Below are 57,671 nucleotides of genomic sequence, written 5' to 3' on the forward strand. Positions count from 1 at the left end.
ACGTCAGTGTCGATAAATCCTGTGACGCTTTCGCTGAATGTTGCTGTTACTAAAAATGGTGCGTTTGTGGTTGTTGGTGATGCGGATGTTAAGGTAACTGTTGGTACTGTAGCATCAGCGGTGCGAACCAGTTGTGTGGCTGCGGTATTGTTGTTACCAGCGGTATCGGTTGCTCTTGCTGCTGGGATATCAACTGTGACAGGACCATCAGCATTCGGTGTAACGGTGAAATTATAAGTTGTACCAGTACCTGTAAATCCACTAACAGTGCCGTTAGCAACAGTCACGTCAGTGTCGATAAATCCTGTGACGCTTTCGCTGAATGTTGCTGTTACTAAAAATGGTGCGTTTGTGGTTGTTGGGGATGCGGATGTTAAGGTAACTGTGGGGACAAGAGTGTCTACAACCAAGGCTTTGCTATTAGCTAAAGATTGTCCGGCAGGAATAGTTAATGTTGCATTATTTCCAGCAGCATCTTTTAAGGTGGCACTTCCCCCTAAAGTTATGCTAATTGAGTTAAGGTCGGTGCTATTTTGTCCTGCTGCTGGAGTGTATGTACCCACAGCAGATGTGCCTGTGAAAGGTGCAATAGTTACAGTCCCACCTGTGTCTAAGGCGACTGTCATGCTACCGCCGGCTAAGGTAAGTGCTTCGCTGAAGTTGACGGTGACATTTATGTTGCCAGTTGTGTTGTAACTGCCATCGGCGGTGGTAGAGGTGATGCTGGTGACTGTGGGTGCAAGAGTGTCAATTACTATTGCTTTATTTGCACCTAAAGAGTTAGCAGCAGCGGGAGTGGGTAAGGTTAAAATCGCATCAGCAGTGGCAGCATTCTTAATAGTTCCGCCGCTTAAAGATAAGGCAGTTGTGGAAAGATAGTCTAAGTCGGCACTGCTATCACCTGCTGCTACTGCGTACCGGAATGTCAAGGTGTTGCTACCTGTTCCTGAAAGATAACTAGCGACGGGAGTTACGCTTGCTAAACTTAGTTGCGGTGTACCTGTGACGTTGACGATTTGTGAGAATTGAACGGTGATGTCGATGTTTGTGCCAATGCCATAACTGCCGTCTGCGGTGGCTGCGCTGACGTTGGTAATGGTGGGAGGGGGGTTAATGGTGATGGCGGCGGTTTCGGTGACGCTGCTGAAAACGCTGGATGTGGTGTTATTGGTTTGGTCTGTGGTGTAGTTAGCGGTAGTGCCATTTGTGCCAACTATTCGATCCCAAGCGGCGAAGGTAATGGCGTTGGTGAGGGTGCCGTTGTAACCTGTGTTGGGAACAAATCTCAGTTTTGTATTAGCATCACTGGCTAAGAGTAAGGCGTTGGTGGCAGAAACGGCTGGGGCGTTATTCCAGGTTGTGCCGTTGGTGGTGTATTGCCAAGTGCCGTTAGCGGTGTTTAAGGCAGTGATGGCGATGCCTTGGGAGGCGGTGGCGTTGGGATCGGTGATTTTTGTGCCGCCGAGGTTGGTGATGATGGTGGAGATGAGTGTGCCTGTACTGGCGCTGTCGTTTTGGTTTTGGGCGTTGAGAGTGGGTGTGCCGGAATAATCGAGGACTGGGGAGTTGTTGACTAAGACGCTGACTGTGGTGGGAGTGGAAACTACGCCGTCGGTGGCGGTGTAGGTGAAGGTGTCTACACCGTTGAAGTTGGCGTTGGGGGTGTAGCGGATGTTGCGTTTAGGATCGATCGCGATCGATCTGACCCAGTTATCCATGCCGCTACTGGGGTTGAAAGCAGTATCCAGGCTGCCGTCGGCGTTCATTCTGGCGATATAGTTGCGAGCTGTGCCGTTGACTGTGGTGAAACTGCCGCCTGCGTAAAGTTTGCCACTGCTGTCTATGGCGATCGCATAGACAGTGCCACCCATGCCGCCAGTGGGGTTGAAAGCAGTATCCAGGCTGCCGTCGGCGTTCATTCTGGCGATTCTGTTGCGAGCTGTGCCGTTGACTGTGGTGAAATCACCGCCTGCGTAGGGCTTACCACTGCTGTCAACCGCGAGCGCATAGACACCGAAATTTATGCCGCCAGTGGGGGTGAAAGCTGTATCCAGGCTGCCGTTGGCGTTCATTCTGGCGATTCTGTTGCGAGCTGTGCCGTTGACTGCGGTGAACTCGCCGCCTACGTAGGGCTTGCCACTGCTGTCAACCGCGATCGCATAGACATCGAAATTTATGCCGCCAGTGGGGGTGAAAGCAGTATCCAGGCTGCCGTTGGTGTTCATTCTGGCGATTCTGTTGCGAGCTGTGCCGTTGACTGTGGTGAAAGTGCCGCCTACGTAGGGCTTGCCACTGCTGTCAACCGCGATCGCATAGACACTGTTATTCATGCCGCCAGTGGGGTTGAAAGTAGTATCCAGGCTGCCGTCGGCGTTCATTCTGGCGATTCTGTTGCGAGCTGTGCCGTTGACTGTGGTGAACCAGCCGCCTACGTAAAGTTTGCCACTGCTGTCGAGGGCGAGCGCTCTGACCCAGTTATTCATGCCGCCAGTGGGGTTGAAAGCAGTATCCAGGCTGCCGTCGGCGTTCATTCTAGCGATAGCGTTGCGAGCTGTGCCGTTGACACTGCTGAAACCGCCCCCTACGTAAAGTTTGCCACTGCTGTCTAGGGCGATCGCATAGACACCGTTACTCATCCCGCCAGTGGGGTTGAAAGCAGTATCCAGGCTGCCGTCGGCGTTCATTCTGGCGATATTGTTGCGAACTGTGCCGTTGACTGTGGTGAAATTGCCCCCTGCATAAATCCAATCGTTGATGGTGGCAGTGCCGTTAGTAGGCGCAGTGGTGATGCTTTGCACTGAGACGCGACTGCTGCCCGTGTCGTTGGCAAGCACATCGATACTGGTAGCGGTCGAGTTAACTGTAACCGCTTTGTTATCTGGGTTAGCAACGGCTGGTAGGATGTATTTGTAAGTTTTGAGACTTTCAGAATTAAACGGTATTGATGTTTCTATCGTGCCTGTTTCTACTTCTAAGTTCCAGTCGCCTCCTAATTCTGCATTGCCTGTAGTATTATTCGATGCTGCTACATCAGCTAAAGTTAATTCGCTCAGTTCTTTAACAAATTTGATTCCTGTTTCTCCTGCGGCTACATCGCAGCCGTAGAGGTGGATATTACCATTTTCTGTTAAGGCATTTCCCCACTGTTTGATCTGAGTGCTGAAAGTTGCTATCTCTTTGTCATTGAGGGTGTCTGCGCCGAGTTTTAGGCTGCCTGGGCTGCCGTGTGAAAGGATATGAACTGCTTCAATATCTTTTTGAGTAGCTAAGGCGTTTGTAATTTGGTCGATCCCGCTTAAATTGTCATTTAAAATGAAAATTTGAGCAGCATCGGCGTTTTGAATGAGGCTTTGATAATCTTGTACAGAAGAGTCAACGAAAATAATTTGCTTGTTGGCGGTTGGTACGTTCATAACTGCTGAAATCCTTTATATATATCGTTTAGAGTTAAATCTGGCTGTTGTTGCAACCCCCGCGTCAAAGCTTAAGTTCTCGCTATGAGGACTGAAGAATTTATTAGTTTTACTGCTCCAATCAATCGGGCGGTAAAATTGTTAGCTTGTTGCGCTGGATTATTAAATAACCTCGAAACATCAAAGGCGTTGCGCCGACTCAGTAGCTCAATGCTGTCCATAATCCCAGCAATGTTTCTGACACAGCAGATAACTTTGGCTTCCGGAAATAGTTCCCGAATTAATGGCAATTTGCTGCATCACAGGGGATTGGTGTCCAAGATCACTTGTTTTTCAGCTTGCGGGTGGTAATAAGCTGAAAAGATGCTCATAATCAGTGCCAGTTTTTGTTCAGAGGAAATGAACACGGAAAACTCATTATCTTCGGTCATGGCTGACCACATTCGCTCCCCTAAACCCCCAACGGGGGAGGTCATGGCGGCGTGAAAGCGAGGATTTTGTCGGAGTAATGCTGCCAGTAAAGTAGAGCCCGATCGGGGTAGTCCTGATATGAAGTGGGCTTTCACTTGCCTAGGGTGGGAATGGGTGTTTAGAACTTAAATACAACTTAAATGTATCATACTAAAGACATATCTTTTATAGCAGATTTTTTATTTAACAGTTCGCAACACAATATCAAGGTTTACGATATCTTTACAATCTAGACATCGTGGGTTGACTTTTTCTATCTCTATAATTGCTTCCGGACTCTGCCTTTATAAGTCGGAAAAGTCAGATATTTGCCATGATTACAGAATTACTTTGGAACTTTGACCGCAGATGGTGGGGGATATACGCAGAGGGACGCAGATTAGGATACAGTTTGTTTAGTTACCTCAACATAAATATGTTCTAATCGCACCGGATATCGAGCGATTGAATCAATAGAAATTCCATCGAACAGCAAAATAATCTCTTTTAATTCTAAACGTTCCGGCAGCCAAAAAGCTAAATCGCTACCGTAGCGGCGGGGGATAAAACTGTATTGTTTAGCGCGGGCGATGACTTCAGCTTCTTCGTCGGTTTTTACTACGATAATTTCTTGAGCCGGAATCAGTTTTTGCAACTCCTCTAAACTACCTTCAGCCACAATGCTGCCATTTTTAAGAATCCCGATTTTCTGACACAGCCGCTCAGCTTCATCCAACAAGTGAGTTGTCAGCAAAATTGTAATTCCTTCCGATTGCAAGCGCTGAATTAACTCCCAAATTTCATAGCGGGCCTCAATATCTAAACCCGTTGTCGGTTCGTCTAAAATTACTAATTTAGGTTGGTGCACCAATGCTACGGCAATATTCAAACGGCGCTGCATTCCTCCGCTCAAAGTTTCCACGGGGCTTGTAGCTCTATCTGTCAAATTTACTGCTTTCAAACAGTGTCTTACTTGATAGCGGCGCTGCTTGCGCTCTAAGCCGTAAATTTGAGCAAAAAAATGGAGGTTTTCTTCGCAGCTAAGGCTTTTGTAAAGCAAATTTTCTTGAGGCGCTACCCCTATTAACAATTTTGTAGAGTCAGAAACAGGTTCGCCATTAATAGAAACTTGGCCGCTGTCGGCATTTAGCAAATTACATAAAATATTGATAGTTGTAGTTTTGCCCGCCCCGTTTGGCCCCAGCAAACCGTAAATTTCTCCAGCTTGAATGTGCAGTGTTAAATCTTTAAGCACTGAACGCTCGCCATAGGACTTATTTAGCTTTTCTATTTGCAGCACTGCTTTAATTCTCCGTATTATCTTATATATTTAGGGTTGTTTCTGAACGATTAAACCGCAGAGAGCGCAGAGTATCCAGAAGATAGAGATGAATAATTACGACATAATGAGATAGTTTTAAAGTCTTCTTTCTACTCGCAGCATCCTGCGGTAAGAAAGCCATCCACCTGCAATCATGGCAATAGAAAATATGAATAAATACCAAAAGTGTTCGGCAATATCAGCCAAATCTTTGCCATCAGCCCACACGCCCATCAGCGCTTCGTTCATGTGATAAATTGGATTGTACTGGGCGAGTTCCAGCAAACTTTTGGGAAATAGCGAAGTAGGTAAGAATGCGCCTCCTAAAATCAACAAAGGAACGCCGAAAGCTGCTACTAGGGAGTTGACATCTTCAGTGCGCCTCGCAAACTGGGTGCCGAGAATAAAGCCTACACCTACATAAGATACAATACTGAGCATAATAATCGCACATCCTAACAGGATAGAGCCTTGAAATTGTGCTCCTAAACAAGAGGCGATCGTGTATACTAAAATTACCTGACCGATGCCGATGCAACTGTGAGCCAAGAAAATTCCTAAAAAGTAGGAAGTGCCGCTAAGCGGGGAAATAAACAAGCGTTTGAGGGTATGCTGTTCTCGCTCTGCTACTACTGTTGCTACGCTACCACCGAGACAGCTAAAAAATAAAGCCGCTCCTACTAAGCTGGCAGGTGCAGCAACTTCAAAGGCTTTTGCTGTGGTGAGATTAGCGCGTTCTTTTAAAATTAAACCATTAATTAGCAAGATAGAAACTGGAAAAATACTCCACAAGACTAAGCTGCGTCGCCGCCTCCCCAATTCAATTAAAATCCGCTGTGCTACTGCGAGCGTTTCGTACCAGTATTTCATAGGAAATATATTAGTATTGTTAGAATTGGGAATTGGCGATCGCGCCACCGGATATCATACCATAGAGATGCCAATAAGTTGAACTCTCAATAAAAAACCCGCAGACGCGGGTTTTGTGATTTTAGGGGGGATAGGTTTTAACACCAGTTAAAAAAACAGAACGGAACAGTAACAACTTCTAAACCCATATCGAATCAGTCATTCCCAATTTTTTAATCGAAAATCGAATATCGAATATCGAAAATTGTTTAACTTGTCGCCCTCTGTCGTTGCTCTCAATTAATACTAAAGTTCTTACCTCTGTAGCATCCTTGAAAAGAAGTTAAACTGGTGCGGCTTCTTTGTTCCAATTGACTCACGAGGGAAGAAGTATTGAAACTGTCAGGGGTAGCACCCCACTTGTAGATAAAGTCGCCGAGATTGTGTCCGGTTTCTTCGTAGCTGTGTTCTTCAATTGGAATTCCCGAAACTCCTGAAACAGTTTGGTTGTGGTATCCGTTAAGAATGATTTTTTCGATAACGGCTCCCGGTTCTGCGGTAATGTTCCATTGCACCGGTTCGTAGGCTGAAAGGGCGAGAATTATTGGCTTGTTTCGGCGTTCTACTTTGACTTCGATCGCACTTTTTGATAAATTTCGGTTCTTGTGATCCGCGTTAGCTTCGTAAACGCCTATTAAATGAAGTTCTTTGTTTCCGCTTGAGGAACCGATATAAGCTGAAAAATCGTCGGAACCGCCAAGCCCGCAGTTGGCGCCAGAACTAATTGGGGAAATAAAAGCAGCTTTTTCGGCGATTTTCTGCTGCACGGCCGGCACTACCCACAATCCGGTTCCGATGCCTAAAGCACCTATCAAAGCAGCCGCGATACCGAAAGGAAGGGCATTTGTGAGGTGGCGAACAACTGGTTTGGTTGTTAGTTGAGATAGGGTTTGCTGCCAAGTTTCACCAGTTTGTCGATCGGCATTCCCGCCATCGAGACAGGCCAATAAACCTAAACTTTCCGGCTGTTCTAGCAGACTTTGAACTGTTTTCCCTTCGCCGACGTAGAGATTTCTAGTTTCTGTATCTAAAAGCAGCCAGTAGCGATCGCCCTCGCCGAGGTTGTACTCTTGTACTGCAGGATCGACTAAATCGTGCTGCAAAAACACCAGCCAAGCCATATTATTTCCCGTGCCGACTGTTTTGCCGTCGCTGGAAATAAGTTGGTCGATGTCTGGTTCCCAGCGCCAAGCAACCCAACGACTATCTCCTCGATAGCCAAGGGATTTTTCTAGTTGCGGATGAGCGGTTATTTGTAAGCGTTGAACTAAGTTTGACACTAGATTTCCTCCCCAAGTGCGTTAGCGAAGCCCTCGCAGAGGATCGGGTCTAGAGCAATTTTGTTCCAATTTATTAAAACAAATATTTTGCTCATGAAGAGCCTCCGAATAATCGGGTTAATTTTGTCTTGCTAATGTTATCAGCCGGTACTTTTCCAACCACACTGGCTTAACAAAAATATGCCTGTTGAATGGTTTAGCTTGAGAACTTGGAGGTGGCGAGCACCCGCCTGGTAATAATTTTAACCTTTGCTGATAACTAATCCTGTTATGGATTAAAGCGGGCTATCTATCACTGCTTCTATCTGGTTGGCCAGTTCTAAAAGAGTGCTGGGCTGATAGCGTCTACAAGTTCTTAGCTTAACTTTTATTTTGCTACTCTGCTACAAAATATGCCGATCGCACCTGACATCAATATTATGCAGAAAAATAAATATTCCGGCTTTCTCGCGACTGAAATATCCCTGAAAAAGAGAACGTTTCCGAGAAACCCGGTTTCTGTGATGAAAGTTCTGGCACTTCGCCGATTATTGGCGGGGGCCATCAATCGCATCTCTAGTCGGTGCAAGGCCTCCGGGGCTAAAGGAACTCGGCGGCACTCTCGGAAGATTGAGATTGGGATTGGGAACTAAATCGCTGTTGCTATCACCAGCATTTCCACCCGTGGGAGACGCACTATTATTGGGATTGGTACTCGGTGAACTTCCCGGATTGAGATTATTGGGATTGGTATTCGCCGGAGTTCCCAGATTGGGATTATTGGGAGTGGTATAGGGCGAACTTCCCGGATTGAGATTATTGGGATTGGTACTCGGTGAAGTTCCCGGATTGGCATTGGGAGTACCTGCGGGCGAAGTTCCCGGATTGGCATTGGGAGTACCTGCGGGCGAAGTTCCCGGATTGGTATTGTTGGGATTGTTGGGATTTGCCGTGCCTGTAGGAGTAGTTATCGGCGTGCCGACAGCATCTCTGGTGAGGGCGTTGGGGTTCGGGGGAGGAGGCGGAGTGTCCCCATTGGGGTTATTTGCAGGAGCATTGGCGGGGTTGCCCGCAACCGGAGCAGGGTTTTGGGGAGCAGCATTGCTGCCACACAAGCTGACTAAATCAAAAGTTGTGCCGCCTCGGGTTTCGATGAAGCAAACCGGCACATTTACATCGGGGTTTGAGGCTCTGGGAAAATCGGCTGTTCCCGGCATGGGACGGCTAAAGGCAGCTTCAGCCATCAGTGGGGTCAAGGCCGCCGATAGAGCGGCGATTGTTCGCAATAATCTCATCAGCGTTTCCTCAAATGTATAATTTTATTTTCTCCAGTATTGCCCATAAATTGCCAAGTGTCGTCACTCTAAAAGCCGATCGATCTTTTTGACAACTGCTTCTACAGGCCCACCGCTGGCTGCAACATCTCGCGCAGACAGAAAGTACAGGTAGAAAAAGGCGAAAGTGCAACAGTCGCGCATCCGTTGCCCTTCTTCCTTGATATTTTTAGTACCGAATTCGCGGGTCAACGTAAGCGTTCAAAATATCAATTACAATGCTGGCAATTACGACAATTGCCGCAAAAAACACCACAATACCTTGAACAGTTGGATAATCCCGCAAGCTAATCGCTTCGTAAAGACGATTTGCCAACCCCGGCCAAGAAAAAGTAACCTCTGTTAAAATAGCACCGCCCAACAGTGCAGCAAAAGTCAATCCTAAGACAGTAATCACCGGAATTAGTGCATTTTTCAGAGCGTGAGCCCATAAAATCTGGAATTCTGGAATGCCTCTAGCTCTAGCTGCTTCGACATAATCTGCTTGCAAAGTTTGCTTGAGATTCACCCTGACAATGCGCTCGAAAATTCCGCTCAAAAGAATGCCCAAGGTCAAACTCGGAAGTGCTAAATAATGCAAAGATGTGAGAAACTGACCAGGGTTAGCGCTCAGAAGACTGTCAATAGTGTATAGTCCTGTGTAGCCTTCGGGGGCGGGGAATGTGACGGGAAAGCGAGTTCCCAAGGGGAACCATCCCAACTGCACCGCGAAAATTAATTGCAAAACCATGCCGGCCCAAAAAGCGGGCAGCGAGTAAGTGATAATGCCAAACAAACGGCCGACAGCATCGAAAATAGTGTTGGGGCGGGATGCTGCCAGGGAACCGATACTGATGCCGACAATTAAAGCTATGGCCATGCTACAAACTGCTAATTCCACTGTAGCGGGGAAATAATCTCCGATAATTTGCCACACGGTTTGTCCGCGAGTGGTGATTGAGGTTCCCAAGTCGAAGCTCAACAAGTCTTTCATGTATTTGAGATATTGCTGCCACAGGGGTGCGTCGAGGCCGAGTTGAGTTCGCATTGCTTCTTTGGCGGCTGCGGGAGCTCGTGAACCGAGAATGGCATCTATGGGGTCGCCTGGAGTAGCCCGCAACAATAAAAATACTGCTGTGGTGATTGTCCACAACATTAGCGGTGCCAGAAGCAAGCGGAGAAAAATATAAGATTGCAGGGCTTTGGAACGAGACATAATATTTGGGAATTGAGAATTGGAAATTGAAAATAGACAGTTGATGCCACTTTAATGTGAAGTTGCACATATCTCGATCCCCCTAAATCCCCCTGGTTGTTGGGGGACTTTGAGAAGAATCTTGTCCCCCCCTTAGTAGGGGCGGTGCCCCCGTGCCCGCCCGCTCGTTAGGGGGGATCACATTCTACGGGGCCTCATAAAAAATTGGTATGAGTGGATTTTACTTACATCTTGCACTATTCTCAAGAACAGGAAAGATGCCTGTTCCACAACAGATAAATTTTATTTTAAACCGTTGCTCCTCGCCCGCCATGAAAGGATGATTGAGAATGGCGCAAGATATCAGTTTTAGCGAAAAAGCCGATCGACTTTTTCGCAATTCCCGATTTTCTTATTCCCCTAGCAGCGATTCAAATGCAGCTTGCAAAGACTTGATATCGCCTACTCTGGCTACTAACAAGTTTTCGCTGCCGGCATCCTGCAGCCTGTGTCTCCAATACTGGATGCTATCGGAATTGTTCATCCAGAAACTAATCACGGTGTTTACAACTCGATCGACATCCCAGCCGCGGTTAGGAGAAACTGTCTCTACGGATGCCACAAACGCATCGAGAGTGCACTTTCGGTTTGCCAAGTATTCTACACCGGACGGCTGCGGTTGTTGCAGCAATTCCTGCTGCTGGTTGAAAAACGTTAAAGTTGGAGATACGCCCAGGATTTCAAATGTATAGTTCATGTCATCCTCCAGAAGTATTATTTTGCCAAAATGTCGCTCCTCCAAAAAAGCCAAAAACGCTTTACTTGGCTGGCGTTGATGAAATGCAGATGCTTCAAATATCCTCTTTGTAGTCGAGCGGGATTTTGGCGGCTTATCTTATTAATAGCAAATTTTTCAACACCAGATTGTCACAGAATTTACATTTGTCCTTGCACGGTAGAAAAAAATAAAATTAAATATTTATTAACCCGGCGTAAGGAAGACAATGCCCACCCGGAGAAAGTGAGCTTATTTTAGATTTAAAAGTTTAGATTAAAAAATTGAATAATTGGCAATGACTGATGGCAAGCATGGTGTGGATCACGGGCCTAAAATTGCTTTTTTTACGGGGTGTGACGTTTTGACAGCGAGTCCCCAGAGCGATCGCCACATTCAGGCAAGTAGTGGCATGATTAATGTTACAAGTTTTTACAGTAGCGGTGGAAACCTCAGCCCTGTTTTGAGTGGCCGCCCACTGCACTTCACTATTTGTGTACAACCTTGTAACTTATATCGAGGATCTCTTTTAAGCGACAAACGATACGCAAACCTGGTAGGTGTCAAAATATTGATGTTATTGAAAAGTCTGAGCAGTTGTGTGATGAAAAGCTCGCCCAAGATGTCACTAAGCCTAGTTTTGTTGATACCGCTGGTGGTGCAAATCTCCGTAGCAGTCGGCGTGACTGGATGGCTTTCGTTTCGCAACGGCCAGAAAGCTGTCAATGACCTTGCTACGAGGTTAAGCTTGGAAGTTGCAGCGAGGACGAAAGAAAATTTCCGCAGTTTTGGGGATGTGTCTCACCTGTTCCTGCAAATGAATACTGCTGCGATCGCTTCTGGAAACTTAGACCCGGAAGACTTCCCCAACTTAGAGCGCTATTTGTGGAACCAGACCAAGCTGAGCGATCGAAATACAACCATCTACTACGGCGACGAACAGGGCAGATTCCTCTTGCTCAAGCGAGAAGCAGAACACTTAGTATACATCAGAGATGAATCAACCGCTCCCAACCGCCAAATTTATCGCCTAGATAGCCAAGGAAATCGCACTGAGCTAATCAAAACCGTCCCCTATGACCCCCGTACTAGACCGTGGTACAAAGCTGCCAAACAGTCAGGCAAAGCCACTTGGTCTCCTATCTACACCTTCGCAGCACCGCCCGTGCTGGGGATTACGCCGGTGATGCCCATCTACAACCAAACGGGTAGCCTGCAGGGGGTACTGGCAATTGACCTAACTCTTTCTCAAATCAGCGATTTTCTCAAAAGCATTAAAATTAGCCCGTCGGGACAAGTTTTTGCGATCGAACGCAGCGGCGAAATAGTCGCCAGTTCCACAGACGAATTGCCCTTTGTCACCGACAAAGACGGACAAAAACGGCTGTTGGCGACTAGGAGCAAAAATTTGCTAATTCGATCGGCATCCACATACTTGCAAAAACGATTTGGTAGTTTTGAACAAATTGACAGCCAAGGACAGTTTACCTTCGAGATAGACGGCAAACGTCAATTTATTACCGTTGCTCCCTTGCAAGACGGCCGCGGCCTCGATTGGCTGATTGTAGTCGCAATCCCGGAAGCCGACTTTATGGAGCAAATTAACGCTAACACTCGCACAACTATCTTATTGTGCTTTTTTGCCTTCGTACTGGCGATCGCACTGGGAATTTTCACCTCTCGCTGGGTTGTCAAACCGATTACCCGATTGTTGCAAGCTTCCAAAGCTTTAACAAAAATGTCTGAGTCATCCGAATTCACCTCCGCAGAATTAAACGGCGAAGTCGAAGTTCAAGGCGTCAAAGAACTCGGCCTTCTAGCTCAGTCTTTCAATCAAATGGCCCGACAATTGCGATCGTCTTTTGTTGCCCTAGAACAAACCAACTCTAGTTTAGAACAGCGAGTAGCAGAGCGGACTGCCGAACTCGAAGCGGCAGAAGCAGAATTGCGGGCTTTGTTTGCAGCTATGAATGAATTAATTATAGTTGTGGACGCCAGCGGTCGCTATTTAAAAATCGCGCCCACAAATCTTTCTCTGCTCTACAAACCAATCGAAGAATTAGTTGGCAAAACAGTCACAGATGTGTTTCCGCAAGCTACATCAGACAATTTTCTCAAGCACATCCGAGCAGCTTTAGATACTCAGCAAACTGTCAGCATCGAGTACGATTTAACCATTAGCGACCGCGAAGTTTGTTTTGCAGCCAGCATTTCACCGCTTTCAGCAGAATCCGTCATTGTGGTAGCCCGCGACATTACCGAACAGAAGCGAGCCGAATCAGCGCGACGCCAAAGGCAAAAACAATTGCTCAAACAAAATACGGTTTTGGTAGAACTGGCAAGAAATAAAGCGCTGTATCGAGGCGATTTGCAAGTAGCTTTGAGGCAAATCACCGAAGCAGCAGCTCATACCCTACAGACAGAAAAAGCTGGCGCGTGGCTATACGATGAGAGTCGATCGAAACTGCAATGTCTCGACCAATTTAGTCGCAGCAACCCGCACCATTCCCAAGGTGCCGAAGTCGCAGCAGCCGACTATCCAGCTTATTTTAAAGCTTTGGAAGAACACCGGACGATCGCAGCCGATGACGCACTCTCAGATGTGAGAACCAGAGAATTTGCCGAATCTTACTTTTCAAAAGTGGGTACTACATCAACCTTAGATGCGCCGGTGCGGCTGGGAGGACAAACAGTCGGAGTTATCTGTATCGAACAAGTGGGAACTACTCGCAACTGGACATTAGAAGAACAAAATTTTGCTGCTTCCCTGGCAGATTTGGTATCATTGGCGATCGAAGCCAGCGAGCGCGATCGTACACAAAGCGCTTTGCGTCAAGCAGAACAAAAATATCGTAGCATCTTTGAAAATGCCGTCGAAGGGATTTTTCAAAGAACCCCCGAAGGCCACTTCTTGAGCGTAAATCCAGCTTTAGCCCGCATCTACGGCTACGCCTCTCCCGAAGAATTAACATCAAATCTCACCAATATCAGGCAGCAAGCTTACGTCAATCCTCAGCAGGGCGAAAAGTTTATGCGGGTGATGGAAGAATTCGGAGAAGTTTCGGGGTTTGAGTCACAAGTTTACCGCGTTGACGGCAAGGTAATTTGGATTTCCGAAAGCGCGCGTGCAGTGTGCGACGCCGACGGCAAGGTACTCTACTATGAAGGCAGCGTCGAGGATATTAGCGATCGAAAAGTCTTTGAATCCGCCTTGCAACTCGCCCTAGAAGCAGCCGAAGCAGCTTCCACCGCAAAAAGCGCATTTTTGGCAAACATGAGCCACGAACTGCGAACACCTCTGAATGCCATCATCGGCTACAGCGAAATGCTCCAAGAAGAAACCGCAGAATTGGGTTACGATGAACTCACCCCAGATTTAGACAAAATTCGTACTTCCGGCCGACACTTGCTATCCCTAATTAACGACATTCTCGACATTTCTAAAATCGAAGCCGGCCGCATGGATCTTTACTTAGAAACCTTCGACATCGCCGCCTTGATTGAAGAAGTAGCATCTACTGCCACGCCGCTAATTGAGAAAAACGGCAACACTCTAAACTTGGATCAAATTACGAATATCGGCACGATGCACGGTGACATTACCAAAGTGCAGCAGATTTTATTAAATTTGCTGAGCAATGCCGCCAAATTCACTCAAAACGGTACAATTACCCTCACAGCCAGCCGAGAAAAATTTGCGCGCGACAGCAGCGAAGCAAAACAAGAAAACACTTCTGAACCTGCGGCAAGTTCTCAATCTTCAATTGCTAGTAAAGAATTTTTAGTTGTTAATTGTACAGATACAGGAATTGGGATGACTCCCGACCAGTTGCAGCACATTTTCCAACCCTTTACCCAAGCCGACGCTTCCACCACCCGCAAGTACGGCGGCACCGGGTTGGGACTGGCAATCAGCCAGCGTTTTTGCCTAATGATGGGTGGCAATATTTCCGTAAAAAGTCAGGAGGGTGTTGGTTCTACTTTTACCATTCGCTTGCCGGTTAATCTGCCCAATTAGGGGGCATAACTCTTACACCTGCTCTGCCTAAAAACTAGAAATTCCCAATTCCCAATTACCTTTGAATGCTACGCGGATCGAGAGCATCCCGCAACCCATCCCCCAATAAATTAAACGCCAAAACAGTCAAAATAATCAGTATCGCCGGAGGCCAAACCAACCAAGGCTGCAACACTAAAATTGAAGCATTAGTAGACAGGGATAGTAAATTTCCCCAAGAAGGATCGGGCTGTTGAATTCCCAAGCCAATTAAACTCAAAACCGACTCCGCCACAATAAAACCCGGAACCGCCAAAGTAGCAGAAATAATTACATAAGTAGCAGTTTGTGGCAACACGTGGCGGACAATAATATAAATTGGATTAGCGCCCATTGCCCGCGCCGCTTGCACAAATTCTCGTTGTTTAATTGACAGTACCTGACCGCGAATTACCCGCGCCAGACCCGCCCAATTGATAAATGAAGTAATCAGCACAATCAATATAAATCGCTGAGCACTTGTCAATCCTGGTGGCAATACTGCTGCTAGCGCTACTAATAAATAAAGACCGGGAATCGTCATCAATACTTCGGCGAAGCGCATTAAAATACTGTCAATCCAACTGCCGAAATAACCAGATATGCCTCCGATTAACAATCCCAATGGAAAAGAAATTGCTATGCCAACTAAACCGATGCTGAGGCTAATTCTGCTGCCGTGTACTAAGCGACTGAATTGGTCGCGAGCTTGTTCGTCCGTGCCTAAAATGTTAATTTGGCCTTCTCCTGTAGTACCAAACAGGTGCCTGTCTAATGGTAAAACTCCTAAAAACTTATAGGGGGAAGCTTTGACAAACAAACCGATAGCAGAGGGTTTTTGCCAGTCTATAATTACCTCACGAGCGCCCGTATTAGCATCCACTGGCCCCTGAGTAGTCGGATAAACGTGAGGCCCGATAAAGCGCCCGTCTTGGGTGCTTAAATAAATCTGAGTCGGCGGCAGCAATGAACCGTTTAATTGAGAGTCATAGGGGTCGTAAGGTGCCACAAATTCGGCAAAAAGTGCGACTGTGTAAAAAATTAACAGTAGCACGGCTCCTAACCGAGCTAGAGGATTTTTTCTAAGATTTTGCCACCATTTCATAAGTTTTGAGGTTTGATATTTCAAGTGGGTTAGTAATCAAGACTAAAGTTCTTTGTAGAGACTTTAGTTTTTTCTTAAGGGACTCAGCAGCCAAAAGTTAATCCCTGACTTATAAAAGTTTTCATGACTGCATTACTTACTACAAAAATTAGACTACTTATGTTCATCTGCGATCAAGATTATTCTAGTTTCATCTTCGGGTATTTTCCCCAATTCCTCGCCACTAAAAGGATTGTAGAAAAACGAGCCTGTTTGGGGTGGCAATTTGGGATTGAGTACAATTTCTACTATACTTTTTACAACCCCAGTGAGCGGAATTGCCAGGATAACTCCCAACAATCCTCCCACTCTACCTCCTAAAAGCAAAGCTGTAAAAATAACTACCGGGCTCAATCCGGTGAGATTGCCCATGATTCGGGGAGCTACTAAATTATCCTTAATTTGCTGGAGACCGATCGCCACTACCAACACTTGCAGCGCCAGCCACCAATCAATAAAGGCTACAATTATACTAACAGTGCCAATTCCTAAAGTTGCTCCAATAAACGGAATTATTTCCGTCAATCCTATAAACACGGCAAACAACAGAAAAAACGGAACTTGCAGCCACCAAAAAGCCAGAGTCAACGAGATGGCCATCAAGAGTCCCAGCAATAACTGTCCCGATACAAATCGCTGAAGGTTTCGCTGCAAAGTCTCTGTTAAAACATAGCGAATGTCTGGGGAAAAAATACTGGTCAAACCCTGCCAAACTCTTTGCCCGTCTAGGAGCATATAAAAGGAAATTACCACAATAAAAATCAAGTCCAAAAACCAGTTAACAGTACCGACCACTAAGCCTAAACTCGTACCGGCGAGCGCCTGCACTTGTTCCTGCACTTTCGCTGATAACTGCTGCTCCAATATTTGCACGTTAAACGGCAAATTGCGCTCGGCACTCCAGGCTTGAAATTCAGCTAGCTGCAGTCGCCCCGACTCCAGTAAATCCGGGAACCTCACCCCCAACTGGCTCGCTTGGCTGAACACCGGCGGCACAATAGTTAAACCGATTACTACTACTATCACACCCGCAGTTAAATAAACCAGCCCCGCAGCTACTCCCCGGGGCAAAAATACTTGGAGTCTGATTACTGCATAGTTTAATAAAAATGCAATGAGTCCCGCTGTTACTAAAATGCTGACCAGTTCCCCAACATAACTGACAGCAGTTAGGGTAAACCATCCCGTTACTAGCACTAGCAGCCAAGTAATTAGAAACTGTTGGAGGGGAGAAAAGACACTATTCATTGTGATTTTTGTCAATTAAACTGGTACAACTTACTGAGCCGATTTGTCGAGTTCTACGACAAACACATTAGAGTATAGATTAGCAATAATCAGTTCAAGATTAGACTGCATTTTCTCAGCATTGATGAGTTTGTGACAGCAAAACCGATCGGGGACAGACAATGCGATCGCGATCGACTCCACGATCGCCAATCCCGCTAATATTCAGTATGACCCAGAGGCAGATCCAATTAAATCTAGATCGTACAAACTTTGAGCAAATTTAATCAAAATCGCCATTCTCAGGTGAAACGGCGCCACACTCACCCAAAAGGAGGAAGCGCTACTCTAGAGGCTCTCCGCTAAAATGAACTAAATAATATCGTAATCTTTCTTTACAATATAAAAAAGGAAAGGCTCATACTCGCGAGAGGAACTACCGTGACTAATCAAGTTTTTTCAGAAGCCGAAGAAAAGCAACCCCTTACCCCCGTGGAGAGCGGGCACGACAGGAACTCAGCAGTGGATGCAGCTGAAAGCGAAGTCTCAGACAACTCTCGCTGGCAATTCTCCGGTGAGGATGATGAACGAGAAGTTGCGCTGGAAGTTCCAGAAATGGAGGAGGAACAAGTTTGGGAACGAGAAGCAGCTGAAGTTGGGCCCCGCAAAGAAATCAGGTGGCCTGCCTTGTTGGCGGGCGCAGGGGTTGGCGTGGCTGCAACGTTGCTAGCAGTAAACTTGACTGGGGGCAAGCAGAGTTCACCTCCGGCAGTGCCAATTCCATCGGTAAACCAGCAGGCGACGGCTCCGACGGTGACAGTGGCGTCTGTGGAATCTGCCCAGGTGGGTGAAACTCTGGAAGCGACGGGCACCGTGGCAGCCTATGACTTACTGCCGGTGCTGCCACAAGCCAACGGTTTGCAAATTAAGCAGGTGTTGGTGAATGAAGGAGATGCGGTAGAAAAAGGGCAGACGATGGCGGTTTTGGACGATTCGGTACTACGATCGCAAATTGCCGAAGCGCTGGCGGGAGTACAATCAGCCAATTCTACGGTAGAACAAGCCCAAGCTCAGGTGCAGCAAGCTGAATCAGCCCAACAAGAAGCCCAAGCCGGCGTTGCTCAAGCCCAAGCTGGCGTTGAAAAAGCCATCGCTGACGCAGCGCAAGCCCAAACAGGCATCGGGCAAGCAAGGGCAGGTGTGGAACAAGCTAAAGCCGGTGTCACTCAAGCTAAAGCAGGCATTGCCTCCGCTCAGGCTAAATTAGATCAAGCTCAAAGAGAAGTAAATCGCACCCAAGATTTGGCTTCTCAGGGAGTAATTAGTCGGCAAGATTTAGAAAGACGCAAGACAGAGCGGCAGACTGCTGTTCAAGACTTGAACAAAGCTAAAGCTGACTTGAATACAGCTTTACAAGAACAGAATAAAGCAGCAGAAGAAGTGCAATCTTCTCTTGCTAAAGTAGCTACGGCAGAAGCTAATATCAGTACGGCTAGAGCAGCCCTCAGCAGCGCTCGTGCTAAAGTGAATACGGCCGGAGCGAGTGTCAGCAGTGCGAGAGCAAATGTGGGAAATAACGCAGCAAGTGTCCGCAGCAATGATGCACAAGTCAAACAGTTACAAACTCAACTAGAACAAACTATTGTTCGAGCGCCGGATAGTGGTACTGTGGCTGAAAGAATTGGTCGAGTTGGTGATGTTTCTTCGGGAAGTCAAAAACTATTTTCCATTATTCGCGGTAACAAGCTGGAACTACAATTGAAAGTACCGGAAACTCAGGTTTCGCAAGTGCGGCCGGGAACAGCAGTGCAAATTACTTCTGACTCTGACAAGCGGATTAAGTTGTCAGGAACTGTGCGAGAGATTTCCCCGCTAGTTGACCCGCAAAATCGACAAGCTACGGTGAAGATTGATTTGCCGGCAAGCGAGTTTTTGCGATCGGGAATGTTTTTGCGCGCATCTATTTCGACGACAAGGGCTCAAGGTTTGAAAGTCCCTGCTAAAGCTATTTTGCCGCAACCTGACGGCAGTTCTATGGTTTATAAACTTGTCGGGCAGGACAAGGTGCAGGCTCAACTGGTGGAAGTTGGGGAAATTTCTGGGGGTGCTGTGGGCGATTTGACTGCTGCTAAGGTGGTGGTTAAAAAAGGTTTGAAGGCGGGCGATCGGGTGGTTGTTACTGGGGCTGGTTTTCTTAAGGATGGCGCTGAGGTTAAGGTTGGTAAATAGTTATTGGTTAGGGTTATTTAGAGTTAGGGTTGTTTAGAGATGATTGCCTTTTTTTACCGCAGATGAAGGCAGATAAGCGCCGATGAACGCAGATAACTACTGCCAATACTTCGATTATACCAATTTTATATGAGTCTGCATAGAATCTGATCCCCCCTCACCCCCCTTAATAAGGGGGGACAAGAGCACTCAAAGTCCCCCTTATTAAGGGGGATGCAAGGGGGATCGAAATATATGCAACTTCACATTAAATTGGTATGACTGGATTTTACTATTCCGATGCTACCGGAATTGATATCACAATCAACAGTCAACAGTCAACAATCATGGGATATCTGTTCGTAGCGGCAACCTGACGGTAAAGGTTGCTCCTTGTCCCTCACCCGGACTTGTGGCGGTAACAGTACCGCCGTGGAGTTCTACTAAATGACGGACGATCGAGAGTCCTAGCCCCAATCCTGAGTCTCTGCGAGAGTAGCTACTATCCGCCTGACGGAAGCGATCGAACACATAGGGGAGAAAATCAGGGTGAATGCCTTTACCAGTATCGCTAACTTGGATTTGAGCCATGCCCTCAATGTAGTCTAATGCGATGTCAATTCTGCCTCCGGCTGGAGTGAATTTAATCGCGTTTGAAAGTAGATTCCACACTACCTGTTGTAAGCGACTTGGATCGCCCAACACGCTTGTTTTTAAAGGACTTAGCCGCCATTCAACTTGAAGATTTTTGGCTTCTGCTGCTAAACGAACCACCGCGATCGCATTTTCAAGCAGAGGATTGAGGTCAATTTCAGAAGGGTTGAGCCGAAATTGGCCTGTGGTAATCCGCGAAACGTCTAATATGTCATCGATGAGCTGGTTTTGTGCTTTGGCGCTGCGTTCGATCGTTTTTAGCGCTTCCTCGGTTTTAGCCTCATCAAATTTTTTCAGGCGCAGCAACTGTGCCCAGCCAATCATGGCATTGAGCGGCGTCCGCAGTTCGTGAGAGAGGATGGACAAAAACTCATCTTTGACGCGGTTGGCTGACTCAGCAGCCACCCGACCCGCTTGTTCTTGCATCCGAAGGCTGCGTTCTGTCTCCAACTGTTTTTGCTCGGTGATATCCTCGATCGCCAACAGAATCATCTGTGTATCCCCAATGGGAGGCATTTTGCGGCCATTGAGCAGCATTATTTTATGCCCGATCTGCTCAAAGTCATCCTCGACCTCAAAATCTTTAAACTCCTCACTGCCAGCGAGAATTTCTTCTAGGAGCGATCGTAACTTGGGAATATTCCACTGTCTGTTACCAAGCTCGAAGATCGACTGTTGCTCAATTTGGATCGGCATCACCTGAAACGTCTCGTAGAAACAACGATTGGCAGTGATTGCCTGCAGGTTGAGATCCAGCACTAGCAATGGTTCCCGCACGGTTTCGACGATCGTTTCGGCGTAATTTTTTGCTTCCGTCAACTGCTGCGCGCTGAGTTTGAGTTCGTTGATATCCACCAACATCACCACAGCCCCATCAATTTTGTTGTCGATCGTCCGGTAGGGTCGAATGTGTAGATCGTACCAACGACCGTCTCGATCTTGAACCTCCTGAACTTTCAAATTGAGCGTGCGGATCACCTCTAAAATCAGTTGCTCTAAGTCCGGTACTATCAACTTGTGAGTGATGTCGCTCAAGGACCGCCCAACATCAGTAGAAATCAAGTTGAAGAGGCGTTCGATTGCGGGAGTAAACCGGCGGATTCGCAGGTCGCCTCCCACCATCAGGATCGGAATATTGATGCTCGCCAGCAGATTCTCTAAATCGTTGCTTACCTGAGTCGATTCAAGATTGCGCCGCTGCAATTCGTCATTAATCGTGTTGAGTTCTTCATTGGTTGCCTGAATCTCTTCTTTTGCCGTTTCGAGTTCCTCATTCATGCTTTGCAACTCTTCGTTGCTGGACAAAATCTCTTCGTTGGCCGCTCTCAAATCTTGATTAGCGGCTTGATGTTCTTGGACGATCGCTCCGAGATGTTCTCTTGTGGTTTTCAGTTCCTGTAGCAGCCTTGCAATCTCCTGAGTTTCACCCTGTGAAGGATCAGAGTTGACTCTACCATCGTCAGTATTAGCAGCAGGCATTGCAGATATCGGGGACTCCTCTTGAAACAACACTAAAAAATAGTTTTTTGCCACAGCGCCGGCTTGGAATGGAATCACATTAATTCTGATCTGCCGAATGATCTCGCCCTCTTTAACTTGTAAGCCTGCCCGTGCGATCGGCTGCTTCTGCTGTGAGGCTTGTTGAATTGCAGTTCGTAGTTCCACGCGCAATCCTTCTTTTGCCATTCTCAGCAGGCTAAAGCTCGCCCTACCGGGGGCCGGTTCTAGGTAGGCATTCGTCTGTCCTCGAAATTGCACAATCTCGCTGGCTGCGTTAATCACGACCCCGACAGGGGCATAGTGATTCAAAACAATGCGATCGGCCTGTTTCTCCATTTCGATTTCGTCCAGCTTTTCTGTCTGCAGCGGTGGATGATTGAGGGGTGTCAGAGGATAGTTGTTAGCATTTAAATCCATGCTGAGCCAATGCGACAACTGTTTTTTAGTATAAATTTTGTTCTTTTTGTCGAATAGCGCAAAGAATTCTGAAAAGTCTCCCACCGTTTCCGAAGTGCCTAACAGCAAAAAGCCTGCGGACCGAAGCCCATAGTGGAACATTGGCAGCAGTTTTTTCTGCAACGGGGGTCCCAGATAGATCAGCACGTTCCGACAGGTAATCAAATCCATCCGGGAAAAGGGCGGATCGGCGATCAGGTTTTGTCTAGCAAAGACGCAGAGTTCGCGCACGGGCTTAGCGATTTGGTATCCGCCCTCGACTTGGACAAAGAACCGATTTAGGCGTTCAGGTGAAATATCCGCGACTTGGGCCTGGGTATAAAAGCCACTGCGGGCGATCGCGATCGCACTTTCGCTGATGTCTGTGGCATAAATCTGAATCGGCAGGTTAGTAGATCGAGATCCTAAAAACTCTAGCAAGCAGATGGCGATCGAGTAAGCTTCTTCACCCGTGGAACAGCCGGCAATCCAAATTCGGATCGGTTTTTTCGGCGATTTATCTTGGACAATTGCGGGAAAAACATTGCTGCTTAAGGCATGAAAGCTTTCGGGATCGCGGAAAAAGCTGGTGACATGAATTAAGACATCGTGGTACAGCGCCGTTACTTCTGCCGGAGTGTGTTGGAGATATTCGGCATAATTTTCGATGCGTTCGAGCTTGTAGAGCAACATCCGCCGATGTATCCGCCGCTTCAAGGTGGTTTGCTTGTAGTTAGTAAAGTCAACTCCTGTAGCCACCCGCAGCAAACTGTAGATAATGGCGATCGCATCTTTATTTTCGATCGCATCTTCGCTGGTTGTCGATTCTGTCGCAGGTCGATCGGCAATGTAGGGATGACGGCCGATCTCTGCTATTTTATCGGCAATTTTTTCCGGTGTCAAGATAAAGTCTACTTGACCCGTAGCCACCGCAGTGTTCGGCATACTGTTGACTTGTGCCGATTTTTCACATTGGGCAAAAGTAATACCGCCGGCGGCCTTAATCGCTTTTAACCCTTGGGCACCATCGCTGTCGCCCCCGGACAAAATGACGCCGATGGCTTGGTTCCCCCGTTCTTCGGCGAGGGAAAACAGAAAAGTATCGACGGACATAAATACCCCGCGTCCTCTGCCGCGAGGCGTTAGCTTCAGCACGCCTCCATCGATGGTCATGCTGAAATTCGGGGGGATGACGTAGACCTGATTCGGTGTTATTAGCATCCCATCTGTCACCTCATGCACGGGCATCAGGGTCGATCGAGCCAGAATCACACTCAACACACTTTCCTGATTCGGTAACATATGCTGAATTATTACAAACGCCATGCCGGTATCGATCGGCAAATGGCTCAGTAATTGCATAAAGGCTTCCAATACACCTGCGGAGGCTCCTATTGCGACTACAGGAAATAAGTCGTTTTGATTGTTTTGCTGCTTGCGAGCAGCTTTGATACCAGCTTTAGGTTGAGATTTCTTGGAATTCTTTTTTTCAGTCATTTTTTATACCCTATTTATGTTTTTTTAAGTAAGTGTTATGGTATATTTTTATTTTTATTATATATGATAAAGCATCATAAAACGAAGGGTTAGCGATCTACCTACGGATATATTGAAGCGCAGTCGGCGTGTGCGATCGAGCGATTTTCAAATTATTATTATTATTATTATTATTATTATTATTATTATTATTATTATTATTGAGAGCAATCCTGCATCAAGGGGGACAATCGTGAGGGTTTAAATCCCTCATAAATTCTACTAATTGTACTCGTGAAAGTTGATAAGTAGTAAATTTTCCACATTCTGCGTTCGGACTATAAAGTCTGACCCCAAAAAACATCATTTCAATTTCGATCCTATTTTAATAGAATTGCTTTCAAAAGAGCCAGAAGGGTAGGTTATGGAATCGGACTTTATTTGTTTTTATCAAAAAATGGCTGAGTTCTAAAGCCGATTCACTATTAGCATTTTTTCAAATACCGAACCCAAAGCTGCCGAATAAGCGCGACTATCCAGAAATCTTGGTTGCTGCTGCATTTTTTGCTCGATTTCGTCGCGCTTTTGCTTTCGCAATTGGGCATTAGTTCCGAGTGCAACACTCAAGTTAATATAAGACTCTTCGCTGTCAGCAATTAAATCAAACAACTGGATGTCTCGCAGGATTGCTGCCCCTTGTCTGGAACGCAAATTATTCCCGTCTCTCACTACAGTCGGCAATCCAACTTCTAACGGATCAACCGTTGAATTTGCACCCGCGTAGGGATACGAATCTAGATAGACATCAGCCAGTTGTAACACTGCTTTCACATCTTCGCGGTTCGCCAGTGTATTTAATAAAATTAAACGAGTGCGATCGATACCGTATTTATCAAAGATAGCAGACATTTTATTGATAAATGGCTGTTTGACGTAATCACCAGACCAGGTATTGCCAAAGGGATATAAAACCAGGACTGAATTAGGCACGGCTGCGATAATCTTTGCCCAAGTTTCCCTGAGTTCGGGAATAATCTTGAACGTGTTAGCGCCGGAGATAAATACAACTGCTGTCTCGGAAATTCCCAAGCTTTTTCTCTCAAATTTAATACTTGCTTCTGCTTTTTGGATGCTATAATTGAAGCAAAATCCTGTCCCGTCCATCATTACTAACCGTTCGCGATATTGTGCTTGCGCTTCTTGCAAAGGTTCCGTCAAAGTGCCGGAAATGTAGTAATCGATGTTGCGGATGCCTGTAGTGACGGGAGATGCAAAATAGGTGGTCTGTAACCGCGCTAGTCGGTGCAAAGCTAGTAAAATGATGTTTTGAGCGGCATTGGTGACGATCGACCCTACAAACAAAATATCCAGGTCATCGGCGCGAATTGTCTCGACTTGACTGTGCAGTTCCTGCGGTAACTTCACCAGTTTGTCGGCCCGACTTTGACAGTATATATCCAAAGGGCGATCGCTCGCGTTGAGGACATATAAAATAATCTCAAATTTCTCTCTGTCTAAATTCTCAAAAGCCGGGATAGTGGTAAAAGTTTCTGAAATGGGAGCGAAATTTGCTTTGAGAATGCCCAGGCGAATTTTGCCTCTGTTAGCGGGGCGTTTGTCAAAGCTGAAGTCAATCTGATGTCCCCTAGTTTTTAGGATAAATTCTAGAATATCCGAGCGCTTAGTATAGACATCTTTCAAGTTTTTTGTGCTAAAATAGAGGGGGACAAAGTTAACGGTGTCTGCAAAAATTAAAGCAACATTTTGCCAAGTTTCGGAGTCACGATTGCTGAAAACGCGACTGTGAACTAAATCTACTAATTGCTGCATATAGCTACAATAGTTCTCGACTTCTCCCACTTCTTGAAAATAACTGGGGAAGTAAAGCATAAACTCCAGCAAATCGTTAAAAAACCACTGTGGAACAGCAGTTCTGCCATACTGCAACGGCAACTGATCTGCCCGCCGATACAGCATGGCCGCTAGCAAATATTGGATAGCTTCGGGGGCTTCAAATCCTTTGGCAACGTATTGAGATAACTCCTCAGCTTCCCGCTGTTCGGCATCAGTCAGGGGCTCGTCTCTCATACCGCTTGCTAATAGCATTTTCTGCGCTTTTCCCGGACGGCCAGAATAGCTTTTTTGCAGTTTATATGGTGGTGCAGATAGCCAAAATTCGGCTAATTTATGGCGGGCTTGACGCAAATCTGTTAAGGCAGATTCATGGGATGTGCTATGATAGCGATCGATACAACTGGACAGCCAACTGAGAAATTGAGGCGACTCTGGGTTGATCTGAACTTTGATAGTTTCCTGATGCATTCGCAGGGATAAATGCTCTAGAGTGCCGCCATTTCGTGGCAACGATAATCGAGAAAATGGACTCGGCAAGTCTGCTGCTAAATCTAGCTGATTGAGGATTTCAAAACATCCGCCCGATGTCAGATTGAGCACTTGAATTAGGGGATGGTTGAGCGGCAAGCTGCTCAGCAGTTGAGGGTTGTAAACTGACATCAAAATATTTTTGATATCTTGTTCTTGGTTATCGGGAAATTTCAGAGACAGATTCAGCTTGGATTTTAATAATTCTAACACTTTGCCGGGAGATGTTAGCAAGGTATTCAAATTTACGAGTAGGCATTGATTGTCATGGCGTTTATAAAATTCTAAGATGTGGCGATTATAAAATTTCCATATCTTTAAGCAAGATTCTGGGTTTTGTGAGAAAAATGGGATGTTCAACCGCAATATTGAATCGGCTACATCCCAAGGATAGCGGTAGACAAATAGATAGCGAGCATTGGGGATGATTTGATTCCAGAAATCTAACATTAAACTGGTGCGCGGATCTTTCCAACCCCAAAGTTCTGAGTGGTTGGATCGAGATTGGACTAATTGCTTCGCAGGCTCTATATTGGTGTTAAGTTTTTGCAGGTCTAGCTGTTCGCTTTCTGTCCAACCCCAATCGGGAAAACCTGTTTCGTCGCACCCAGAGCAAGTTTGCAGAATTGTTCGCTGAAATTCGACAAAATCTATATCTTCAAAGTATCCTTTGGGATTCCAATAGTTGCCTTTCAGGAGATTGTCTCCCAAGTCAAGGCCGATTTTCTGTAGGAATGCCGCAGTGAGAGAAGTTCCTGAACGGTGCATTCCTGTAATAATTATTACGGGATAATTTTGGCTGGTATTTAACATTTATTACCTCCTTGTTTAGAATAAAAAATTTACGTTGTGGTTAATTCGTTTATTTAATTAATATATACGTAAATGTATTAATTAACAAAAGTATTATGTTTTTCTTTATCCGATGCTATTATAAATAGCATCTTTTGTCGCAAGTGAAACAAATTTTGCATAAAAAAAGTTTTTTGGAAAGTTTGCATAATTTTGGGGAAAAAGCACTGATAGATAATTAGGGCGTAGTAGCTAAGTAAAATTAGCCCTCGCCTGTTTACCGTAAGCAGGAAAAAAACATGGCAATATTTCTGGGTACATCCTTAGATGACACTCTCAAGGGCGGGTTAGGCAACGACAGCATTTTTGGGGCAGACGGCAATGACTCTCTTAGTGGTTCTGGCTCCAATAACACCTTAGATGGCGGTGCTGGCGATGATAGGCTCTTCAGCTTTGGCAGCGGCAGCCTCCTCTTGGGGGGAGATGGCAATGACTTTCTTTATGAGGGTTCTTTTAGCTCCTCAAATACCACATTAGATGGGGGTGCTGGCGACGATACGATCAATGCCCAGTATGCGAATTCCGGCAACGTGCTGCGAGGCGGTGCAGGCAACGATCTCTATTTACCTCCGCAAGGCAGGGCAACCCTGATTCAGGACACCAGCGGTACAGCAGATCGGATGTTCGTTGCGAGCAGCCTCTCGAAGTATGCGAATGTCCCTTCTCTATCGCCTGGAAAGGCGGGATTTGCCCGACAAGGTACTAGCCTGCTGATTGACACCAACAGAGACGGGATAGCCAGGGCTGCCGAAGACGTTGTGATTTTAGACTTTTTTGGTGCATCGGCGACTGTCCCGGGTGCTGGCTTTATCGAAATCATCGATGGTGTCTCCAGTACAGCAATTCTCGCTGGTAATCTTACTGAGGCTACGATAGCAGGCGGACTCAATGTAACCACAGGTACTCCCGGCGATGATAACCTCATAGGCACTGCCGGTGATGAGAACCTTTCAGGCTTAGAAGGCAATGACACCCTAGCTGGCTTAGATGGTGGCGACACTTTGCTTGGCGGTGCAGGAGATAACAACCTCAGTGGTGGTGGGGGGAATGACAGCCTCTTTGGTGGCGACGACAATGACACGCTGGATGGCGGTGCCGACAACGACACCATCAAGGGCAATGCCGGTACTAACAGCCTCAGCGGGGGTGCAGGAAATGACGACATCCGTGGCGGCAGCAACAATAGCACCCTGGATGGAGGTGTGGGCGATGATATCTTGGATGGTGGTGGCCTCTTGTTAGGGGGAGATGGCAATGATATCTTCTATACCGGTGTAGGTAGTTCCAACAGCACTTTAGAAGGCGGTGCAGGTAACGATACGCTGTATTCCTATTTCAGTAGTAATCAAGGGACTGATGTGCTGCGAGGCGGTGGAGGTAACGATTTCTACAATCCATCCACCAGCAAGTCGAGTCAGATTCAGGATACTGACGGTATCGATAATGTGCAAATAGGTTTCGGCACCAGCACAAACCTTTCCTTGTCGCTGGCGGCGGGAACTCTGGGGTTGGGGCGGCAAGGTACCAGTCTGGTAGTTGATATCAACCAAGACGGAATCGCCAACCCTGCTGATGACTTGGTGATTTTAGACTTCTTCGGTGCATCCCCGACTGTCGCGGGTGCTGGCTTAATCGAAACCATCAACAACCTCTCTGGTAGCGACATTCTGGCTGCTAATTTACCAGAGTCACCCACAGCGCCAACACCCACAGCGCCAACACCCACAGCGCCAACACCCACGGCGCCGACACCCACGGCGCCGACACCCACGGCGCCAACACCCACCGCGCCAACACCGGTTGCACTCCCACCGCTGCCACCCACACCGACGCCCACACCGGCTACGACGCCCACACCGGCTACAACACCTACACCCGTTTTCACTCCGGCACCGGCTCAGACGATCGCACTTCCGATCGCACTCACACTCACAAACGCACCCGCACCGACAGGCTCAGCGTCAGGGAATATCGGCAGCAACAGCAATGACGTGATTATTGCGATCGACGCTAACAGTCCCGTCTACGGCAACAAAGGCAACGACACCTTAATCGGCAATAGCGAAAACAACACATTCTTCGGAGGCAAAGGAGACGATGCCTTATTTGGCGACGACGGCAACGATCTCCTATTTGGCAACGACGGCAATGACACCGTGATTGGAGGCGAGGGTAACGATACCCAGTTAGGAGGAAAAGGTGAGGACGTTTTGTCTGGCGGCGACGGTAACGATGCCATCAGCGGCGATCTAGGCAACAATACCTTAGCCGGCGACGCTGGAAACGACAGCCTCTACGGCGGTAAAGATAATGATGCTTTGCTGGGCGGTACTGGCAACGATTTCCTCTATGCCAAAGAAGGCAACGACATTCTCAGTGGCGTTGACGGCACTGCTGCTAATCCAGGGCGCGGCGAAATCGATACCCTGATTGGCGCTGAAGGCAATGATACTTTCTTGCTGGGAGATGCCACCAAGTTCTACTACAACGATGGTGTCGATACCGGCACTGGCGCAGGCGACTACGCTTTGATTGTCGGTTTCAACCCGAGTGAAGATATCCTCCAACTTCCAGGCGCTCCCAGCACTTACCAGTTAGGTGCTTCACCCGAAGGATTGCCTGCTGGAACCGCTATTTTCAAGAAGACTTCGGGCTCGGAGGAATTGATTGCGATCGTCCAATCAGTTTCTTTCCTGGCTATTGACAGCAACTCTTTGCGCTTCGTCTAACGGTAAAGTCTTGAGCTCCCTCGATCGGCGGTTGAAACCGCTTCTTGTCAAACGAAGTCCGCCTTCGCGGACTAAGAGAAGAGATTGACGGGGTATTTAAGCCAGATTAAGTCCTGCCTTTGCTGCAGGACTTTTTTGTCGGGTGGAGGTGCGATCGGCGATCGGCCAAAATTGATTGTCAAAATGGTATACTCAAACTCGGAAAATAGTTGTACAATGTTTTTCTAGTGGTTTTTTAGCGATCAGCCTCCAAAGTGAAAGCAAGTGAAAGCAACTAAAAAACACCAAGCGCGGGCGTAATTCAGTGGTAGAATGTCAGCTTCCCATGCTGAACGTCGTGGGTTCGAGTCCCACCGTCCGCTTTGACTGAATTTTCATAGAAGTATGAAAATTAAATTATTGCTATAAATTCAATCTATGGCTTCTTTCTTAACCGCTGCTTTATATAAGTTCGTTGAACTACCCGATTTTGCTGACCTGAAAGCACCGCTACTCGATTGTTGCAACAACAACAACGTCAAAGGCACTATTTTGCTGGCCGCAGAAGGCATCAATGGCACTATTGCCGGCCCGTCCGAGGGCGTACACGCAGTGCTGGCATTCTTGCGTAGTGACCCACGTTTTGCGGATCTCGTGCACAAGGAATCTTTCTCGGAAAAAGCACCTTTTTACCGCCTGAAAATACGCTTGAAGCGCGAAATCGTCACGATGGGAGTACCGGACATTAATCCCCGCCTCATGGCTGGCAAATATGTTAAGCCGGAGGAGTGGAATAAGCTGCTTGACGATCCCGATGTTGTTGTGGTTGATGTGCGTAACGACTTCGAGGTATCTCTGGGTACTTTTGAAGGTGCTATTAATCCAAAAACAAACAGCTTTTCTGAGTTACCTGAATGGGTGCTGCGGGAAACTGCTTTACGCAATAAACCCAAGGTGGCAATGTTTTGCACGGGTGGTATTCGCTGCGAGAAATCTACTGCTTTTTTGCGTACTCAAGGTTTTGAAGAAGTCTATCATCTCGAAGGTGGAATTTTAAAATATTTGGAAACGGTGCCGGAAGCCGAAAGTCGTTGGGAAGGTGAATGTTTTGTGTTTGATGAACGGGTTTCGGTTGGTCAGGGGTTAAAGCCGGGAAACTATGAACTTTGTCGCGGTTGTCGTCACCCGATTAGTCAGGAAGATAAGGCTTCTGAATTATTTGTACTTGGTGTGAGTTGTCCTCATTGTCATGACTCCAAAACTGAAACCAAAAAACAAGCCTTATCAGAACGTCAACGTCAGATTGAGCTTGCTAAGCGTCGCAACCAAGTACATATAGGCGCGCGCTACGATGCGAAGGAAAAAGTAGATGGTGCGATCGACTAATATTATTATTATTCACTAAGTTTAAAGAAACCCCGTTTCTACGAAAAATCTGGTTTGGCTACGAGAAATATCGAAAGAAACCGGGTTTCTGACCCGAAAAACCCGATCGCGCGATCGACTAATTATATCGTTTCCGATTGCATGGGAATAATAAAATCGAGTCAACAGTCAACCGTCAACAGTCAACCGTCAACAATAATTCCGGTGCAACCGGAATTGATATTATATGTCAGCAACATACCCGATTTTGTATTCCTTCCGTCGCTGTCCCTATGCTATGCGCGCGCGCTTAGCCTTGATGGTTAGCAATCGGGTGTGTGAGTTGCGGGAAGTTGTTTTGCGAGACAAACCACCAGAGATGTTGGAGGTATCTGCCAAAGGTACAGTACCAATATTGATTGATGTTGACGGGCGCGTACTCGATCAAAGTATCGATATCATGTTATGGGCATTGAGGCAAAATGATCCTGAAAAATGGTTGATGCCACAGCAAGGTTCTGTTGCAGAAATGCTGGAACTAATCGCTCTATTTGATGATAGATTTAAATATCATCTTGACCGTTATAAGTACCCCGATCGATATCCCGGTGTTGATGCCCAAGTACATCGTTATGAAGGTTCTTTATTGCTGGAAAAACTCAACTCACAGTTAAACGCCACTAAATATTTATTTGGTAACAATGTAGCATTGGCTGATATGGCGATCGCACCTTTTGTCCGTCAATTTGCTCATACCGACCCAGCTTGGTTTAACGAACAGCCTTGGCCACAGCTACAAGCTTGGTTAACAGGGTTTACAGACTCAGAAATTTACGCTAGTGTTATGCAGAAATACGCGAAATGGGAATCGGGGAATGCAGGCGTTGTTTTTGGGCGATCGTAATTGTCCGCAATCAAGAGACAAGATTGCTTTCATTCGCTCTCAGTTCTTAAAATTATCTGCGTTTATCTGTGTTAATCTGCCTGACATCTGCGGTTGACGTATCAATCAAAGATTTATGTAAGAAGTCTAAGATGCAATGTTATTCTAGTCGCTCAGGCGTTACTGTAATCTAGTAAGTATTGTCAGGCTGAAATTATGATTGATGTTGGTTCGTTAGTTCGATCGCCCCGAAACGATTTGGGAGTCGGAAAAGTTGTCGAGGTATCGCGTACCGAGGCGGTAGTTGAATATTTTTGTTCAGTTAAAAACCGCATCCGCAAAACTGTACCCTTGGGCTTGCTGCAAGAAGCTAGACTTCAGCGCCAAACCCGCTGCTATCTCTGGAGTACAAGTCAGGAAAGATGGATAATTGGGCGAGTTTATGACTGGGATGAAGATAAATTAGAGTACGAAATTGACCTCCCCGACAGCCAAAGTTTGCAAGCTGTTGAAAGCGAACTTTACGTTCGCTGCAATATCCCAATCGCCGATCCGATCGACATTTTAGCAGTCAAAGGCCAAGAAACGCCGTATTTTCACGATCGCCGATTGGCATTCGTTCAATCTGCGATCGAACAGCGGGCCGTCAGCCGCGGCATGACCGGTTTAATTTCTGCTAACATAGACCTCTATCCGCACCAAGTTGAAGTCGTCCGGCGCGTCCTAGAAGACCCAATCGTGCGCTATTTATTAGCCGACGAACCAGGACTAGGGAAAACAGTAGAAGCCGGGACAATTCTCCGCCAATTTCTGCTAGATGAACCCAACGGACGCGCTGTGGTACTGGTTCCGAAATACCTGCTAGAACAGTGGCGGCAGGAGTTGGAAAATAAATTCTATTTGTCTCATTTTGCTGACAGAGTGCAGCTTGCTGCTGTTAGCGACATCAATCAAATTAGCCGCAACGCTAACCTAGATTTTCTGATTGTTGATGAAGCCCATGATGTGGCGGCAATGGCACATTCGAGCGATCGCGCTCAGCAGCAGTCGTTTGAACTCTGTCAGAAACTAGCTCAAAAAAGCAAAAATGTATTGTTATTATCTGCAACGCCAGTTCTCGGCCACGAGCAAGATTTTCTAACGATGCTGCACTTGCTAGACCCGACAACTTACCGTCTTGATGACCTGGAAAATTTCAAAGAACAGGTGCAAAACCGTCAAGAAATCGGTCGCGCTTTGCTAGATTTTCGAGAAAATGCCAAGCCTGCTGTTTTGCAAACAAAACTCGCTCAATTCCGTACTATTTTTGCCAAAGATGATTATTTAATCGGATTAGCAACAGAGTTAGAAAAATGTTTGAAAACTAAAAAAACAGCAGAACAGGCTGGGCTTGTCCGAACTATTCGCACTCATGTTAGAGATACCTACCGCCTGCATCGTCGCATCCTTCGCAACCGCCGGGATGCGGTGGAAGATGTGATTTTCGACCGAGATGCTGTCCCCAAAACTGAGTATGATCTGAATGATGAACAGTGGTCGGAAATTCAAACCGTACTTGATAAATGGCGCACAGTTGCTCCTAAGTCGAGCGAATATCAGAGAATTTTTCTGCTGTTTTTCCGCGCTTCCGGTACTTGGCTGAATGTTTTAGAACGAGTTGTCAAAGCTCGCTTGCAGAAAAAATCGACTCCAGAACTCGATCGCGAATTTGGACAAAATGACACAGCAATTTTGACCAAAACGGAGCTGTTTCCCGAAGAAAGGGAAATGCTAGAAACCTTGCTCAACACCCTGGAAAAGCCCCAGGAAGGACTCGATCGACTGAGTTTGTTACGAATCGCGATTCTCCGATTTTTGGCAGTTGCTTTGAAGGTTCCGCGCGAGTATCACAGCAAACCTCGCGATTTGCTGTCGAGAATTCAACAGCAAATTAAACGGCCGATTCCAGGCGAGCGTTTTCCGAAAATTGTGATTTTTACCAGTTTTACTGCAACTTGTAAAGAGATTGCGGAAAATTTAGCTAAAATTTTTGGTAAAAATGCAATCGCCAGCCATGACACGACAAAATCGGCTGATGATGTTGAGGCTAGTCTCAAGCGGTTTAAGACTGAACCGCATTGTTTTATCTTAGTGTGCGATCGATCGGCCGAAGCAGGGGTAAATCTGCAATTGACAGATTGGTTAGTTCACTTCGATTTGCCGTGGTTTCCTCATCAGTTAGAACAAAGACTCGGCAGAGTCGATCGCATTGGTAGCAAAATGGGAGTGCAATTTTGTTTGTTTGCAGGCCCGGATATGCCGGAGAGTCCCCACGAAGCTTGGTTTCAAGTTTTAAAAGATGGGTTTGATATCTTCAACAAATCTATTGCCAGCCTTCAGTTTTATGCTGAGGAAAAACTTCTCAAACTTGAAGAAAAGTTGTTTGCTGAGGGAGGCCAGGGCTTATCCAGCGAAATTGAAGCGATTAAAACTGAAATCGAACAAGAGAAAATCAAAATTGATGAACAGTACGTTCTGGATGAAATTGATACTCTTGATGACAGCGCATCTCAGTATTTTGAAGCTCTCGACAACTGCGATGCTAAGCATAAAGAAATGCAGCGGGCTACTGAAGGTTGGATTTGTCAAGCTCTTCACTTCAAACAAATAGAACATCCGAGTGTATCGGGGTTGATGCGTTATAAACCTACTCAAAAAACGTTAATTCCCTCGAACGATTTGATGACCAGATTGGTTCCTTATTGCCAGCAATATGGTAGTTACAATCGCCGGATTGCTTATCAGAATGCGGATGTCGCTCTTTACCGAATTGGTGAGGGATTGATCGATGCACTTGGCTCTTATATTCGCTGGGACGATCGCGGTCAAGCTTTTGCCATGTGGCGGCATGATGAAAGTTGGGATGCGGAGCCCGGGAAGGAGTGGTTTGGCTTTCAGTTTAATTATTCCATCCAGACTGATGTGCAACCGGCAGAGCAAGTTTTGCAAGCACAAAATATCGAAAATTACAACTTGAAAGCTTTGCAGCGCCGCGCTGATGCTCTGTTTCTGCCCATTTTTGAAACTGTGTTTGTAGATGCTCGCAGCGAAGAAATGTCACTGGTGGAAGATGCGGAAATTCTAGCGATTTTGCAGCGGGCTTATAAGGGGAAAGGCGGGCCGAATCGGGATTACAATTTGTCGAAAAATCGCACATCGCTGATTGACAGTTTTGTCGATCCGCTAGAATGGGATGATTTTTGTCAAAAGGGACGGGTGGTATCGGAGGAATTGCTGCGCGGGCGATCGGCTTTTGTGGAAATGTGCGATCGATCTGCTGTCACTGCTGCTATCCAACTCGAAAACCGGGTGAATCAATTGCAGTTGCGCTTGCATCGACTTTCTAAATCCGAACAACTTTTAGAATCGGTTTTGGCTGATGAAATCAATACCGAAAGTTTGTTGAGTGAAGCGGTTTTAGCTGGTATTCGCCGCCCGCATATAACTCTTGAGTCTGTTGGGTTTATTGTGATTTCTGGGCGTGCTCCTGTAAAGTCGGAGGATGAAGCATAATTTGTTTGGGAGGGCGATCGCTCTTTTTGGAGGCGATCGCTCTTTTTGAACCGCAGATGCAGGCGGATAAACGGGGATGGACGCAGATGGATGGATGGGGGATCAGTCTTATCTAAACTGCGGAAGTGACAGCTATTTTTAGATTATGGGACTGCAAAAATGGTAAGATAAAACCAGGAGTAATGAGTAGCGGTGATTTAGTTAAAAGCCACGGTTCGGCCTGACATCAAAGTGCGTCGATCGCATGGAAATTGAACCGCACAGCTAAAATGAAGAAGTCTCCGATAAAAATTCTGCTCGTAGAGGACGATGGAGGGCTGAGTGCAACACTGGCTAAGGTGTTGGAAGCAAATCATTACGGGTTCGATCGGGCAAATGATGGACAAGCTGGCCTAGACTTGGCAGCAGCAATTGAGTATGACCTGATTTTGTTAGACGTGCAGGTTGCCAAACTAGATGGAATTAGTCTATGTCGGCAACTGCGATCGCAAGGCTACTGCAAACCGATCCTGTTAATGACGGCAAAGGATTCAGATGCGGAGGTTGTGGCTCTTTTCGATGCGGGAGCCGATGATTACATCAGCAAGCCTTTTGCTACGGAAGTATTACTGGCAAGAATCCGAACTTTATTGCGACGCAGTAAAGCACTTTCCCCAGGAGGTTCTACTCAGAATTCACCGGCTAATACTTTGACTTGGGGAGCTCTTTGTTTAGATTTGGATGCTGGTAGAGTGACATTTGCCGAACAAATAATTTCACTGACAGCGACAGAATATAATCTGCTGGAATTATTGCTGCGAAATCCCGATCGCATCTTTAGCCGCAGTGCTATTTTGGATCGTCTGTGGGGATTTGACGACGCACCAACCGATCGCGCTATTATCACTCATATTAAGGATGTCAGAAAGAAACTGAAGGCCGGTGGCTTAAGTGAAGAAATTATCGAAACAGTTTATGGCATGGGCTATCGACTGAAACCGTACCCCCAATCTGCCTCGTCTAGTTCAAATAATCCTGGGATTGAGCGCACCCAAAAACCTCAATCTCGCCGGATAGATAAGTCTGAGAGCGACAAAGTGTTAGAGCGGTTTCGGGGAGTATTCAACCAACAAATTGCTGTATTGGAACAGGCAAAAACTGATCTATTAGCAGGAAATTTAGCACCAGAATTACAGCAAGCGGCCAAAAATGAAGCTCATAAATTGGCAGGCTCTCTGGGATCTTTTGGTTATCCCGAAGGCTCGAAATTGGCACGCTCAGCAGAGCATTTACTAATAAACGATCGCTCTTTGACTGCTGAGGAAATTACCCGCTTTTCGGAATTGGTGACAGGATTACATCAGGAGTTAGACAAAACACCGATTACATCAACGGCTGCACCAGTTTCTACTATTTCAAATTTTAACTATCGGGTTTTGGTCGTTGATGATGATGCTGCATTAACGGAGCGATTGAAAGTAGAATCGGAAGCTTGGGGATTGCGGATGAAAATTGCGCCGAATATTACTGCTGCCCGATCGCGTCTTGCTTTGTCAATGCCCGATGTGATGTTACTAGATTTAAGCTTTGCAGAGACAGAGGAAGATGGATTGACGCTACTGCGAGAACTGACCGAGCGATCGCCTACTCTTCCTATAATCGTTTTTACCGGACGAGATAGTCTTGCCGATCGCTTGGCTGTATCGCGCTTAGGTGCTAAGCAATTTCTCCACAAACCTGCAACCACCGAGCAAATTTTTCGAGCCATCGCCCGTGTTTTACCCAGTCCCAAAACTTCAGAAGCCAAAGTCTTAATCGTAGATGATGACCCTGTGATGCTGATTAAATTATCAGGGTTGCTGACTCCTTGGGGACTTGAGGTGACAACTCTCAAAGAACCACAGAAATTTTGGGAGGTGTTAATTAGCACTGAGCCCCATTTAGTAGTGCTGGATCTAGAAATGCCGATCGTCAACGGCTTAGAATTGTGTCAGGTTGTCCGACAGGATATCCAATGTGAAAATTTACCGATTTTGGTGGTGACAGCCCATACCGATCCAGAATCTCTCCAACAAGCCTTTGCAGCGGGAGCCGATGATTTTATTACCAAGCCGGTACTAGGGCCTGAATTAGTCACGCGGGTACTCAGCCGAATCAAGCGCTCTCGTCCTTTACTTAAGCCTGGGAATAGTTAAATAGAACTTACGCACGAAGGCTAAAAACCCGCTTTCTGCCTCAATCTAAAAAATGTAATTAAGTAAGTAGATTAATGATAGAACATACTGATGAAAATTATGGGAAATGGCAACAACAGCCACAGCAAGTCCTGGCTAAAACAGCACTTTCTCTCTCCGCATCCCTCAAACTAGAAGATATTCTCAACACTACGGTCACGGATATCAGAAACATTCTGCAATGCGATCGCGTAATTATCTTGCAATTTGCTCCAGACTGGAGCGGAAATGTGGTGGTAGAGTCAGTTGGTTCAGAATGGACAGCAATCTTATCCACTCAGATCCACGATCCTTGCTTGGGTGAAAGCTATATCAAACCCTTCAAACAAGGCTTATTCACCTCTAAATCAGATATTTATACTGCCGGGATTGATACTTGTCACCGGGAATTCCTGGCATATTTTCAAGTTAGAGCTAACCTGGTTATTCCTATCCTTAAGGGAGAAGAACTTTGGGGATTATTGATTGCCCATCACTGTGCAGCACCTCGCGAATGGCAAGCTTCAGAAATTGAACTCATGGGACAGCTAGCAACTCAAGTTGGAATTGCCATTCAGCAAGCTGATTTATTTCCTCAAGTACAAACGGAACTGAGGGAGCGCCAACAAGCAGGAATTTCCCTACAACAACTCCATACTGAACTCGAACAACAAGTCATAGAAGGGACAGCAGAACTCAGTGCAGTCAACCATAGCTTGCAACCCTATATCAATCAAGTTGAAGACCTCTATAATAATGCTCCCTGTGGCTATCATTCCCTAGATGCAGCAGGAACAATAATTATGATTAATGATACGGAACTGAAGTGGTTAGGCTATACCCGCGATGAAATCGTGCATAAAAAGAAATATGTTGATTTAATGACACTTGAAAGTCAAAATATTTTTTATCAAAATTTTCCCCTATTTAAAAAACAAGGCTGGATTAACAATTTAGAACTTCAGATTTTGAATAAAAACGGAAAAATCATTTGGATAAACTTAAATGCTACAGCAATTTATGATGAAGCAGGTAATTTCATAATGAGTCGTTCTAGCGTATTTGATATCACCGATCGCAAATGTACTGAAGCAGCATTCCGCCAATATGAACGCATCGTATTCAATACAAGAGATGGGATTGCGCTGATGAATATTAACTATATTTATCAAATAGCCAATCAAGGTTATTTGACTTGGTGCAACAAAACTGAAAGCGAAGTTATCGGAAATTCTGTTAGGAATATCCTGGGTGCAGAGTTGTTTGATAACTTCATCAAGCCTCGCTTAGATAGATGTTTGGCGGGAGAAACAATTCAGTATGAAAAGTGGTTTGACTCTCCCAATTTAGTACCGCAATTTTTGAGCGTTACCTATACGCCTTTCCGTGATGCAGGTGAAAATATTTCCGGCGTCCTCGTCAGTCTACGGGATCTGACTCAACTCAAACAAAAAGAACAAATGCTGGATCTTCAGGCTGTCATTACCCGCAACATGGCGGAAGGCATTTGTTTAGTAAGAGCAGATAATGGAGTTATTGTCTATGCCAATCCTAAATTTGAGCAGATGTTTGGCTATGACTTTGGCGAACTCAACGGTCAGCACGTTTCGATTCTCAACTATGCCACCGCATCGGTCAGTCCTGAAGATGTAAATCAAGCCATTCGGTCTGCCGTTTTACAAAACAGTGAATTCAGCTATGAAGTTCAGAATGTCAAGAAAGATGGGACTCCATTTTGGTGTAGTGCTACTTGCTCTGTATTCAAGCATTCCGAGTATGGCGATGTTCTGGTGGCAGTTCAGCAAGATATCACAGTAGCGAAGCACCTCGAAGATGTTCGACAAAAGGCGGAAGCAGCCTTACTACAGAAATCCCGAAAGGAAAATTTGCTCTGGAGGATTACTCAAGGGATTCGCCAATCTTTGGATCTGAATGCTGTTCTAAATACTGCTGTTACTGAAATTAGTGAGACATTACAAACCGATCGCACTGCCATTTACCGCTTTAATCCTGATTGGAGTGGTGATTTTGTTGTGGAGTCAGTTGGTGAGGGTTGGAGAAAACTGGTAGGAAGCGATCTTCAACAAAATTGTGTAGATACCTATTTGCAAGAAACTCACGGCGGTCGATTCCGAAACAATGAAACTTTTGTGGTTAATAATATTTACTATGCTGAACTTCAACCCTGTCATATCAAGCTATTAGAACAATTTCAAGCAAAAAGTTATGCAATTTTCCCGATATTTTTGAGAGAAAATCTCTGGGGTTTGTTAGCTATCTACCAAAATACTGCACCTCGTCAATGGCAATCCTGGGAAATAGAATTACTTGAACAGATTGCCAGCCAATTGTCGATCGCCATTCAGCAATCCCAACTCTACCGACAACTTCAGGTCGAACTGCAAGAACGTCAGCAAGCCGAAGCCACCATCCGAGAAGCCGAACGACGCTGGCGATCGCTCTTGGATAACGTGCAGTTGATTGTTGTCGGACTTGATCTCGATGCAAATGTTAATTATGTTAATCCTTTCTTCTTAAGAATTACAGGATATAGTCACCCAGAAGTTATGGGAAAAAATTGGTTTGAAAACTTCTTACCCCCTTCTAATCAACAATCGGTTCAAATGGTTTTTTCTGAAGTGTTAGCCCATAACTATCATCCCTATTATCAAAATTTTATCTTAACCAAATCGGGTGAGGAACGATTTATTGCCTGGAACAATACCATGCTGCAAGATGCAGAGGGAAACATCATTGGAACTATCAGCATTGGGGAAGATGTTACCGACCGACACAAGCTAGAACACATTAAAAATGAGTTCATTGGCATTGTTAGCCATGAACTTCGCACTCCTTTGGCAGGAATTCAAATGTCATTGGGACTAATAAAAAGTGGGGTTTATGATAAAAAACCCGAAAAATCTAGACGCATGATTGAAATTGCCCTCCTAGATACCAATCGATTAGTGCACCTGGTTAATGATATTTTAGATTTGGAGCGCCTCGACTCCGGGCGGACAATTGTCGAGAAAACCGTTTGCAAAGCTGTCGATTTGATGCAGCAAGCAGTAGATAGCATTCAGGCGATCGCAACTCAACAGCAGATCTCATTAATCGTTAATCCCACCGATTCAGAAGTCTGGGCAACAAGAGATGCGATCGTCCAAACCTTAACAAATTTGCTCAGTAATGCGATTAAATTCTCACCTGCCGATTCCACAATCCATCTGAGTGCCGAAAACCAGACAGACTTTGTGCTCTTCCAAGTTAGCGATGGCGGGCGAGGCATTCCAGCAGATAAACTAGAACTCATTTTTGGGCGATTTCAGCAAGTTGATGCCTCCGACTCCCGCGAAAAAGGAGGCACCGGTCTAGGTTTAGCAATTTGTCGTAGTATTGTTGAGCAGCATGGCGGCAAAATCTGGGCGGAAAGTATCTTAGGTGAAGGCAGCACATTTTGTTTCACCCTACCCTTACCCACCATTGAATAACGCTTAGATTAATCTGTAGCATCAATCCCAAATCCACAATCTCCAATCCAAAATCCCATGACTGACAGACAAATTCTAGTTGTTGACGATGAAGAACACCTTCGGGAACTTGTGCAGGCTTGCTTAGAAGATTTAGGCGGATGGGAAACAGTGGGGGCAGGATCGGGAGAGGAATGTTTACAAATACTGCAAATAGAACAACCCAACGCTATTTTGCTGGATGTATCTATGCCGGGAATGGATGGGTTTGCCGTGTACGAGATCCTGCAGTCAGATCCGATTACTCGATCGATTCCAGTGATTCTGCTGACAGCGAAAGTTTTGCCCAGCGATCGGGCTAAATTTGCCCAGATGGCGGTAGCTGGGGTAATTGCCAAACCGATCGAACCCATCACCCTGACGGAAGAAGTAGCAGAGATTTTGGGATGGGTTGATTGACTTTCACCAGTTTTGTGAAGTTTTGTAACAATAACGGAATCTTTACCAATTCCTTACCGTTGTTATTTAGTCTTCTGTTATGCAGTTAAAAGTTCTTTGCATTAGGAGGAGAGTCAATGAATGCTTTTCAGGCTTGGAATGATATAAATCAGGATCTCGCAGGTTCCTTTTTCGGTTTGCCCACTGATTGTCAGCAATCCACACTTTGGATTGCTCATACAGAGGAAAAACCGATCGCAGGTATTAAAATTCAAGAAAAGGATGTGACACTGATACTTAAAGTTCACATTTATGACATTCATCTTATCAAATTGAATCTCCACATCACTCCAGAAACTGTTTTAATCCAAGGCAAACCTACCAAAGCAGCAGGAGTAGAAGGGTATTTCCTTCATAGTGGCTTTCAAAGTCTCATCCCGTTGCCCCACCGCGTACATCCTGAAACCTATGGAACTGAAATACACCAGGATAGTTTAACAATTCAGCTTGCTAAAGAATTGAGAGGTCAGCCATTGCAAGTTCGGATTCAACTGTCAACTGCAAATTTGAGCGATTGCTCAAATTTGCAGTTAAGACGCAATTGGCGACCGAAAAATTAATTTATAATCAACCCAAAAAAAATGAACGCTTTGCCAGTAGCTAATGATGATGACAGTCTCCTTCCCGAAAACAAGATGACAGGGAAACAAATTCTCATCGTTGATGACCAAGAACACCTCCGCGAACTGGTACAGTTGTGCCTGGAAGACCTGGCGGGATGGGACACCCTGGTGGCAGAATCAGGACAAGAATGTTTACAAATCCTACAAACAGAACGACCTAACGCTATTTTGCTGGATATATCAATGCCGGGAATGGATGGGTTTGCTGTGTACGATAGTCTCCAATCCAATCCCATAACTCGATCTATTCCAGTGATTCTGCTGACAGCAAGAGTTTTGTCAACCGATATGGCTAAATTTTCCGAAATGGGTATTGCTGGGGTAATTGGCAAACCATTTGAAGCAACCACCCTGCCGGGAAAAGTGGCAGAGATGTTGGGATGGAATGATTGACACTCCCCGGTATGGCAGACGCAGGATTCTTAAGAGTTGACAATCTTAATATCCTCTCTGGGAACTTGGGGATTGTGGGATACAATTTCTCTCAGTTATTGCTACTTTTACGAAATATTTCGATTTGCATCACTTCCTTAACAACCTTATATTCTTTACCAAATCTTTACTTGTTACCTCTACATTCAGAGAGTTGCTGCTTCCACCCAGCTTACAGCGCTTGGCAACAAGAGACAAATACACTTTCGGTAAAAAAGAGGTTTTTATGACAAGCTGTCCTTGCTGCACCAATCAACTGCTGCGTCACATTCGCCAAGCTCAAGTATACTGGTTTTGCCGTCAGTGTTGGCAAGAAATGCCTGTTTACCCTCTTAACAGCTACGGTTCCTCACTCTCTATAAATTTAGTTACAGAGTTAAGCATTAAGAAGCAACTTTCTTCAGAGGCGCTAGTTTTAAGGTGAAATTCCATCGCACAGGCGTGACACCCGTGCCACAATGGAGGCGGCTCAATAAAAGGGATCTCGCACTTACGGGCTAAACCTCCTCAAAAATTGCGCCTCGCTGCTGTAGATTCACCTGCATCTCCTCATCCATTCCTGAATTGTTCCCAAACCTCGCTGACTCGACATTCGCACCACTGAAATTAGTATTTGTTAAGTTCACTTCCAGTAGATTGGCGCCGCTCAAATTGGCACCGCTGAGGTTAGCTAAAGCTAGACTTGCTTTGTGCAAATCTGTACCGCTTAAATCAGCATTTCCTAAGAAAGCCCCACTCAAATCTGCACCGCCGAATTTGGCATTTTGCAGGTTGGCGTCGCTGAAATCGGCATCGTTTAAGGTTGCACCCCGGAAATTTACCCGATCGAGATTTGCGCTGCTAAAATCCACTGCACTTAAAGTCGTTCCGCGCAAGCTACCACCCGCGAAATCTAGTGCGGGATTGAGATTGGCGATTTTTGCCAACTCCACAAAGTTGTCGGTTTCAGCGGAAATAATGCGATCGACCATTTCCTGCAATTCCGATTCAGCTTCCGGGACAATTTCCTCTTCAGGCTGTTCAATCGGAGGCAAATTGTAGGATAATAGCGCCCAACTGAGAGCAGGTTTGAGTTTATGTTCTTGCAGGTATATCGTCAGGATTCTTTCTAAAACCGAATGTTGATTTGGCGTGATTTCGTGCGGCCACAAACCCTCAGCATCTGTGAGATAAATATCTTCTTTAGTCACCTCAAAAGCCGCTGCAATCCGAAATTCTTTGGCAGAAATTTCTCCCAGCTTAGCACTTTTTAGCAAACCTTTTAATACTGATTTGCCCTGTTCTACTGCAAAAATCCAAGCTGGCGTTCTATCATCACTGATTGTGGAAACGTGACAAAATATGCTCTCTGTCTCCTTAGTTTTTTCCGCCTTTTCCTCGCCCTGAACTCCCTGCTGACTTTCGGTTACTAAAATTTCTGCACTGCTTTGAATAGCCAGGGTTTCTCCTATTGGCAAAAGCTTGAAAGAACCGACTAACTGACGTGATGCTACGGGTATTTCGCAGTTTTCTAGATGGAGTTTGAGCGTTCCGCCTTGCAGACCAAATTTGACGCGACCACCTAGCAGGGGTTCCCAATGCTCGTTAAAATTCAGGCTCAAGTGAATGTCGAGCTGCTGGGTTTGGGGTGCAACCGATGGAACTGGAATTGCTTCAAATTGCATCCACAAGCAATCTGGGTATTTGTTGTGAGACTCTAGCGATCGCATATCGGGTAGAATTGCTGGCACTACCAGCCTGTAATTGATATTTAAATTAGTTTATCATCTCTATTTTATCACAATACAGCTTTTTTTGTGGACACAATTGTAAATTTTGTTTAATTTTATCCGCAACTCATTGGTTTTGCTGAATTTGGCTTTTTACCCAATTCCGAAATGCTTTTACTAATTCCAAATAGTCCATTGTTTCTGCTTGTTCCAAAAATCTAACAATCTCTAATATAGGTAAGCTGGGAAATGCTAAACTGATCTCGCCCTCAACGTATTCTCCATTATCTAATCTGTTGATTCTGAGTCGCGATCCATTATAAATCCAAACTTCCGGCACTCCCAGATCCGCATAAATCTGCAAACTATTTTCGGAACGACTGGTAATATCAATTTCTACCACTAAATCCGGCGGCGGATCTTGAGTCAGGTCGATTCTTTTTTTGCCTTTAACTGCACTAATATTCTGGATGTAAAAACATTCATTCGGTTCTACACCGCTAAGTTCAGGACGTTTGAAAGTTGTGGAACCAAGGGGCTCAATTCTCACCTCTAATTCTTCCGCTAAGGTTTCAACAAATCGACCTATTATTGTTTTGAAACGTTCGTGTTCGGGAGAAGGTACCCTAATTTCAAGATTGCCGCGATTATATGTCAGTCGAATTTGCCGATCGCCGATTTCGGCTAGCAAAGCTTCGTAGGTTTGCCAACTGATACCCGATAGCTCGACAATTTGTTCAGGTGGAGCGAGAGTTTTAGCTGTCATAGTGCTACTTTGCTGAAGAGTTCGTAGGCGCAAGCTGAGGCGTAGCCATCGCACTTTTGCATTATATCATCGAAGGAAGCCTAGGCTGGAAATACCAAAGACAAATCCAGAGATAGCTCGGAAAAATCAGGAATTACCACCGTCTGATTTGGCAAAACAACTCGTTGCAATTGATAACTATAACTTCCGTTTTGTTTCTGATAAGGTTCGCTGTGCATTTCCAGTTCATTATCAACCAAATTAAATATCCAATAATTAGAAATCCCAGTCTCAGCATAGAGAGACAGCTTGGTTGTGCGATCGTACTTCAACGTATAATCGGAAACCTCAATTACCAACAAAATATCAGCAGGCTCCGGGTGAGAAGATAAATAACGATCGGCTCGATTGCGGGCAATAACAGCATCAGGCTCTGGTGCGCTATCATCTGTCAAAATAATGGGTTCTTGACCGCGCACGATCGCTCGTTTTCCCACCAGCGCGTACAATTCTCCTAACAGCAGCGAATTACAAACAGAGTGAAGCCTACCTTTAGCAGCCATAATGATAATTTCTCCGCGAATCAATTCAACTCGCTCATCGGGAGCGAAAAATCCCAGTTCTCCCAAACGGTGATATTCGGCGATCGAGAATCGTTTTGCAGTTACGGCAGTCATAGCTTTTCTTACCCTCTACAATTACCAATATTTCCCATTAATTCTACTCAAAAATCCCGCCCCGTGCCATCAATTCAACTTTCAGGGCTTCCGAAATTCCGACACAACCATAAAAATTCGCATTTTTAACCACCGTATTTTTCAAATCAGCGCGGCTCAAATCAGCACCTTTTAAATTCGCACCACTCAAATTAACACCGCTTAAATCAGCATTCTTGAAATCAGTATTTGTCAAATTTGCATTTACTAAAATCGCATTCGGTAAATAAGCACTGCTCAAATTTGCGCCGGTTAAATTTGCACCGCTCAAATTCGCACGGGGCAGCTTTGTCCGCAAATCAGCACCGCTCAAATTGGCGCTGCTGAGTTCAGCATCCCGCAAATTAGCATTACACAAATTAGCATCAATTAAAATAGCAGCGCTCAGCAAAGCACCGCTGAGATCTGCCAAAGTCAAATCTGCCCCTCGAAGGTTGGTTTCGCGCAAATCAGCACCGTTAAAATCAGCGTAGTGCAAGTCAAAACCGCTTAAATTAGCCCCAGCAAAATCCTCAATCGGATTCAAACCAACTGTTTCTGCAAGTTGTACAAAACTCTTATTTTTATCAATTAAAAACAGTTCCCGGACGATCGCCAATTGCTGCTGTCGGTAATCGTCTGCCTTCTCGTAATCTGCTAAATACTTATAAGCAAGCTTCAAATACTTGAGGGCATTGCGCTCAATGCGATCGTCCTTGCAGGCGCGCGCGATCGACAACTGCTCGTGATAGCATTCGATCGCACCAGGCAAATCTCCATTAGCATCGTAAGCTAGCGCCAAATTGCCCAAAGTTTCCAACTCCGAGCGCCCGTCGCCAGTGTCCCGCGCGATCGCCAAACGCTGTTGCTGGTAATTAATAGCACCAGAAAAATCCTCAAGAGCACAGCAAGCATTGCCCAGATTTCCCAAAGCATTAGCCTCGCCCCGGCGATCCCCAATTTCCCGCGCTAACGCCAAATGCTGCTGGTAGCAGTCGATCGCCTGAGCATAATTTCCCAGCGCTTCGTAAGCTACGCCCATATTACCCAGCGCCGCACCCGATCGGCGCTTATCGTTCATTGAGCGATACAGCGCCAGCGCTTCCTGCCAAGAACCAAGCGCCGCCTCAAATTGCCGTGCCTGATATTGCGAAATCCCCTGCTTGATTAGCTCGCTAGCTTGTTCGCTCATAATGTCAAAATTAGTTAATAACTAAAGTTGATATTAATCGACTCAAAGCGGTAATTGCTAATCGGTAATCAGTAATCGGGAATCGGTATGACCAACCCCCCTCTCCCCATCCGTATTTTCACGTCCGTGAAAAAAAAAGACCAAAAAAAGAGAGAGCTACCTAAGTAACTCTCTCTGCCATCAGGGTGCATCTACATAACACAATATAACATGATAGGGATGAGGGGTGTCACCCCCAAACGTGAAGATGTTGTAAAGAAATGTAGATTAATTATAAAGTTACGATCCAGGGATCGCAGCGAGTTCAGGAAAAACCGATCGCCCGCCGCTGTATCCGCTACACGCTCCCCTTAACGCAGGGCTGTTTCCTTCTGCGTAGGGGCCGTGCCCCCGTGCCGACCCTCTTGGTCTGATCTGCCGATCGAATCGTCTAGGTCGGGGGTAGGCACGGGGGGGTAGGCACGGGGGGTAGGCACGGGGGGGTAGGCATGGGGGGGTAGGCACGGGGGGGTAGGCACGGGGGGGTAGGCACGGGGGCACTACCCCTACAGAGTCAAAATTCATGTTTTTGGTGAGAATGAAACAGCCCTGCCTTAATAATTGCTTAGCTTGGGCCGTTAAGCTTCGCCACCAGCAGCTCATTCGTCAGTTTGGGATCGGCGCGGCCGCCCGTTTCCTTCATCACCTTGCCGACAAAAAAGCCCAGCAGCTTAGTTTTACCGGCTCTGTACTGTTCCAGCTCCTTGGGATTGGCTGCCAACACGGCATCGATCGCCTGATCGATCGCCCCAGTATCCGAAATTTGAATCAAACCCTTGCTTTCAACAAACTTCTGAGGCGAACCACCGTTTGCCAGCAACTCCGGCAAAATATCCTTAGCGATTTTGCCACTGATCGTACCGGCCTCAATTAGCCCCAGCAGTTCGGCTAAATCCTGCGGTTGGAAAGGAATTTCTGCGATCGCCAGCTTTTCATTTTTCAGATAAGCAGTAATATCGCCCATCACCCAATTGGCAGCTTGTTTAGCCACAGCACCGGCGGCGATCGATTTTTCAAAATACTCTGCCACCGCTTTGTCATCAGTCAGCACCCGCGCGTCGTAGGGAGAAAGACCGAGCTCAGTTTCGTAGCGATTGCGCTTCATTGCCGGCAATTCCGGCAGTTGAGCTTGCCAATCCTGCAATTGCTCGGCCGAAACTTTGATCGGAGGCAAATCCGGTTCCGGGAAATACCGATAATCGCTCGCACCTTCCTTAACCCGCATACTGAAAGTACACTGCTTGTTTTCATCCCAAAGCCGGGTTTCTTGGATGATGGTTTCGCCATTTTCCACAGCTTGAATTTGCCGCTCGATCTCATAATCGATCGCCCGTTCGATCGCATTAAAAGAGTTCATATTTTTAATTTCCACCTTCGTGCCAAACTCTTTTCTGCCCACGGGGCGAACCGAAATATTCACGTCGCACCGGAGCGAACCTTCCTGCATATTCCCGTCGCCAACACCGATGTAGCGCACGATCCGGCGCAATTCTTGACCGTATTCGGCAGCTTCCGCGCCCGATCGCAAATCCGGTTCCGAAACAATTTCGATTAGAGGCACACCAGCGCGGTTGTAATCCACCATTGAATAAGTTGAACCGCTGAGCCGATCGCTACCGCCGTGAACCAATTTTCCGGCATCTTCCTCCATGTGCAAGCGAGTAATCCCGATTTTTTTTCTAGTAGAATTTCCCGTCTCATCCACGAGTTCAATTTCTAGCCAACCGTTAGTAGCGATCGGCAAATCGAACTGAGAAATTTGATAATTTTTCGGCAAATCGGGATAGAAATATTGCTTACGGTCAAACTTACTGTAAGGTGCGATTTCGCAGTTGAGAGCCAGCCCTGCTTTCACCGCATACTCCAGCACTTTTTGATTTAATACGGGCAAAACTCCCGGCATTCCCATACAAATTGGGTCAATGTTAGTATTTGGGGCATTGCCAAATTCTGTAGAAGAACTGGAGAAAATTTTAGTATTGGTACTTAATTGACAATGAGTTTCGAGGCCGATAATGGCTTCGTACTGAGTTCGGTTTTTTATCGAAGAGGGTGCAGAAGCAGTCATAAGCAATTTAAAAGACTGAATAACTTTAGATTTTATTTTAGCTTTTTATTGACCAAAGTGATTGGAGAGTATTTGGAGGTAGCGGCGGTTTCATTGGTGTCAACAAGCGTGTCAAACCCTGAGTTCGGCAGGTTTAAACCCCTGACCGACTTGGGGAAAGCGTGTTTAGTTGAGACAAATGGGGATCTGCATAGGCAACGCCCTGCTACAGATTCGCGCTCGACCCAAGCCCGCAGCCACGCCGCTCTCCTTTTGATCGCCCCCAAACAACAACTCTGTGCAAAAATATACTTAGGGCCAGCTCCTGCCCGCACCCTTCCCTTACCCAGGAGAGTTTTAGATCCATCCACCACAATTGCTGATCAATCTACACCCCAAATCCTTTTACTGGCAGTATTTAATAACGCGCGCCGCCTCCAATGATCGGCTCCACGCACAGACTAAAAATTAAAAATGTATAATTTAACAGGAAATTACATATTTTTATTTTTTAAGCTTTAATTTAGAATTCTCAAAGTAACACTTGCCTAAGTGTCAAAACTATGCCTGAAATTCCAGTTGAAAGTGCCAAACTGTTTCAGAACAGCATCACTGAGCTAGAGCAGGCGGAATTAGCCCTCGAACTCGCTTGGAACGAACTCGAAAAACAAACAGCAGAAACCATTGCTCACCTTGCCAACGCCGGCTCAGCAAACACACAGGAAATTAGCGATCGCTTGACCGAGGCTAAGCAACTCCGCCAGCAACTTCAAACTCAAATAAAAAAAGCCAACTCGCAGCGGGAATTTCATCTAGAAAACTTACCAATGGCAGTTGTAGAGTGGGACAAAGAATTTCGGGTAGTGCGGTGGTCGCCAATGGCAGAACAAATATTTGGCTGGAGTGCAGCAGAAGTAATTGGCAAATACTGGCACGAATGGTCAATAGTTTATCAAGAAGACTTCGAGGAAGTGTGCGCCGTCACAAATAAACTGTTACACAGCAGAGAAACCCGCAACGTTTGCCGCAACCGCAACTATACCAAAGATGGCTCGATAATTTACTGCGAATGGTACAATTCTGCACTCATCGATGAATCGGGAACAGTAGTTTCAATTCTCTCTTTTGCCAGAGACATAACCGAGTTCCAGCGCGCTCAAGAAGAACTGCATCGGCGCGAACAAGCTTTCAGCGCCATCGCCGAAAATGCGACCGATATTATCGCCCGGTTCGATCGCCAACTACGCCTCCTTTATATCAACCCAGCAGTAGAATCAACTATTGGAAAAAATGCCGAAAAATTGATTGGTAAAACCAACCAAGAATCAGGAATACCACCGCAATTGTGCAACCTGTGGGATGAGGCTTTTATGAAAGTTTTTGGTAGCGGCAAACAAGAGACTATAGAATTTGACTTTCCCACTTCCGAGGGAATAAAATATTACCACTGTCGAGTCATTCCCGAGTTTGCTGAAGACAATTCAGTAGAAACAGTTTTATCCATCTCCCGCGACATCACAGAACTAAAACAAGTCGAAGATCAGTTACGACAAAGCGAATCCAAATTTAAAGCCATAGTTGATTCTAATATGATCGGCTTAATTTTTTGGGATCTTGACGGCCGCATTATAGATGCCAACGCCGCTTTTTTAACCACGGTAAATTATACGCGGGACGAGCTGCTTGCCGGAAGAGTTAACTGGCAAGAAATGACACCACCAGAATACGTGAGTATAGATACAGAAAAAGTTGCAGAACTGAAGGAGAGAAATACGGTTGTTCCCTTTGAGAAAGAATTTATACGCTCCGACGGTAGCCGCGTTCCGGTGATGTTGGGTAGCACATTTTTAGAACAAACGCAACAGTTTGGCGTCAGTTTTGTGCTAGACTTAAGCGACCGTAAGCAGGCAGAATGGGAACTGCAAAAACATCAAGAACTTTTAGAAAGCATTCTGAAAACAATCCCCAACTTTCTTTACATCTACGATGCAGTAGAAAACAAAAATATTTATGCAAATGAATCTGTCACAGCCATACTCGGCTACACTCCTAAAGAATGGCAAGATTTCGGTATAGATGCTGTCGCTAACTTAGTTCATCCCGAGGATCTGTTAAAGCTAATTACAGGTATGGATCGACTAAAACACAGCAGCAATCCCTATGAAACCGATGACAGAGACTACAGAATAAAACACAAAAATGGGGAATGGCGCTGGGTGCACGATCGCTCTACAATCTTCAAAAGAACGCCCGACGGACAAATGAGGCAAATTATCGGTTCCGTACTCGACATCAGCGATCGCAAACAAGCCGAAGAATCATTAAAACAGCAAAAAGAACTGCTGCAAACTATCTTCGACAACGTGCCGATCATGCTCGCTTTCTTAGATAAAAATGGTCAAATAAACTGGGTCAACAGCCACTGGGAACAAGTGCTAGGCTGGAGTTTGGCAGAAATCAAAAACCGTGATATCTTGGCAGAATTTTATCCGCAGCCAGAATACCGTCAATATGTTTGGGATGAAATCCAAGCAGCAAATCAGAAGTGGAGCGACTTCAAAACACAAGTTAGAGACGGGCGAATTATCGACACTTCTTGGGCAAATGTTCGTCTTTCAGACGGCAGTTGTATCGGCATTGGTCAAGATATCACCGAACGCAAACGAGTAGAATTTAAACTCAAAGAACTCAACGAAACTTTAGAAGCTCAAGTCGCTCAGCGTACCGCAGAATTAGAGACTTTTTTTGATGCTTTACCCGATCACATTTTTGTGGTAGATCGCGAGAATATGCGACTGTCTTTTGTTAACCAATCGGTTGCCCAAACTGCTGGATTAAATAGCAGGAAAGAGATGCAGGGCAAAACGATTTTTGAATGTTTTTCCCCAGGCAGAGCTGCACAATTCTGTAGGGAAAATTCGCAGGTATTTGAAACAGGCGAAACTATGCACTTGCAGGATAAATTTGTGATGGCTGGCGAGACGACTTACTACGATACTTTTAAAATTCCCCTCCGAAATATAGACGGCAAGGTTTATGCTTTAATTGGCACTTCTCGCGATATCACTGAGTTGGTAGAGACAAAACAAGCTTTGTCAGAACGCACAGAGCAATTAGAAGCTGCCAATCAAGAATTAGAATCTTTTTCTTACTCAGTTTCCCACGACTTGCGCGCACCTTTGCGACACATTTCAGGTTTTGTAGAAGCGTTGAAACAGCGGCTAGAATTAACTGAGGCTTTGAGCGATCGCAAAATAGTTCACTATATGGAAATAATTGAAGACAGCAGCGAAAAAATGAGCCTGTTGATTGACGGTTTGCTCGCCCTGTCGCGGGTGAGTCGCACCGAGTTGAGGCAAATTCCGATCGATCTGAGCCGTTTGGTACAAAATGCGATTAAATTGACTAAACCCCCAACCGTCGCAGATCCGGCCCAAACTCCCCACAGCGTTGAATTTGCCGTCGGAGATTTGCCGACAGTAATGGGAGATCCAACCTTGCTGCAACAAGTGTTCAGCAACTTGATTAGCAACGCCGTCAAGTTCAGCCGCGGACGCACTCCGGCTACAATAGTTATTGAGGGTTTACCGGATGGGACGATTTTTGTCAAGGATAACGGGGTGGGTTTTCCGATGGAATATGCCGATCGCCTGTTTGGAGCCTTTCAGAGGCTGCACTCCCAGAGAGAATTTGAAGGTACGGGCATCGGTTTGGCGATCGTCCAGCGGATTATTCACCGCCACGGCGGCACGGTTTGGGCCGAAAGCCTACCTAGTCAAGGAGCCACGTTTTACTTTAAACTAGCGCAAACAATCTCAAACGGTAATATAGATTCATAAGTTAAGTGTATAAGAGTTTTAAATTTTGAATTTAAAACTCTTATACACTTAAATAAGTCACAATCGGTGAGAGCATCCGAATTGTGGTGTGACAGAAGTGTTCAGTGTCAGGGATGGAAGCGAAATATCTAGGCTTGGCGGTGCACGATGCTCGTACTCCTAAAAAACGCTCTTTTAAAAATTGGGATGATCCCCAATGGGTTCGGTCAGCCCTCGACGGCCGATGCTAAATAAAGGTCTTGCGAGTAGAGTATATAATTGATTTTGCTAAAAATATCGAGATAAAATTAATAACCAAACTCAGTCTAAAAAATTACTAGCAAAAACACGAATAACCAATTGAAAACCTCCCCAATACCTTATGTTAGATATAAATCAGACCAACTATCTACTAAAAATGGTAGCGGAATCAACATTGAAATTGTTGATTATCGAAGACATGGCAGAAGATATGGAATTAATAGTGCTCGCCTTAGAAGCGGGGGGGGTAAATTTTAAGTGCGACATGGCAGAAACAGCAACAGAGTGCAGAAAACTGCTGGAGAATTGCAAGTACGATGCTGTACTCTCAGATTACCGCCTCCCAGGCTTCAACGGTTTAGAAGTGTTGAAATTAATGCAGGAATTAGGGCAAGACATACCCTTGATTTTAGTAACGGGAAGTTTGGGAGAAGAAGCGGCAGTTGAGTGCCTCAAAGCCGGAATGACTGATTACGTATTAAAAGGGCGGCTGTTTAGGTTGCCAACAGTCTTAGAACGATCGCTCCAAGAATACAAAATGCGGCGCCAGCAACAAGAAGCGATCACCCAAATTCAGCGGCAAGCTCAGCGAGAAGCGATCGTCAACCGCATCCTCCAAGCCATGCGCTTCACCCTTGTACTCGACGAAGTGCTGCAAACCACAGCAGATCAACTGCACGAAGCTCTCGAAATCACCGCCTGCGCCATCTTGCAGCCAGATGCTGAAGGCGGAATCAGAGTTCGCTACATCAGCAAAGCATCGAACAGAGAACGGTTCGTCGGGCTAAATTGCAAAGTGGCCGAGCACTACCGATCCGATCTCGCGGCTGGGGAAACCCTGATCATCGACGAGTTATCGACACTGTGCCCCTCGCTGCAAGAATCAGCACAGTTGGTAGGGTTTCGCTCCGTCGCGATCGCCCCACTGCTCTACCAGCGGTCATTTTTGGGAGGAATTAGCCTCTATCAGTGCGATCGGGCGCGCTCTTGGAGCGCCGAAGAACTGTCGCTACTCAAAGCCATAGCCGATCAGTGCGCGATCGCGATCCACCAAGCCGAACTCTACCAACAAGCCCAAACCGAACTTGCAGAACGCAAGCGCGCCGAAGCAGCAGTCTGCGGCATCCAGCAGCAGCTAGCCACAATGGCAGCCAACATTCCTGGCTCAGTCTACCGCACCGTGCTGCATTCCGATGGCACAATCTCCATGCCATACATCAGTCCGGGCGTGCGCGAAGTTACTGGGTTCGGAGCCGAAGAAGTGATTTCGCACCCGGAACTCTTGACCGAAATCATCCATCCAGAGGACAAAAGCTTGTCAGACAGCCTCGTAGCAGCATCGAGAGCGAGTCTTTTGCCATGCGATCGCCAGTACCGCATCGTTCTAAGATCTGGGGAGGTCAAGTGGGTGCAAGACAGCGCTAAATTTTCCAAAAACGAACACGGCGACGTAATTATAGACGGAGTAGCCCTCGACATCAGCGATCGCAAACAAGCAGAATCAGCACTGCGCCAAAGCGAACAGCGATTTCGCTCGCTGATTGAAAACGCCACAGACATCACGATCATTCTCGACGCCGAAGGAATCTTCCGCTACATCAGCCCTTCCGTCAAGCGAATTTTAGGATACGCGCCCCACCAGGCGATCGGCCGCAGCGCCTTAGAAATAGTTCACCCCGACGACAGCGCCACGATCACCGAAACCCTCCACAAAGCCATTAAAAACCCCAAAAGAAGCCAGTGCCCAGTTGAGTACCGAGTCCGCCACCGCAACGGTTCCTGGTGTTATGTAGAAGCTGTAGCCACCAACTTGCTGTACGATCCCGCAGTCAAGGGAATCGTGATTAACTGTCACGACATCACTCAGCGCAAACTCGCCGAAGAACAACTGCTGCACGATGCTTTTCACGACGCCCTCACCGGATTGCCCAACCGATCGCTATTTACTGATCGGCTCGAACACGCTCTGAGGATGGCAAAACGGCGCAAAGACTACTTGTTTGCCGTGCTGTTTCTCGATTTAGATAGATTTAAAGTAGTCAACGATTCCCTCGGCCACGCCATCGGCGATCAACTGCTAGTATCGATCGCGCGGCGTCTGGAAGCTTGTCTGAGGGTCGGAGATACAGTGGCCCGCCTTGGAGGAGACGAGTTTGTGCTGTTGTTAGAAGACATCGAGGGCATCAATGAAGCTACCACCATTGTCAACCGTCTGCAAAAGAAAATCACCTCCCCTATCCTTCTAGACGGACACGAAGTATTTATCACCGCCAGCATCGGCATAGCTTTGAGTTCTGGCGAATACGTGGAACCGACAACCCTGCTGCGCGACGCCGACACAGCAATGTACCGCGCCAAAGAACTCGGCAGATCCCGACACGAAGTTTTCAACAGTTCCATGCACGCCCACGCTTTGCGGCTATTGCAGCTAGAAAACGACCTGCGGCGGGCGATCGAATCAATTAGAGAGCCGGCTAGAGAAGAAGACTTTCCCCCATCCCCCGCATCAGCCTTACCTCCCTTATCCCCAGCGCCCCAGTTTATTATTCACTACCAGCCGATCGTGTCGATCGCCAATAACACAATTACCAGTTTTGAGGCACTAGTGCGCTGGCAGCATCCAGAACGCGGCTTAGTTTCCCCCGGCGAATTCATCACCATCGCCGAAGAAACCGGCTTGATCGTACCCCTCGGCCGCTGGGTACTTCGCACAGCTTGCCACCAAATCCGCCAGTGGCAGCAGCTATTTCCCAGCCACCCCCCGTTGAGCGTTAGCGTCAACATTTCTGTCAAACAGTTTTCTCAGCCAGATTTAATCGAATACATCGATCGAGTTCTCGCAGAAACTCACCTCGACGGCAGCAGTTTAAAACTAGAAATTACCGAAAGTGTACTCATAGAAAATTCCGACTCAGTAACAGCAATGCTGGTGCAGCTTAGAACCCGAAACATAGACTTGTGCATTGACGATTTCGGCACCGGCTATTCCTCGCTCTCCTACCTGCACCGCTTCCCCACCAATACCTTAAAAATAGACCGCTCTTTTGTTAGCAGGATGGGAGGTGAGTTCGATTTCAGTAAAGGAGGCATTGACCCGACAGAAATTGTGCGGTCGATCGTTACTTTGTCCCACAATTTAGGCATGGATGTAGTAGCTGAAGGAGTCGAAGAAGCCTCGCAACTATCTATACTAAAAGGGTTAAAATGTGAGTACGCCCAGGGATTCTTTTTCTCAAAGCCAGTAGACTCTCAAACAGCAGCAACCCTAATCCGACAGCAAGCAGAAAATCAGAATTTGCTGACATTTAGTTTGTTAGAGAAAGGCCATTAAACAAACACGGCATTTTGTGAGTCCCGTTTCAGCATAAAATCTTAAAATATTTTAAAGCTGTGCCTAACTGGCGTCAGTTAATAACTACGGCATCCAAATCAATGTCAATGACCCCGGTCTCTAGATACGCTTCTTGCTTCGGGCCTAAGACTTAAACCATAGTTGACCAGAGGCGTACCTGCGTACTACGTTAACGGTAAGAGTTAAAGGCCTACCAGGGAATGCTCTCGCTAGTTCCTTGCCAAGCGAAATTTAGGATTAAACAGACTTATTGGGTTAAATCAGTTTCCTAGATATAGTATCGGCCCTTAACTAAGGTGCAAGCTAACATTACCCCTCTCATAGAGGCTCATAAAGGAGCGAACATTATGCGATTGCCGGTTGCGACGTTGGATGTGGTAATTGTCCCACTGAAAGTACATTACAAAAGTACACTCCCATCTAGCAATCCCCGTGTAATGGAAAGATTCACGGCGGTTGAAACCGCCTAGCCGTTTCCCTCTCAGGTCTAAAGACACGCTCGTTTCCCACTTACCAAATTTTTTTATGACTATTGGCTACCTAGCACTCGTTCTCCACGCCCACTTGCCCTTTGTCCGCCACCCCGAAAGCGACTACGTTTTAGAAGAAGAATGGCTGTTTGAGGCGATCGCGGAAACCTACATTCCCCTGCTGCAAGTCTTTGAAGGGCTCAAGCGCGACGGCATCGACTTTAAAATTACCATGAGCATGACGCCGCCCTTGGTTGCCATGCTGCGCGACCCCTTGCTGCAAGACCGCTTCGACGACCACTTGGCTAAACTCGAAGAATTAGCGGATCTCGAAATCGAGCACAATAGCGGAAATGGTCACCTCCGCTATTTGGCAGAACATTACGCCGCCCATTTCTCTCAAGTCCGCAACTTTTGGGAAAAGTACGATCGAGATTTAGTCAAAGCCTTCAAAGAACACCAAGACACCAACAACCTCGAAATCATCACCTGCGGTGCCACCCACGGGTATTTACCGCTGATGAAAATGTACCCCGAAGCAGTTTGGGCACAAATTCAAGTAGCTTGCGACAACTACGAAGCAAACTTCGGCCGCCGACCAAAAGGCATTTGGCTGCCCGAATGCGCCTACTATGAAGGCTTAGAACGGATGTTAGCCGACGCAGGCCTCCGCTACTTTCTCACAGACGGTCACGGCATCCTCTACGCCCGCCCGCGTCCCCGCTACGGCAGCTACGCCCCAATTTTCACCGAATGCGGAGTCGCAGCCTTCGGTCGGGATCACGAATCCTCGCAGCAGGTTTGGTCTTCGGAAGTCGGCTATCCAGGGGCCGCCGAATACCGCGAATTCTACAAAGATTTGGGCTGGGAAGCTGACTACGATTACATTAAGCCCTACATCATGCCCAACGGCCAGCGGAAAAATACCGGGATTAAATATCACAAAATCACCGGTCGCGGATTGGGTTTAGGCGATAAACAGTTGTACGATCCTTACTGGGCAAGGGAAAAAGCAGCCGAACACGCCAGCAACTTTGCTTTTAACCGGGAACGGCAAGTCGAGCACCTGAA

34 protein-coding genes and 1 tRNA gene (1 of these 35 running past the window's edge) are annotated in these 57,671 nt (G+C 46.3%); 16 read left to right on the forward strand and 19 right to left on the reverse strand.

Annotated elements, in window-relative coordinates:
• From QUA10_RS10605 to QUA10_RS10645, 9 genes are all read right to left on the reverse strand, one after another.
• Positions 1–3,413, reverse strand: a 3,413-nt coding sequence (locus QUA10_RS10605) for a DUF4347 domain-containing protein (RefSeq protein ID WP_333086239.1), incomplete at its 3' end; no start/stop codon positions are given.
• 299 nt (positions 3,414–3,712) lie between these two features.
• On the reverse strand, positions 3,713–3,979 hold the full coding sequence (locus tag QUA10_RS10610) for a sulfotransferase (protein ID WP_333080257.1): 267 nt from the start codon (positions 3,977–3,979) through the stop codon (positions 3,713–3,715).
• A gap of 284 nt (positions 3,980–4,263) precedes the next feature.
• Positions 4,264–5,163: an ABC transporter ATP-binding protein gene (locus QUA10_RS10615; RefSeq protein WP_333080255.1), complete on the reverse strand. Its 900-nt coding sequence runs from the start codon at positions 5,161–5,163 to the stop codon at positions 4,264–4,266.
• A gap of 117 nt (positions 5,164–5,280) precedes the next feature.
• Complete coding sequence (locus tag QUA10_RS10620) at positions 5,281–6,054, reverse strand: ABC transporter permease (protein ID WP_333080253.1); 774 nt, start codon at positions 6,052–6,054, stop codon at positions 5,281–5,283.
• A 275-nt stretch (positions 6,055–6,329) separates the two neighbouring features.
• On the reverse strand, positions 6,330–7,373 hold the full coding sequence (locus tag QUA10_RS10625; RefSeq protein ID WP_333080251.1) for a hypothetical protein: 1,044 nt from the start codon (positions 7,371–7,373) through the stop codon (positions 6,330–6,332).
• 527 nt (positions 7,374–7,900) lie between these two features.
• Positions 7,901–8,647: a hypothetical protein gene (locus tag QUA10_RS10630; protein ID WP_333080250.1), complete on the reverse strand. Its 747-nt coding sequence runs from the start codon at positions 8,645–8,647 to the stop codon at positions 7,901–7,903.
• Positions 8,648–8,710: 63 nt separating this feature from the next.
• The gene (locus QUA10_RS10635; RefSeq protein ID WP_333086240.1) at positions 8,711–8,878 is read right to left on the reverse strand and encodes a hypothetical protein; all 168 of its coding nucleotides are present in this window, start codon (positions 8,876–8,878) and stop codon (positions 8,711–8,713) included.
• Positions 8,856–9,881, reverse strand: coding sequence for an ABC transporter permease (locus tag QUA10_RS10640; RefSeq protein ID WP_333080249.1), 1,026 nt, complete (start codon positions 9,879–9,881; stop codon positions 8,856–8,858). The genes QUA10_RS10635 and QUA10_RS10640 overlap by 23 nt, the downstream gene beginning before the upstream one ends.
• A gap of 391 nt (positions 9,882–10,272) precedes the next feature.
• The gene (locus tag QUA10_RS10645) at positions 10,273–10,617 is read right to left on the reverse strand and encodes a hypothetical protein (protein ID WP_333080248.1); all 345 of its coding nucleotides are present in this window, start codon (positions 10,615–10,617) and stop codon (positions 10,273–10,275) included.
• A gap of 622 nt (positions 10,618–11,239) precedes the next feature.
• Here QUA10_RS10645 and QUA10_RS10650 point away from each other — a divergent pair.
• Positions 11,240–14,653, forward strand: coding sequence for a PAS domain S-box protein (locus QUA10_RS10650; protein ID WP_333080516.1), 3,414 nt, complete (start codon positions 11,240–11,242; stop codon positions 14,651–14,653).
• 55 nt (positions 14,654–14,708) lie between these two features.
• Here the strand turns inward: QUA10_RS10650 and QUA10_RS10655 are convergent, their stop codons facing one another.
• The 3 genes from QUA10_RS10655 to QUA10_RS10665 all read right to left on the reverse strand — a co-directional run bounded on the left by QUA10_RS10655 (position 14,709) and on the right by QUA10_RS10665 (position 17,255).
• On the reverse strand, positions 14,709–15,776 hold the full coding sequence (locus QUA10_RS10655; protein WP_333080247.1) for an ABC transporter permease: 1,068 nt from the start codon (positions 15,774–15,776) through the stop codon (positions 14,709–14,711).
• 153 nt (positions 15,777–15,929) lie between these two features.
• Entirely contained in the window at positions 15,930–17,063 is a 1,134-nt protein-coding gene (locus tag QUA10_RS10660; RefSeq protein WP_333080245.1) for an AI-2E family transporter, read from the reverse strand.
• A gap of 30 nt (positions 17,064–17,093) precedes the next feature.
• Complete coding sequence (locus QUA10_RS10665) at positions 17,094–17,255, reverse strand: hypothetical protein (RefSeq protein WP_333080244.1); 162 nt, start codon at positions 17,253–17,255, stop codon at positions 17,094–17,096.
• 228 nt (positions 17,256–17,483) lie between these two features.
• Between QUA10_RS10665 and QUA10_RS10670 the strand changes: the two genes are divergently transcribed.
• The gene (locus tag QUA10_RS10670) at positions 17,484–19,271 is read left to right on the forward strand and encodes an efflux RND transporter periplasmic adaptor subunit (RefSeq protein ID WP_333080243.1); all 1,788 of its coding nucleotides are present in this window, start codon (positions 17,484–17,486) and stop codon (positions 19,269–19,271) included.
• A 324-nt stretch (positions 19,272–19,595) separates the two neighbouring features.
• Here QUA10_RS10670 and QUA10_RS10675 read toward each other — a convergent pair whose 3' ends face one another.
• Positions 19,596–23,336 carry a chemotaxis protein CheB gene (locus tag QUA10_RS10675; RefSeq protein WP_333080242.1) on the reverse strand — a complete coding sequence of 1,247 codons (3,741 nt, stop codon included), beginning with the start codon at positions 23,334–23,336 and terminating at the stop codon, positions 19,596–19,598.
• A 447-nt stretch (positions 23,337–23,783) separates the two neighbouring features.
• Complete coding sequence (locus tag QUA10_RS10680; protein WP_333080240.1) at positions 23,784–26,510, reverse strand: O-linked N-acetylglucosamine transferase family protein; 2,727 nt, start codon at positions 26,508–26,510, stop codon at positions 23,784–23,786.
• A gap of 278 nt (positions 26,511–26,788) precedes the next feature.
• On the opposite strand from QUA10_RS10680, the gene QUA10_RS10685 reads away from it, so the two are divergent.
• From QUA10_RS10685 to QUA10_RS10735, 11 genes are all read left to right on the forward strand, one after another.
• On the forward strand, positions 26,789–29,278 hold the full coding sequence (locus QUA10_RS10685) for a calcium-binding protein (protein WP_333080239.1): 2,490 nt from the start codon (positions 26,789–26,791) through the stop codon (positions 29,276–29,278).
• A 290-nt stretch (positions 29,279–29,568) separates the two neighbouring features.
• A tRNA-Gly gene (locus QUA10_RS10690) sits at positions 29,569–29,640 on the forward strand.
• A gap of 55 nt (positions 29,641–29,695) precedes the next feature.
• The gene (gene trhO / locus QUA10_RS10695; protein WP_333080238.1) at positions 29,696–30,643 is read left to right on the forward strand and encodes an oxygen-dependent tRNA uridine(34) hydroxylase TrhO; all 948 of its coding nucleotides are present in this window, start codon (positions 29,696–29,698) and stop codon (positions 30,641–30,643) included.
• 226 nt (positions 30,644–30,869) lie between these two features.
• Positions 30,870–31,526, forward strand: a complete 657-nt coding sequence (locus QUA10_RS10700; RefSeq protein WP_333080236.1) for a glutathione S-transferase — start codon at positions 30,870–30,872, stop codon at positions 31,524–31,526.
• Positions 31,527–31,721: 195 nt separating this feature from the next.
• Complete coding sequence (gene dpdE / locus QUA10_RS10705) at positions 31,722–35,057, forward strand: protein DpdE (protein ID WP_333080235.1); 3,336 nt, start codon at positions 31,722–31,724, stop codon at positions 35,055–35,057.
• 269 nt (positions 35,058–35,326) lie between these two features.
• Positions 35,327–37,231 carry a response regulator gene (locus QUA10_RS10710; RefSeq protein WP_333080233.1) on the forward strand — a complete coding sequence of 635 codons (1,905 nt, stop codon included), beginning with the start codon at positions 35,327–35,329 and terminating at the stop codon, positions 37,229–37,231.
• 74 nt (positions 37,232–37,305) lie between these two features.
• Positions 37,306–40,740 carry a PAS domain S-box protein gene (locus tag QUA10_RS10715; protein WP_333080232.1) on the forward strand — a complete coding sequence of 1,145 codons (3,435 nt, stop codon included), beginning with the start codon at positions 37,306–37,308 and terminating at the stop codon, positions 40,738–40,740.
• A gap of 57 nt (positions 40,741–40,797) precedes the next feature.
• Positions 40,798–41,178, forward strand: coding sequence for a response regulator (locus QUA10_RS10720; RefSeq protein ID WP_333080230.1), 381 nt, complete (start codon positions 40,798–40,800; stop codon positions 41,176–41,178).
• Between the two features lie 116 nt (positions 41,179–41,294).
• Positions 41,295–41,777: a hypothetical protein gene (locus QUA10_RS10725; RefSeq protein WP_333080229.1), complete on the forward strand. Its 483-nt coding sequence runs from the start codon at positions 41,295–41,297 to the stop codon at positions 41,775–41,777.
• Between the two features lie 75 nt (positions 41,778–41,852).
• The gene (locus QUA10_RS10730; RefSeq protein ID WP_333080515.1) at positions 41,853–42,233 is read left to right on the forward strand and encodes a response regulator; all 381 of its coding nucleotides are present in this window, start codon (positions 41,853–41,855) and stop codon (positions 42,231–42,233) included.
• 265 nt (positions 42,234–42,498) lie between these two features.
• Complete coding sequence (locus QUA10_RS10735) at positions 42,499–42,696, forward strand: hypothetical protein (protein WP_333080227.1); 198 nt, start codon at positions 42,499–42,501, stop codon at positions 42,694–42,696.
• A gap of 73 nt (positions 42,697–42,769) precedes the next feature.
• On the opposite strand, the gene QUA10_RS10740 is transcribed toward QUA10_RS10735, so the two are convergent.
• The 5 genes from QUA10_RS10740 to gatB form a co-directional block, all read right to left on the reverse strand.
• Positions 42,770–44,002 (reverse strand): pentapeptide repeat-containing protein, encoded by a 1,233-nt coding sequence (locus QUA10_RS10740; protein WP_333080225.1) that lies wholly within the window; start codon positions 44,000–44,002, stop codon positions 42,770–42,772.
• A gap of 106 nt (positions 44,003–44,108) precedes the next feature.
• Complete coding sequence (locus tag QUA10_RS10745; protein WP_333080224.1) at positions 44,109–44,747, reverse strand: Uma2 family endonuclease; 639 nt, start codon at positions 44,745–44,747, stop codon at positions 44,109–44,111.
• 80 nt (positions 44,748–44,827) lie between these two features.
• Positions 44,828–45,403 (reverse strand): Uma2 family endonuclease, encoded by a 576-nt coding sequence (locus QUA10_RS10750; RefSeq protein ID WP_333080223.1) that lies wholly within the window; start codon positions 45,401–45,403, stop codon positions 44,828–44,830.
• A 43-nt stretch (positions 45,404–45,446) separates the two neighbouring features.
• Positions 45,447–46,613, reverse strand: coding sequence for a pentapeptide repeat-containing protein (locus QUA10_RS10755; RefSeq protein WP_333080221.1), 1,167 nt, complete (start codon positions 46,611–46,613; stop codon positions 45,447–45,449).
• A 604-nt stretch (positions 46,614–47,217) separates the two neighbouring features.
• Positions 47,218–48,720, reverse strand: a complete 1,503-nt coding sequence (gatB, locus tag QUA10_RS10760; RefSeq protein ID WP_333080220.1) for an Asp-tRNA(Asn)/Glu-tRNA(Gln) amidotransferase subunit GatB — start codon at positions 48,718–48,720, stop codon at positions 47,218–47,220.
• Between the two features lie 542 nt (positions 48,721–49,262).
• On the opposite strand from gatB, the gene QUA10_RS10765 reads away from it, so the two are divergent.
• The 3 genes from QUA10_RS10765 to QUA10_RS10775 form a co-directional block, all read left to right on the forward strand.
• Positions 49,263–52,538 carry a PAS domain S-box protein gene (locus QUA10_RS10765; protein WP_333080218.1) on the forward strand — a complete coding sequence of 1,092 codons (3,276 nt, stop codon included), beginning with the start codon at positions 49,263–49,265 and terminating at the stop codon, positions 52,536–52,538.
• Positions 52,539–52,935: 397 nt separating this feature from the next.
• Positions 52,936–56,109, forward strand: a complete 3,174-nt coding sequence (locus tag QUA10_RS10770) for an EAL domain-containing protein (RefSeq protein WP_333086241.1) — start codon at positions 52,936–52,938, stop codon at positions 56,107–56,109.
• Positions 56,110–56,655: 546 nt separating this feature from the next.
• Positions 56,656–57,671 carry the 5' portion of a glycoside hydrolase family 57 protein gene (locus QUA10_RS10775; protein ID WP_333080216.1) on the forward strand. 574 nt of this gene lie beyond the right edge of the window, so 1,016 of the gene's 1,590 nt are visible here — the first part of the coding sequence; its start codon is at positions 56,656–56,658; its stop codon lies beyond the right edge, outside the window.

This window comes from Microcoleus sp. Pol8_D6, assembly GCF_036700965.1.
In the GTDB taxonomy this organism is placed as follows: Bacteria; Cyanobacteriota; Cyanobacteriia; order Cyanobacteriales; family Microcoleaceae; genus Microcoleus.

Bases quoted from the DNA above. Each gene is read 5' to 3' on its own strand.
- QUA10_RS10660 (WP_333080245.1), bottom strand. From the start codon at position 17,063: ATGAATAGTGTCTTTTCTCCCCTCCAACAGTTTCTAATTACTTGGCTG.
- QUA10_RS10735 (WP_333080227.1), top strand. From the start codon at position 42,499: ATGACAAGCTGTCCTTGCTGCACCAATCAACTGCTGCGTCACATTCGC.
- dpdE (WP_333080235.1), top strand. From the start codon at position 31,722: ATGATTGATGTTGGTTCGTTAGTTCGATCGCCCCGAAACGATTTGGGA.
- QUA10_RS10620 (WP_333080253.1), bottom strand. From the start codon at position 6,054: ATGAAATACTGGTACGAAACGCTCGCAGTAGCACAGCGGATTTTAATT.
- QUA10_RS10645 (WP_333080248.1), bottom strand. From the start codon at position 10,617: ATGAACTATACATTTGAAATCCTGGGCGTATCTCCAACTTTAACGTTT.
- QUA10_RS10725 (WP_333080229.1), top strand. From the start codon at position 41,295: ATGAATGCTTTTCAGGCTTGGAATGATATAAATCAGGATCTCGCAGGT.
- QUA10_RS10750 (WP_333080223.1), bottom strand. From the start codon at position 45,403: ATGACTGCCGTAACTGCAAAACGATTCTCGATCGCCGAATATCACCGT.
- QUA10_RS10745 (WP_333080224.1), bottom strand. From the start codon at position 44,747: ATGACAGCTAAAACTCTCGCTCCACCTGAACAAATTGTCGAGCTATCG.
- QUA10_RS10680 (WP_333080240.1), bottom strand. From the start codon at position 26,510: ATGTTAAATACCAGCCAAAATTATCCCGTAATAATTATTACAGGAATG.
- QUA10_RS10715 (WP_333080232.1), top strand. From the start codon at position 37,306: ATGATAGAACATACTGATGAAAATTATGGGAAATGGCAACAACAGCCA.
- QUA10_RS10755 (WP_333080221.1), bottom strand. From the start codon at position 46,613: ATGAGCGAACAAGCTAGCGAGCTAATCAAGCAGGGGATTTCGCAATAT.
- QUA10_RS10770 (WP_333086241.1), top strand. From the start codon at position 52,936: ATGGTAGCGGAATCAACATTGAAATTGTTGATTATCGAAGACATGGCA.
- QUA10_RS10675 (WP_333080242.1), bottom strand. From the start codon at position 23,336: ATGACTGAAAAAAAGAATTCCAAGAAATCTCAACCTAAAGCTGGTATC.
- QUA10_RS10650 (WP_333080516.1), top strand. From the start codon at position 11,240: ATGAAAAGCTCGCCCAAGATGTCACTAAGCCTAGTTTTGTTGATACCG.
- QUA10_RS10655 (WP_333080247.1), bottom strand. From the start codon at position 15,776: ATGAAATGGTGGCAAAATCTTAGAAAAAATCCTCTAGCTCGGTTAGGA.
- trhO (WP_333080238.1), top strand. From the start codon at position 29,696: ATGGCTTCTTTCTTAACCGCTGCTTTATATAAGTTCGTTGAACTACCC.
- QUA10_RS10700 (WP_333080236.1), top strand. From the start codon at position 30,870: ATGTCAGCAACATACCCGATTTTGTATTCCTTCCGTCGCTGTCCCTAT.
- QUA10_RS10685 (WP_333080239.1), top strand. From the start codon at position 26,789: ATGGCAATATTTCTGGGTACATCCTTAGATGACACTCTCAAGGGCGGG.
- gatB (WP_333080220.1), bottom strand. From the start codon at position 48,720: ATGACTGCTTCTGCACCCTCTTCGATAAAAAACCGAACTCAGTACGAA.
- QUA10_RS10730 (WP_333080515.1), top strand. From the start codon at position 41,853: ATGACAGGGAAACAAATTCTCATCGTTGATGACCAAGAACACCTCCGC.
- QUA10_RS10765 (WP_333080218.1), top strand. From the start codon at position 49,263: ATGCCTGAAATTCCAGTTGAAAGTGCCAAACTGTTTCAGAACAGCATC.
- QUA10_RS10710 (WP_333080233.1), top strand. From the start codon at position 35,327: ATGAAGAAGTCTCCGATAAAAATTCTGCTCGTAGAGGACGATGGAGGG.
- QUA10_RS10640 (WP_333080249.1), bottom strand. From the start codon at position 9,881: ATGTCTCGTTCCAAAGCCCTGCAATCTTATATTTTTCTCCGCTTGCTT.
- QUA10_RS10720 (WP_333080230.1), top strand. From the start codon at position 40,798: ATGACTGACAGACAAATTCTAGTTGTTGACGATGAAGAACACCTTCGG.
- QUA10_RS10630 (WP_333080250.1), bottom strand. From the start codon at position 8,647: ATGAGATTATTGCGAACAATCGCCGCTCTATCGGCGGCCTTGACCCCA.